Source organism: Ruoffia halotolerans, assembly GCF_014049385.1.
Lineage (GTDB): Bacteria > Bacillota > Bacilli > Lactobacillales > Aerococcaceae > Ruoffia > Ruoffia halotolerans.
Genome location: NZ_JACAOA010000003.1, coordinates 57672 through 115342, shown reverse-complemented (window position 1 = coordinate 115342; position 57671 = coordinate 57672). Strand labels below are relative to the sequence as shown.

The window sequence follows — 57671 nt, the reverse complement described above, 5'->3', positions numbered from 1 at the left end:
ATTGCTCCAAAGGTGATGATTGAAGTAAAACACATTGTGAGCCAATGGCAGAAAGATTATGATTTCAAAGGCTATGATAAAGATAAACATACAGGACTTTTACGTAACCTAATGATGCGAACTTCTTTTGAAACGGGTGAATTAATGGTGGTAGTCTATGCGACAGAAAAACCCGAAGCACATCCAGAAGCTGTAGAAGACTTAAAAGATCGCTTAAGCGAAGCATTCCCAAGCTTAGCCAGTCTAGTTTGGATTGAGTATACAAATATCTCAGGGCGTATTCAATCAGAAGAGTCCTTTACTTTATATGGACGCGATTATATCTACGATGAATTAGGTGGCTACCGCTACCGTATCTGGCATGATACATTCTTCCAACCGAACCCAATACAAGCCGACAAAATGGTGGACTATGCCCTTGAGATGGCTGATGTGAATGATGATATGCGCGTCCTTGACCTATTCTGTGGGGTAGGGACATTCAGTTTACCTTTTGCGAAACGCAGTAAAGAATTAGCTGGTATTGAAATTGTTGAAACTTCAATTGAGTCAGCGAAGCGTAATGCGAAAGATAATGGCTTAGACAATACTTTCTTCATGGCGAGTGACGCTCGACGCGGAATGAAAGAACTCCCAGAAATTTGGGGCCAACCAGACTTATTACTCTTAGATCCACCAAGAAGTGGTGCCGGAGGGAAAGTGATGCGAAGCATTGGAAGACTTGGAACGGATAAAGTTATCTATGTCTCATGTAATCCAAAAAGCTTAGCTGAAGACTTAGTTTGGTTAAGAGACTTTGGTTATGAATTGAAGACGGTTCAACCGATTGACCAGTTTCCGCATACACCGCATGTTGAGTGTGTAGTATTGATGGAAAAGAAATAGAATAGAATCGCTTAACAGAGGGGGGGTGTAGGCTTTATGAAAGCGTCTAAAAACCTCTTTTTACGAAATTAGGGATAAATCAGTGTCTGATTTTTCGTTTGGAGCTATAAAGGATGGGCACGTGTGTGGGAACAGGACGATAAAAATAATTCGATAAAGGTTGACATTAATGGTAAAATGTCAAATGATAATAAAAATAGTAAATAAATAATACTTATAATGTATTGTAAATTAGATAATGTATATTAAATATTTTTTACAGATAGTGGAGTTGTAACTTATGAATTTACATGAAACCATAGAGCATATTTTACGTTCAAATCCTGCTTATATTGGGGAGAACGGTGAGATACTTAAGACAAAAGTAATAGAGGCAGTCAGTAACCTTGATTCATTCTTAGTTAAAGCTTTTAGAGATAACGAGATCACTTGTAAGGTATTCTTTAGCCAAATAGAAGATACATGGGTGTTGAATCAAGAAAAGTTAAAATGGGTAGTCAATTCAAAAGAGTTTTTAGAAGATAGCTATACGGCTTACACTTCTGAAATTGGTTTAACAACGGGTGGCAGGTTTTTGAGTGCGAGCACTGACGTTGTGTTAGACTTCCCTTATAAGGACGCAATTGTCGTGGGAGGTCAAGATAAAGATGATCAGAAACGACAAGAAATAATGTATCATGAAATATTAGGTTATGATCAAATTACGAACTTAAAAGCCCCTAAAGTATTGGCTAATGCAAAGCGGTACACCTCCGAAGGTACTGAAGATGATATTATCTTAGATGATAACGATAACTTAATCATTAAAGGAAATAATTATGCAGCACTAAACAGTCTATTAGAGCGGTATAAGGAGAAAGTTAAGCTTATCTATATTGATCCGCCATTTAATACTCTGAATGATAGTTTTCAATATAATGATCGATTTAATCGAGCTACTTGGCTCACATTTATGCAAAACAGGTTAAAAATAGCCAAAAAATTACTAAAAAGTTCAGGCATTATTTTTGTGCAAATAGACAAAAATGAGGAACACTATTTAAAAGTATTAATGGATAAAATATTTGGAGAAGAAAACTTTGTAAACAGTATCGCTGTTCAATCTTCAACAGCATCAGGAAATAAAACAGCACACAAAGATAAAACAATAATTAAAACCAAAGATTCTATCTTGGTTTATAAAAACAGTACAAATATAATTTTAAATCCTCAATATATGGCGCAAGATAAGTGGGATACACACTTTAACTCCATCTTGCATAAGGGCGATAACGGATACGAAACACTATCATTAAGAGATTACATGATTCAAGAAGGTATTATCCCTGAGGATTACAAAATTGATGAAAATTCTATAAATGACGAATTCTTTTTAAACTTTGTTTTTGAGAATAGAAAAAAGATTTACACAACCAAAAGCTCTATTCCGAAAGTTATTAAAGAAGAATCAATCTCAAAGCAAGGGGAAATTATTAGTTATTTTGATAATAACAATGAACCACAGTTTGCTTTAAATGGTAGAAGACTTGGTTTTTTAAATAATAATATCAAATATGTTGACGGGGAAGAGGTTATTGCAAAGTTGGTAACTGACATTTGGGTAGATATTAATTTTAATAATACTCAAAATGAAGGAGGAATTTCATTTCCCGCTGGAAAGAAACCGGAACAGCTTTTAAAGCGTATAATTGAATTATCAACAAACAGAGGAGATTTAGTCTTAGATTTCTTTGTAGGCTCTGGGACTACAGCGTCTGTTTGTCACAAATTAAATAGAAGATACATAGGAATTGAACAAATGAATTATATTAATAATCTTACAGTTCAACGCCTTAAAAATGTTATTTCAGGTGATAAATCTGGAATTTCCACTTTAGTCGACGTCAATTGGCAGGGTGGTGGTACTTTTGTTTACTGTGAACTTTTGGAAGACAGCCAACGTTTAATAGATATGATAATATCCGCTAATGAGGACACCATACAAGGGATCAAAGAAACTATTTATCACAGCGAGCAAATCGTCCCTTATATTTTGACTTCAGACTTAAAAAAAGCAGATAAGGCCTTCAGCGAATTAACTTTAGAAGATAAGAAGGAAGTACTGATAGGACTAATTGATAAAAATAAGCTGTATGTTAATTACTCTTCTATTGATGATGATGAATACGAAGTAAGTGAAGAAGATAAAGCTTTCAGCAAATCATTCTACGAAGGTAGTGGAAGTCATGAATAATAAACAGTATCTTCATCAAAAAATTCTAGCCGTACAAGAAGCAATCGGTCTGAAACAGTTACCAGAGATTGTTGAGGCAGGATTGGCCGATCATATTGCTTTAAGGCCGTATCAGATAGAAGCTTTACGTTACTTTGTGACCTACTATGAAACGGGGTTAAGTGATAACAAGCAAATTGATACACTTTTCCATATGGCAACCGGCTCAGGTAAGACTGTTATTATGGCAGCATTAATTCTTTACCTATATACTAAAGGTTATCGTAATTATGTTTTTGTTGTAGATCAGAATAATATTATACAAAAAACAAAAGAAAACTTTTTGAATATGAAATCGAACAAATATCTTTTTGCCAATGAACTGTCAATTTCAGGTGAAAAGATTATTATTCGTGAGGTCGATAAGTTTACAGCCTTAAATCCAGAAGAAAACGCGATTAATATCCATTTTTCAACCACGAATGGTCTACACAATAATATTACAATGCCTAGAGAAAATTTAATGTCAATTGATGACTTTGAAGGTACGCCGGTAGTATTTTTAGCAGATGAGAGCCATCATTTAAATCGTCAAACTTTAAGGACCCCCACTGAAAAGAGAGACGCTGCGGAAATAGATAATAATTGGGAACAAACTATTCGAGGGCGGGCTTTTCATGCAAATATTAATAATATTATGTTGGAATTTACTGCTACGGTGGACTTAAATGAAGAATCAATTCGTAACAAATATCTTGATAAGATTGTCTACGACTATTCATTGAAGCATTTCCGTGAGAGTGGATTCACGAAAGAATTCCATAACTTTGCAACAAGTACCGATATCTGGACGCGAACACTTATTGCCTGTATTATGAGTGAATTTAGACGGTATTTGTTTGCAGATGCTGGTCAAAATGTGAAGCCAGTTATAATGATTCAATCTAATACGAAGAAGGAATCGGAAACTTTCTATGAAGAATTCCATGATAACATCCACAAAATCACTGCAGAAGAGCTCCAGAAGTTATATAGCATTCAAAATGTCCCAGAGCTTCATGAAGCACTTGATTATTTTAAAAAGAAAGAATCATCATTGAACTTACTTGCTAATAGCCTACGTAAGTCAATGACTAAAGAATATTCATTAAACATTAACAGTACGACAGAAAATACTCCGAAAAATCATGTTTTGTTAAACTCATTGGAGGATAAGGACAATTCTTTACGTTTAATTTTCACAGTGAAAATGCTGATCGAAGGTTGGGATGTGTTAAACTTATTCGATATTGTTAGAGCGTTCGATAAACGTCAATCTAAAAAGTACACCTTATCGGAAGCGCAGTTAATTGGTCGTGGTGCTAGGTATTTTCCATTCCAGGTGACAGAGGGCCAAGAACGATATAAACGGAAGTATGATCAAGATATAGATAATCCATTTCGATACTTGGAAACAATGTACTTTCATAGTAACAATGATTCACGCTACATTTCAGAATTGCGGGAAGCTTTGATTTTCACAGGCATGGTAGATGATAAAAAACGTAAGATTACGTATATTTTAAAAGATAGTTTCAGAGAGTCTGATTTATTCAACACTGGGTTGGTGTTTTCAAATGAACGAATATTGAAAGATCGACAAGAAGTACTAGGCCTTGATGCTAGTCAACAATTCGAAACACACCGAGCAGTACTTCGGTCACATTCAGGTTTAGTTACGACCATGCTAGAAGGTGGCATCAAAGAACTTCCTCATACTAAAATAAACCAGAAGTTTGTACAATTAAGATTTGCAGAGATTCCATACAACGTACTAGTTGGTGCTTGTGAGCGCTACCCTGCATTGAGATTTTCTTCACTTAGGAAGAAATATCCGCATTTAAAAAGTTTACGTCAGTTTTTAACTGGAGATGATTACTTAGGTAATAATACACTTGAACTAGTTTACTATACAGAGGAATATACAACCCGAGATTTATATAATGGGCTAATTGATATTTTTAAAAATATTGCTAAGACTGTTGTTAATATAAAGCCAGAGTATCAAGGTAGTGAATTTTTTAAAGCAAATGCTATAAGCAATGTTATTAAAGATAAGAGTATTTTATTATCGGATAGCGGTCAGGGAAGTTTATTTGATGAAAATAATGATGGTATAGGTGTTTCTCAAAGAGATGTGTCAGATGAACGATTAAGGCTTGATTTAAGACAAGAAGATTGGTACGTCTATGAAGATAATTATGGTACGAGTGAAGAAAAGAAGTTCATAGTTTATTTCAAAACTTATATTGCACCTAGATTAGATGAAAAAGGATTGGAGTATTATGTTATTCGAAATGAACGAATCGCAGATTTAGCAATTTATAGTTTCGAAAATGGCGAACGTTTTGAACCAGATTTTCTACTTTTCATCAAACGTAATCGAGATTCTGGCTATGAAGTTAGTCAAGTATATGCTGAACCGAAAGGAAGCCACTTATTAGAATATGATCAGTGGAAAGATAATTTTTCTATCCAGATTGAATCTGTCGCTAAGTTAGATGATAAGTATACATTTAATAATAAGTATCGTGTACTTGGATTACCTTTATTCAATGAAGAGCATCGTCTGGCTGAGTTTAAAACAGCTGTTGACGAAATGATATCAAAACTATAACAATTTTTAGATAAGTTATGAATACTCCTTTTACAGTAGATGCTTAAGAAAAATCTACCTTAAGAGGAGTATTATATTATTTATTCTAATTTTACTTAAGTTGTTCTCCATATTAAAAGGTGTTAGAATATAAACGAGAACGTATGTTCTTTTTTTGAAGGGGGTGCTCTTTTGCTATCATTTAAACAGCTAATTAAGACTGAATATACAGATGAAATAAAAGATTGGTTGGAAAGCTATATTCCAAACCATTTAAATGAATTGACCGACTTACATTATCCGAATGAAAGTATTGGCCATATTAAATTGCTTGATTTCGATATAATAAAGTTATTTATCAATGATATTGGTCCTTATTTATTAGATATAACAATTCAAATTAGGCAAAGGTGGCAAGTTTCGGTCTATGAGGAAGATGGTTCCTATGGATTTACTGGGCATCCTTGGGCTAACTTGCAGACACAATTCAGAATCGGGGAAGATTTTCATGAAATGGGAGCTCTAAGCTACGGTAAATACTCAGAAAAAGTTGATCACGTTTATCCGCTTGATGATCAATTAGTTCCTATTATACATAAAGGTCAAAATGATGAAATAGCCTCTGAAATTCTTAAGATAGTTTATCCAGAAGTTTTAGAAAATGGCAAAGCTATTAATCCATTAGCTTTTGCCCATCGTATTAAACTTGATGTGAAAGAGTTAGTTCTTAGCGAAGACTGTAGCATTCATGGACAAGTTTATTTCCGTGACTGTGAAGTCGAGACTATGGAAATCCAACATTATCCTAAAGAAATTGTTTCTATAGAAAAAGGAACAGTTGTAATTGATCCCCGACTAAAAGAATTAAAAGGTACGGGAGCATATAACAATACAATCATCCATGAATGTATTCATTGGATTCTTCATTATAAAGCGGCAATGTTTGGCGAATTAGTTCACTCCAATATGCAAATTGATGAAGAAACATTCTTACATAATTTTAATCAAACTCACCAAGAAAATGCTTTTATGGAAGTACATGCTCGGAGTCTAGCTCCATGTATCTTACTGCCTAGAGAAGTTTGCATAACCAAAGTTGAAGAATATCAAATAGAGCATCAAAATATTTCTGATTTGCTGGGTAGTATAAAAGAATTACAACACTTACAGGAAAAAAGTGAATTAGAAAAAAAGGTTGCCCAGATCCATTGGGCCATATTTCAGATTGCTCAAAACTTTAATGTACCTATAGTTACAGCAAAAATAAGACTCATTGACCTAGGTTATGAAGAAGCTATTGGCGTACTAAATTATGTAGATGGAAGTTATGTTGAAGATTATGCATTTTCTCGAGGAAGTTTAAAACGAAATCAGACATTTTCATTAAAATATGATGATTTTATAGACCTACTTGATAGTTCAGAAGAATTAGGGCGTAAATTATCTGGAGAAAACTATGTTTATGTAGAATCACATGTAATTAAAAATGATAGTAAATATCTTTATGAGACAATTAATGGTGAAATTAATCTAACTGATTATGCCAGATATCATATGGATGAATGTTGTCTTCCTTTTAACGTGAAATTAATGTCAACAACCAGGTCCCAACTTCATTTTCTTTATTTAGGGGTTTTATATCATAGCCAAAGGTCAAGATTACAATTTAGCTTAGCCTATCCAGAAGATGTTGAGGATAAAACAAGCTTCTTGAGAGAAGAACAAGACAATCTGTACGAACTGTTAAAAAACATACCAAATAATTTACCTGAGGCGATTAGTTATATTATCAAATTATATGATTATACGGTAGAGGAAGTCGCGGAATTATGTGATTTGAGTGACCGAAAATTAAGACAATTGAAAAATCAAGATGATATAGAGCATTCTCTTGATGTTATAATGCAATTCTGTCTAGGTATGAGTTTACCTCCCCATATTAGTTTTAAAATACTGAGATTAGCTGGGTACGAGTTAAGGTCTACTCCTCGAGACGTAATGTATCAAACTTTATTATTTAGTCACTCCAATTTAGGCTTACATGCATGTAATAAAATACTATATTCACAAAATTTTAATGTTTTAGGTAGAACAGATAAACATTATTTTGAAAATGCGGAATGAGAACTGCCGCTTGAAATGCTATTAGAATTGGATTTAATAAAAACTGCTTTAATCAACGGAATGAAAACCGTTGATTAAAGCAGTTTTTTTGTGTTTAAATCGGCACGATTAATGCCGGGTCATAATGTGAGCTTCCTGTGATAATGAAAATAGAAATAGATAATTTATTTCATATTAAATATCATACTGCCTGATATGCATTAAGGGCAAGAGGATACAAAATCTACTCAAGATCTAAGTTTGGTACTTAGATTTTAGTAGATAAAAGTACCCTTACCTTAATGCGCTCATTTTATGGCAGGAGTAGGTCTGTGTACTTTGTTGGTCACAGGCCTTTTTGCTGTTCTCTTGCTCTTGATGCTCTCTAGGCAAGAGGGAGCAAAACAGTGAAACAGTATAAACCGTTAAAAGTGAAATATGTAGGAAAGAGTGGCAAAGAAATTGAGTTGATAATTGAGGACTTCCCAGATGACCAGGAATTAATCATTGCAATGACTGATTCGAATTATCAGGCTGATTGGAAAACAGAACTTCTAGATTTTTATTATGAGGAAAAGCTGAATGATAGGAAACAATCTAGAAGTGATCGACATAGGTCTTATGAAGATATAAGTCGTGAGGATTATAAAAATCGTAAATTACAAAAAAGAGTTATTGAATCGAATATTGTTGTGGAGTCCCAGGTATTAAGCAAAATATGGATGAACGAGTTATCGAGTATCTTATCTGACCGGCAGATATATTTGATAAAAAGATGCCTAATTGATGGGGAAAGTTACTCCAGCATCGCACGAGAAGAAGGTAAAGATGAATCCGCCATTCGTAAAGCAGTCAACCGAGCAAAAACTAAATTAAAAAAATATTTACAAGACCGTCCGAATTAGGTCCCCCTGGTGGCTAATAGTGAAGGGGAAAAAATCAAAAGCCCTTCGAAAGGAGGAACCTGGATGAGACAAACTCTAACCATTAAAACCAAGCCAAAGCGTCAGCAAGAGATGGTCCGCATAAGAAAAGCTCGACTTAGTCAGCGTTTATGTCAAAAGTTGTTTGGCGCAGAACAGAATATCACTATTCTAGTACCCGGCGATGAAATTACATCAGTCGAAATTAAAGAGGAGGAAATCTTAGATGAGTCAGATGAAACAGTTACAAGCCATCAACGATAATATTCAATCGTTTTACGAAGATTGGGAACACTTTTACCAAGCATTTGTTAGTGAGGATCCTAATCAGATGACATTAGATGAATACTCGATTCCTGATGAACAAGAATCGGTCCAGCCAATCAGTTTTGAGGCAATACAAAAACATTTAGCAAAGAAAGCACAAGAAGGGTTCTCGGATGAAATCCGATTGCTCATTAAAAAAATGGGGTCCAATAAGTTAAGCGAATTAGACCCATCAGCTTATTTCATCCTATGGCATGAAGCGGAGGCATTAAGTCATGACGAATAAGAAGCATGCTCTCTTATCAGCTTCCAGTGCCCATAAGTGGTTAGAGCACCCACCCATTTCAAGACTCGAACAAATTGCTGTCGAAGACATGGGGGTGGATGACTCCAATGTATATGCCGAAGAAGGAACCGCTGCCCATGAACTAGCTGAATTTAAATTGAAAAAGTCATTAGGTATTGAAAATAATCGTCCGGCCTCTGTTTATCACTCTGATGAAATGGAAGCCTACACTGATGATTACGTCAGTTTTATTCATGAACAAATGTCTGAATTAGAAAGTCCGCTTGTTTTAATTGAACAAAGAGTTGATTTTTCAACTTATGTTCCAGAAGGATTCGGAACCGCAGACTGTATTCTCGCATCGGGGGCAACCCTTAAAGTTGTAGATTTTAAGTATGGAAAGACCTATGTCCCGGTGGAAGACAACCCACAAATGAAACTATACGCACTTGGAGCTTTTTCGATATTTGAAGCGATTTATGATATTGAAACAATCCATCTTTCTATCTATCAACCTCGTATCGGAAATATCGCGACATGGGTCATTGATTTAGATGCGCTCCTAGAATGGGCAAACGGTGATTTGAAGGAGAAAGCCGAACTTGCTTATCAAGGTGAAGGTGAATTGAATCCTGGCGAGTGGTTAAAGCATACCAAGATTAGAGCAGTGTCTAAAGACAGAGCGAATCACCACCTTGAACTCAAAAAGCATGAATTAAAAGAAGCGCATTTGCTGTCAGATGAGGAGATTGAAGCGATATTACCTCAGTTAGATGACCTCGTGCGATGGGCTGAGGATGTGAAGGCCTATGCCTACCAACAAGCAACTGATCATAACAAAGAATGGTCTGGCTTTAAATTGGTAGAAGGCCGAACCACTCGAAAATATATGGATGTAGATTTAGTGGAACAACGTGCAAATGAAGAAGACATTAAAGATATTCATGAAGTGAAATTAAAGGCTCTAACAAAATTAGAGAAGCAAATCGGTAACAAGAAATTTAATGAAATATTTGGTGATTTGATAATGCGCTCAGCAGGCAAAATACAGTTAGTCCCAGATAGTGATGGACGTCCAGCTATTGTCAGACACGATGTTAAAGAAGATTTTAAATAAAAAAGGAGAAAGAATTATGTCAAATATGAATTCAACGAAAGTCGTTACAGGTGAAGTGAGATTAAGTTATGCCAATGTCTGGGAGCCACGTGCTGCCATGAATGGTGGAAAAGAAAAATACTCCGCGTCATTAATTATTCCGAAGTCAGATACGAAAACTATTGAGGCTATTGAACGAGCCATTGATGCCGCGATTGAACAGGGAATTGGAAAGTTTGGAGGGAAGAAGCCTAATAAAGCAGCTTTAAAATTGCCGTTACGTGATGGGGATATTGAGAAAGAAGATACAGAGTACCAAGATGCCTACTTTGTAAATGCCAATGCTGTAAGAGCCCCACAGATTGTCGATGAGTATGTCAATCCCATTTTAGACCGTTCAGAAGTTTATTCTGGCGTTTATGCGCGAGTGTCTATCAATTTTTATGCTTATAACGTGAATGGGAACCGAGGAGTAGCTTGCGGTCTAGGAAATATCCAGAAAATTCGTGACGGAGAACCTCTAGGTGGTGGATCCTCTGCGAGTTCAGATTTTAAACCACTTTCTGATGCAACGGATGATTTCTTAGCTTAGGAGGGGGAGTAATGGGAGAGTTAATTGTTTGGATCATTATCGTCGTAATTTGGTTAAACATTATTTTAGATCTTGGAACGGACCTTATGATCTCAATCCTTAGACGATGGAATCAATATGAGCAAGAAGTAAAGAGGATGAAAAATGAGGACAATAAGTATTGATATAGAAACTTTCTCATCAGTTAATTTATCTAAAGCAGGAGTGTATAAATATGCCGAGAGTGGGGACTTTGAAGTCCTCCTCTTTGCTTATTCAATTGATAGTGGTCCCGCTCAAGTGGTAGATATCGCTTTGGGAGAAAAATTACCTGATGAGGTATTGAAAAGTTTGGAAGATGAAACCATTGAAAAATGGGCTTTTAATGCCAACTTTGAACGCGTTTGTTTAAGCCAATTTTTGGGATATCCACCGGGACAATATTTGGATCCAAGTGGATGGTATTGCTCTATGGTGTGGTCCGCTTCTCTAGGTTTACCTCTGTCATTAGAGAAAGTTGGCGAGGTGCTAGGGCTAGAATGTAAAAAGATGCAGGAAGGTAAGCGGCTGATTCGATACTTTTGCACACCTTGTAAACCAACCAAAGCGAATGACTACCGAGCAAGGAATCTGCCTGATCATTCCCTACAAGATTGGAAATCTTTCAAAGAATATAACCTAAGAGATGTTGAAGTAGAATTAGCAATTCAACATCGTCTGTCTAAATTTCCTGTGTCAAGTGAAGAGTGGAACTACTATCACCAAGACCAGAAAATCAATGATTTAGGGATTGAGGTGGAAATGGATTTGGTAGAAGGGGCAATTTATTGCGGCAGACAAACCAGAGAGCATCATCTTCAAGAAGCTAAAGATTTAACGGGTTTAGAAAATCCAAACTCACCGCTTCAATTAAAAGAATGGCTCAATCAACAAGAATGTCCCATCGAATCTATGGCGAAAAAAGCAGTGAAAGAAGCTTTGGAAACTTCGAAAGGAAAGAACAAGCAAGTGCTCGAACTGCGGCAAGAACTTTCGAAGTCGAGTGTGAAGAAATATGATGCGATGCTATCAGTGACGGGATTGGATTCCAGAGCACGAGGACTTATCCAGTTTTACGGAGCCAATCGAACCGGGCGTTATGCTGGCCGCCTGATTCAAGTACAAAATCTCCCGCGTAACTACCTAACTAATCTAAAGGAAGCTCGTAATTTAGTAAAAATGAAAGATACCAAAAGTTTGGAACTATTATTTGGTTCAGTATCTAATACCTTATCGGAATTGATCCGAACAGCTTTTATTCCCAAGAAGGGTCATCGATTTATCGTAGATGACTTTTCTTCCATCGAAGCACGAATCTTAGCATGGTTATCCAAGGAACAATGGCGACAAGAAGCTTTTAAAGCAGGGAAGGATATTTACTGTGAGTCTGCTTCCCAGATGTTTGGTGTTCCCGTTGAAAAGCATGGAGTGAATAGCTATCTCCGTCAAAAAGGGAAAATTGCTGAACTCGCTCTCGGTTATGGGGGTTCTGTCGGCGCACTTAAAGCCATGGGAGCCATTGAGATGGGGATAGAGGAAGGAGACCTAAAACCACTCGTAGATGCTTGGCGTCATGCAAGTCCTAATATTGTAGACTTCTGGTGGTCAGTGGATCGCTGTACGAAAGAAACAGTGAAAGGACGAATGCTCACTGAAACGCATGGACTTCGTTTTACCTATGAATCAGGAATTTTATTTATTGAGTTGCCCTCCGGACGTCGGTTAGCTTACTGCAAACCTCGCATCGGATCAAATCGCTTCGGCGGAGAATCTGTTGTTTATGAGGGAATAGGGACCGGAAATAACTGGCAAGAAGTAGAATCCTATGGAGCTAAGTTTGTTGAGAATATTGTACAAGGTATTGCAAGAGATATTTTAGCTGAAGCTATGTACCGACTCAAAGACTATCGCGTCGTTATGCATGTTCATGATGAGATTGTCTTGGAAGTTCCAGAAGGCCAATCAAGTGTTGAAGAAATATCAACCATCATGAGTAAACAGCCAGAATGGGCTCAAGGTTTAGAACTTGGAGCCGATGGTTTTGAATGTCACTTTTATCAAAAAGATTAACAGGAGGGAAAAGATGGATTTATATTGTTCAGACACGATTGGAAATCATCGAGCTACCATATTTCCACATCAAGTCAGTGTCGATTCAAAAGAAAAATTAGAACAAGCAGCAGCGTATGATCACGTTGCTGCTGACTATGAAAATAACTATCGTTCGGCAGGGAATTTTAAGGTGTCAAATGTTGTTGTACTAGATTTAGATAATGATCACTCTGATAACTCAGAGGATTGGATTGAGATGAGTGACTTTACTACCTACTTCCAAGATGTGACGTGTTATTTAGTAGCGAGTCGAAACCATCAAAAGAGTAAAGGCAGCTTATCAGCTCGACCTCGCTTTCATGTGTATTTTCCGATTGAGGAAGTTTATGATGCGCAAGATTATAAACAGTTAAAAGAATCAATTGTCGATTACTTTCCCTACTTTGATCGCAATGCTTTAGATAGCGCGCGTATGATATTTGGGGTGGCCAATCCTGAAATAGTCCACTGCGCCGGCAATCAAAAGGTCTGCAGCTTTATCCGTCAAGTGCCTTCATTTGAGACATGGAATCATGAACAGTCTTTAATACCAGAAGGGTCTCGGAATAGTACGATGAGCCATTATGCTGGACGACTTTTAATTCGCTTAGGAAATACTAAGGAAGCACGAGAGCAGTTTAATCAAAAAGCATTAGATTGTTCGCCACCTTTATCGGAAGAAGAATTGAATAAGATTTGGCAGTCTGCATTGAATTTTGGAGAGCGCGTGTCTCAGGATCCTAATTACATTCCGCCGGACCAATTTAATGTGACCTATCAATATAAACCCACTGACTATTCAGATGTGGGTCAAGCTTCTGTATTGGCAGAACACTTTTCTCATCAGCTTTGCTATTCTCCTTCAACGGACTTTCTAGTATATAACGGGAGTTATTGGGACGAGTCAAAGTCTCAAGCTGTTGGGGTTGTAAAAGAATTGACGAATAAACAACTTGAAGAAGCAGGAAATAAAATCAACGAATACAGACAGCTTCTGGAAAATAATGGGGGAATGCAGTTACTTACTTCCATGAGTAAGAAAAAAGCTCAAGAAGCCATGACGAAAGACCAAGCTGTTGTCATGCGAAATCTCGAAGATGCTTTAGCATATGAAGATTTTGTGCTCAGACGACGTGATAATCGATACATTCAATCTGCATTAAATGTGGTACGTCATTTGGTAGAAATTGAACAAGGTGAATTAGACCAGGGTGAGTTTTTACTTAATACACCTTCTTATACGATTGATTTAAAAACAGGAGAGATATTAGCGCATCGGCCAGAAGACCTCATTACCAAACAAACCTTAGTGGACGTATCGGACAAAGGAAAGAAACATTGGTTGGATGCTTTAAATACTTTTTTCCAAGAGGACCAAGAATTGATTGATTACGTTCAGAAAATTGTCGGACTTGCTGCGATAGGAAAGGTATACGTGGAAGCCCTTATCATTGCCTATGGAGATGGCCGCAACGGGAAGTCTACCTTTTGGAATGTGATTGCCAAAGTTCTAGGTAGCTACTCTGGGAATCTATCGGCGGATTCATTGACGATGAAGCAACAAGGTAATGTGAAATACGAATTGGCAGAAGCAAAAGGAAAACGTCTCTTAATCTCTGCAGAACTTCAAGAAGGGATGCGACTCAACACGTCGGTTGTCAAAAAGTTATGCTCCACTGATGAGATTTTCGCGGAGAAAAAGTTTAAGGATCCCTTTTCTTATACGCCGAGTCATACATTGGTCCTTTACACCAATCACCTTCCAAAAGTAGGTGCCTTGGATGAAGGAACATGGCGACGATTAATTGTTATTCCCTTTGAGGCAAAGATTGAAGGAAACAGTGATATTAAAAACTACGCGGATTTTCTTTATCAAGAAGCCGGCGAAGCTATCTTAGCTTGGGTAGTTGAAGGGGCACAGAAGGTCATTGCTGAAGATTATAAAATTTCGCAGCCTCAAAAGGTAAAAGATGCGGTTGCTTTTTATAAGGAAACGAATGACTGGTTCCATCATTTCATAATGGATTGCTGTGATGTTAAAGAAGGGCTCATAGAAAAATCAGGAAGAGTCTACGAGGAATATAGAGCCTATTGTCACCGTTCTGGAGAGTTCCCTAGAAGCACGACTGATTTTTATACAGCTCTTGCCTCAGCGGGATTTGAACGGAAGAAGACCAATCGTGGTTCTTTCATCCATGGGCTGAAATTACAAAGTGAATTTTTATAAAGCTTGATTCAAAGGGAAAGTGACACCCAGTGACGGCTATTTCTATACCTATTTTATATAGAGCAAAAATTTAAATTATATATAAATAAGAATAGATACAGCCATCACTCACCGTCACTTTATTGATTTATCAAACTTTTGAGGGGGTAACATGAGAGAGAAGGAAATTGAACAGCAATTAATTAGAGCAGTCAGATGTCTTGGAGGATGGTGTTTAAAGTGGACGAGTCCAAGTTTAACTGGGATTCCTGACCGAATGGTATTGCTTCCAGGAGGCAAGCTGGCTTTTGTTGAAGTGAAAGCACCCGGTCATAAACCACGTAAACTTCAACAGAAACGGATTAACCAACTTCAATCCTTAGATTTTAAATGTTTTGTATTAGATAGCACAGAAGATATATCAAGAATACTTGAGGAGGTGATTCGTGATGGAGTTTAAACCACATGGTTATCAACAACAGATGATTGAATACATTGATACTCATCCTGTCGCGGCTCTGTTTTTAGATATGGGACTTGGAAAGACAGTCATTACTTTGACAGCAATTAAGAATTTGATGTACGACTCTTTTGAAGTAAAGAAAGTCTTGGTGATAGCTCCGTTGAGGGTAGCAAGAGATACTTGGCCCAATGAAATAGAAAAGTGGAACCATCTACAGGATCTTCGTTATTCTGTCGTAGTTGGTAATCAAATAGAAAGACAGTCAGCCCTTAAACAAGAGGTCGAAATATATATCATTAATCGTGAGAATGTCACATGGTTGATCGAAAAGAGTGGTTATCAATTTGATTTTGATATGGTCATCATTGATGAACTCTCTAGTTTTAAGTCACATGCCGCAAAACGTTTTAAATCATTGCTAAAAGTTAGACCTTTTATCGAACGAATTGTCGGATTAACTGGGACGCCATCGAGTAATGGTTTAATGGATTTATGGGCACAATTTCGAATCTTAGATAAGGGAGAGCGTCTTGGACGGTTTATCACTCACTACCGCCAGCGTTACTTTGACCCCGATCAACGGAATGGCATGGTCATTTATTCTTATAAACCTAAGCCTGAAGCAGAAGAAGCAATCTACAATCAAATTGAAGACATTACAGTTTCTATGAAGGCAGAGGACTATTTAGATATGCCAAACTTTATAACCAATGAAGTAGTTGTTAGGCTATCAGATAAGGAACGCAAAGTTTATGACGAGATGCGAAAAGAAATGATTGTGGAAGTAAAAGACAAAGAAATTGATGCGATTAATGCCGCCAGTCTTTCCAATAAGTTACTCCAAATGGCCAGTGGATCCGTTTACGATGAGCAAAAAGAGAGTGTCTGGCTTCATGACCGTAAGTTAGATGCCCTAGAAGATCTTGTCGAGGCTGCGAATGGAAAACCACTTTTGGTAGTCTATTGGTTCAAACATGACTTAACTCGTATCACCCAACGATTTGATGTGAAGGTATTAAAGACGCAACAAGACTTTCAAGATTGGAATAAAGGATTAATCCCAATCGCTTTGATTCATCCAGCTAGTGCTGGTCATGGTTTAAACTTACAAGCAGGAGGCTCTACTTTAGTTTGGTTTTCATTAACTTGGTCCTTAGAACTTTACCAACAAACCAACGCGCGGCTCTATCGGCAAGGACAAAAGGAGTCAGTTGTAGTCCATCACATTATCACTGAGGATACGATTGATGAGGATGTTATGAAAGCATTAAGGTTAAAAGATAAATTTCAAAATCAATTAATGGAAGCTGTCAAAGCGGAATTGGAGGTAAGTTAGATTGAATGCTAAAGAATATTTACAACAAGCTTTTTACTTAGATCAACGTATTAATTCAAAACTAGAACAAGTCGACCAATTAAGACTTTTAGCGACTAAAGCAACGTCTACTTTATCAGACATGCCAAAGTATCCTCATTCCAAGCAGTCTAGCTTAGAAGAAACCGTTATCAAAATAATGAGCCTCCAAGAAGAAATCAATATCGATATAGATAAGCTAGTGGACTTGAAACGAGATATCATGGTGAGGATAAAGTTAGTAAAAGATTCAGAAGAACAAATGGTACTAGAGAAACGTTATCTATGCTTTCTCCCTTTTGAACAAATTGCTATCGACTTAAATTATAATATCCGCCATATCTATCGGTTACATAATAAAGGATTAGATGATGTGACTAAACAATTTAAATCTTAGCAGTAAATGTCATTGAATGTCAGTTAACTCTTTTGTTAATGTTAAGCTAGGAAAAAAAGATAAGACACGAGCCTATGCAAGCTGAAAACTTGTATGGGCTTTTTCTATGTGGAGGTGAAAGACTGTGCCAAGACAACCCAAGAAACCTTGTTCTTATCCAGGGTGTCCAGAGTTAGTAGATGGACGGTACTGTGAGGCGCATCGAAAGGAAAGCCATCAAACTTACAATCGATATCAGAGAGACCCTGAAAGTAACAAACGCTATGGAAGACAGTGGCGAAGGATACGACAATTGTATCTGCATCAGAATCCTTTGTGTGAGCAGTGTCAAGCAGAGGGAAGACTGACTGCTGGTCAGGAAGTGCATCACATCTTACCGCTGGGACGAGGAGGAACGAATGACTTTACTAACCTTCAAACATTATGCAAACCTTGCCACTCCAAGCAATCGATATTAGATGGGGATCGATTTCCAAAGGGTGTTGAGTATAAATACTAGAAATAGGTTTTAGTGACGTCAATATGGTGGAAATATATAAGGGGAGGGGGAGGTCGAATCTCTCTGAAGCTAAGGCGTTCAGCGGGCGGGGACCCTCGCGTAAATTTTTTTGAATTCAAACAGGGTATTACCCCCTTCCTATTTGCCTGACAGTGGGGCTAATTGAGATGAGGTGAAAGGTGGTTGGCAAAAGATGGTACTAGGCGCGGTGGCGCACGTATTGGTGCAGGACGAAAGAAGAATGCTTTAGTGGACAAGATAAATGATGACCGGTTGAAGGATACTTATATTCTACCCACACCAGCAGGTTTGGAAGCGACCGATATGCCACCCATTAATGATTATTTAAAACAAGAACAAAAAAATGGTGAAAAGTTTTATGTGGAAGAAATTTATAAGGAGATGTGGAATTGGCTCAAAATACATGAATGCGAAGCCCTTGTGAATCAGCAACTCATTGAACAGTATGCGATGACAGTTTCCAGATGGATCCAGTGCGAACAAGCTATTTCAGAATTTGGTTTTCTAGCGAAGCATCCTACGACGGGGAATGCCATTGCCTCTCCCTATGTTTCTATGTCGAAAGACTACATGAAACAAATTAATACACTGTGGTATCAGATTTATCAAATTGTCCGAGAGAATGCGAGTGTGTCCTATGATGGGTCGATACCTAAAGATGATTTGATGGAAAAACTACTTAGGAAAAAATCTTAATTGGAGGATAGACAATGACAATAATTAAAACAGCAGAAAGTGTTTGTGAGGGACACCCTGATAAACTATGTGATCAAATATCGGATGCCATTTTAGATGAAGCACTATCGCTGGATAATCAATCGCGAGTAGCCTGTGAAGTAATGATTACGAAAGGTCATGTATTTATAGCTGGAGAAATAACATGTAATACAAAAATAGGAATCCGCCAAGTTATTAGGCGGGTATTGGAGTCATGTGGGTATGACGCGAGAAAGTTCAAAATCCATATGCATATTCAAAAACAAAGTAAAGACATTCGAGATGGTGTAGATTTAGCTCTGGAAGTTCGAGAAGGAAGTCAATATGACGAGCTGGGTGCCGGAGACCAAGGGACAGTCTATGGTTATGCGACGAATGAAACCTATGACCGCTTACCTATGCCATTATCTTATGCCCATCAATTATGTCAACGATTAGATTCAGCAAGATGGTTAGGAACGATTGAAGGAATCCACTCAGACGGCAAGTCCCAGGTCAGTGTAGAATACAATGATGGAAAGCCGAAAAGGATTGCTGCGATTATCATTTCGATTCAACATGATGAGGATAAAAATATCGACCAATTAAAACAAGAAGTTAAATCTCGTGTTATTCTACCAGTTGTCCGTCAGGATTTACTGGATGAAGATACATTGATATTAATTAATCCGTCTGGTCGGTTTGTTATTGGAGGGCCTGACGCAGATACTGGACTAACGGGTCGTAAAATTATGGTGGATACATATGGTGGTTTAGGTGCTCATGGTGGAGGAGCCTTTTCAGGAAAAGATCCCACAAAAGTTGATCGGTCGGGTGCTTATATGGCAAGACATATCGCAAGACAAGTGATTGATGAGAACTTAGCAGAAAAATGTGAAATCGGCATATCCTATGCGATAGGCAAAGCACAGCCAGTTGCCATTTCTGTAAATACGTTTGGAACCGGTAAATTATCGGACGACAAACTAAAAGAGATTATTTTACTATCATACGATTTAAGTCCGAAGGGAATTATCGACTATTTAAATTTAAGGCATGTTAAATATCAGCGCACAGCTTGTTATGGCCACTTTAATTCGAGTCGGTTTACCTGGGAGCAAACAGCTCATAAGAAATTAACGAAGGAGGGGATTATCAATGGAGATGAGGAAGTTATCTCTTAAAGAATTAACTCCTGCTGAGTATAATCCGCGAAAAAATTTACAGCCAGGTGATGCAGAATATGAAAAATTGAAACGTTCGTTAGAAACATTCGGTTACGTTGATCCAATTATTTGGAATCAAAGAACGGAACGGGTAGTAGGTGGGCATCAGCGACTCAAGGTATTAGAAGATTTAGGGTATGAAACGATCGATTGCGTCCTTGTCGACTTAGATGAAGACAAGGAGAAAGCACTCAATGTTGCCTTAAATAAAATTAGCGGTGATTGGGATAAAGACAAACTCGTCATTTTAATATCGGACCTAGAAGCAACAGACTTTGATGTATCATTAACAGGATTTGACCCGGATGAATTAGATGATTTATTTAAAGATGATTTAAAAGAGGGGATACATGATGATGATTTTGATATGGATGAAGTACTTGGTGAACCCGCCATAACGCAGCAAGGGGATATCTGGCAATTGGGCCGACACCGCTTAATCTGCGGTGATAGTACCCAAGCCTCTACTTTTGAATCGTTAATGGGGGACCGTCAAACAAATCTGGTTGTGACGGACCCACCCTATAACGTGAACTATGAAGGAAAAGCGGGGAAAATTCAAAATGACAACCAAAGCGATGAAGACTTTTATCGGTTTTTATTAGACGTATTTCAACATTCTCACGATGTTCTAGCAGATGATGGATCGATCTATGTCTTCCATGCTGATACGGAAGGTCTTAATTTTAGGAAAGCTTTTAAAGAGGCAGGGTTTTATCTGTCAGGCACTTGTATCTGGAAAAAACAATCTCTGGTCTTAGGTCGCTCTCCTTATCAATGGCAACACGAACCGATTCTATTTGGGTGGAAGAAGAAAGGGAAGCATCTATGGTATACCGGACGAAAGGAATCAACTATTTGGGAGTTTGATAAACCGAAGAAAAATGGCGACCACCCAACGATGAAACCAGTGCCCTTAATTGCGTACCCTATTTTAAACTCTTCTTTAACCAATGGGATTGTACTGGACCCCTTTGGAGGATCCGGGTCAACGCTTATAGCATGTGAACAAACGGATCGAGTTTGTTATACAATTGAACTAGATGAGAAATACTGCGATGTGATTATCAAACGGTATATTGAACAAGTTGGAAGTGATAAAGGTGTAAGCTTAAAACGTAAAGGAAAAGATTTTACCTATTCAGATGTATTATCAAGTATTTCTGAATAATTCCTCAAGAGTTAAACGTTTAGGTAAGGAGACAGGATGAAGCTTCTCTTTACCAAAACAAACTAAAGAAATATTAGCCTGCGTTTCGTCAAGCAATTCTGGTATTTCATTTTCAAAGTCATATCTTACCCAAAATCGATCACAACCTAGCGGTGGAATTGTTAGTGGAAAGGCAGTAATATATGTAGCTTCTTTAAATCCTTTTGCTACTTCTTGGGTTGTCATAATCTGACGAGCGTCATGTAAAACACCAAAATATTCGTTTTGAATAGAAATTTTAGTTCGTTGGAGTACAGTTTGTTTTCTGGAATGATTGGTAATAGCTAATTCTAGAAAAAGAACGTTTGATTTTATCCGATAGGTGTTTTTAACTTCAACGGTTAAATGAGTCCGGTTATCTAACCATTTTGAGATTAAGTTCCAAATTGACAAGAAAAATCCAATGATTGCAATCCATAAAGTAATCGAATCTTTGCTATTGATAAACCAGGTATTGAAAGTTGTTAACCATTGCATAAAATCAGCTCCTTTATTTATAGTATATCTTATCATGTGTAATAAATGCTATTTAATCACTGATATGACTGGACTTTTACTCCGTTTAGAGTGATATATGTACATGAAGAAAAGGAGGGGGAAATCATGCAAATAATGTATGAGTTAGAAAGTCGTAAACGTAAAGAACTTTGCGAAGTCATATCAAAGGCAACTGGTGAGGCGATAAAGTATCTTGGCACACCCACATATGCTTATCAAATTGGGGAAATAAAGGTTGAACGCGATGCGACAGTCGTTGGTTTAAATGAAAAAGTCCATCAAGTGATTCTTGAAGCCGGATTTAGAGTGATAAATCAAGAAAATGAAACTGGCTTTGCTGTTTCAGTGCCGTTAATTGAAGCCGGTGAATTGGGCAAATTAGAAAATCTATTAACTGCCAAAAGGGTGCTAATTGAAAAAGCCTTAAATGCTGACAGGGTTTGTTTTGAAGTGAAAAGTGATCATTTAGAATTTCCTTGGTTCGATGAACAACCGGATCAAGAAGTCATACAAGCCACAGTCATATTCATTGAGAAAACCATTCAGTACGTAAAAGAACGGAAATTTATTTCAGCAAAAGAAACGCAAACGGATAATGACAAATATACTTTTAGGACATTTTTACTGGCAATTGGGATGATAGGACCGGACTACAAAGACGTAAGAAATATCTTACTTAAAGAGTTATCCGGAAATAGTGCTTTTAGGTTCCCAAAGGAGGTCCAAAATGGATAAGCGAATTTTAGAAATTATCAAAAAACGATACCCTCTTGGCAGTCGGATTGAATTAGTTCAAATGGATGATGTTCAAGCTCCTCCTGTGGGCACATTAGGAACCGTTGTAGGAGTCGATGATATTGGTTCCATTATGGTTTCTTGGGATAACGGTTCTTCATTAAACGTACTATATCAAAAGGATAAAGTTAAGAATATATATTAACTTCTATTTTTATACAAGATATAATATATTTATAATAAAAAATCATATATTTCTAGGAGGTTAATATGAATTGTGCAAATTGTGGTAATGATGATCAAGATTGGCTTTGTGATGAAGGTGATACAGTGTACTGTCAAAAATGTTATCATAGGACGCTTCTATCGACCGGTGAGTTGGATGAAATCGAGTGTAAATATTGTCATAATATGAGAGATAGAACAGCCTATTATTGTCGACATTGTAATATGGCTCAATAATTTCTAAAACCAGAGGACTCTTAAAGAGTTTTCTGGTTTTTTTTGGGAGGGAGACGATTGAGAAAACTTAAAAAGTATGTACCTACACAATTCAAGGAAAAGACATCAGTATATGATAAAGAAAAAGCGGATTACGCAGTAGATTTTATTGAATGTTTAACGCACACCAAAGGTCAATGGGCAGGCAAACCATTTGAATTGATTGATTGGCAAGAACAAATCATCAGAGATTTGTTCGGCACCATCAAGCCCAATGGGTATCGGCAATTTAATACCGCCTATGTTGAGATTCCTAAGAAACAAGGGAAGTCAGAACTTGCAGCAGCGTTAGCGCTATTACTCACTTGTGGGGATGGGGAAGAACGAGCCGAAGTATACGGTTGTGCAGCAGACAGACAACAAGCTTCAATTGTTTTTGAAGTGGCCGCTGATATGGTGCGGATGTGTCCTGCCTTAAATAAACGCGTAAAAATTCTTGCCTCACAAAAAAGAATCATTTTTCATCCCACTAATAGTTTTTACCAAGTTTTATCGGCAGAAGCCTACTCGAAACATGGGTTTAATATTAGTGGGGTTATTTTTGATGAACTCCATACACAACCTAATCGTAAATTATTTGATGTTATGACGAAAGGTTCTGGGGACGCGAGGACACAGCCTTTATATTTTTTAATTACAACAGCAGGTAACGATACTCAAAGCATTGGTTATGAGGTTCATCAAAAAGCGGAGGATATTATAGAAGGTCGCAAAACGGATCCTACTTTTTATCCAGTCATTTATGGAGCGAAGGAAGATGAGGATTGGACCGATCCAGAGGTTTGGAAAAAAGCGAATCCCTCCTTAGATATTACTGTAGCTATGGAAAAAGTCGAAGCAGCCTTTGAAAGTGCCAGACAGAATCCGGCGGAGGAAAATTCATTTAGACAGCTTAGATTGAACCAATGGGTGAAACAAGCGGTGCGGTGGATGCCAATGGATAAATGGTCCGCCTGTGATTTTCCAGTAGACCCTGAGCGCCTGAGAGGCAAGGTATGTTATGGCGGATTAGATTTATCTTCTACGACAGACTTATCGGCATTTGTCCTAGTCTTTCCTCCAGAAGATGAAGAAGATAAATATGCAGTGCTACCTTACTTTTGGATGCCGGAAGATAATGTGGCACTTAGAGTAAGTCGAGACCATGTACATTATGATCAATGGATACATAGTGGAGATTTATTAACGACTGAAGGTAATGTCGTTCATTATGGGTATATTGAAAAGTTTATAGAAGAACTCGGAACGCAATTTAATATTCAGGAAATAGCCTTTGACCGTTGGGGAGCAATTCAAATGTCGCAAAACTTGGAGGGAATGGGTTTTACTGTGGTTCCATTTGGGCAAGGATTTAAAGACATGAGTCCTCCGACCAAAGAATTAATGAAACTGGTTCTTGAAGAAAAAATTGCTCATGGTGGTCATCCAGTTTTACATTGGATGGCGGATAACATCTTTATTAAGAAAGATCCAGCTGGAAATATTAAACCAGATAAGGAAAAATCATCTGAAAAAATTGATGGGATAGTCGCAACGATTATGGCATTAGATCGAGCCATTCGAAATGCTGGGAAACATGGTTCGGTGTATGAAGACCGAGGTATTTTACTGTTATAAATGAGGTGATAAATTGAAAATGTTTGAACAATTAAAAATGTTATTTCGATCGAGAGATAAGCCGACCAATTTTACAAATAGTCGCTTATCTTTTTTATTTGGCTCAACCCCTTCTGGCCAACAAGTTAATGAAAGGACGGCCATGCAGTCAACAGGAGTGTATGCCTGCGTTCGTATTCTGTCCGAGTCTGTTGCGAGCTTACCTTTGCATTTATATCGTTATGAAGACAATGGCAGCAAAGTTAAAGCACGAGAGCACCCTCTCTACTTTCTATTACATGATGAGCCCAATGAAGAAATGACGAGTTTTACTTTCAGAGAAACGATGATGTCACATCTGCTCCTATACGGAAATGCCTATGCTCAAGTGATTCGCAACGGTAGAGGTGATGTGTTAGGAATGTACCCATTGATGCCTAATCAAGTAGAAGTTCAAAGAGCGAAGAATAATAAATTGATTTATGTTTACACCAAAACCTCTGATGGCTCAGGTAGAGAAGAAAAGATAACACTAATTCAATCAGAGGTGCTTCATATTCCGGGTTTGGGCTTTGATGGGCTGATGGGGTACAGCCCCATTGCGATGGCTAAAAACGCGATTGGTATGGCGTTGGCTACAGAGGATTACGGAGCTAGATTTTTCGCAAACGGTGCAACACCCGGAGGCGTTTTAGAGCATCCAGGGATTGTCAAGGATCCAGAACGGTTAAGAGAAACGTGGCAATCACAATTTTCTAAAGGGAATGTTCATCGTGTCGCGGTATTGGAGGAAGGAATGAAATTTCATCAATTAACGATTCCACCTGATCAAGCCCAGTTTTTAGAAACAAGAAAATTTCAGTTGAATGAAATTGCGCGAATATTTCGAGTGCCGCCACATATGATTGGAGATTTAGACCGCTCTAGCTTCAATAATATCGAGCAACAATCCATGGAATTTGTGAAATACACACTAAATCCTTGGCTCGTTCGTATTGAACAAGCAATTCACCAATCACTGTTTTTTAAAGATGAGAAAGATACCTACTTTGTAAAGTTTAATGTAAGTGGACTTTTACGAGGTGATTATGAGGCGCGAATGAATGGTTATGCTGTAGGACGTCAAAACGGTTGGCTTTCAGCAAATGACATTCGAGAGTTAGAAGACATGAACCATATCAGTGATAAAGAGGGTGGCAATCAATATTTAGTGAATGGCAACATGCTTCCACTGGATCAAGCGGGGGCTTTTTATAAAGAGAGGATAGATGCAGATGACCGTATTTTGGAATTGGAAGAAGACAAATAATGAAAGTGTAAGGGAGCTGGTCATGGATGGAGTCATTGCAGAGAATTCCTGGTTAGACGATGAGGTCACACCTCAACTATTTAAAAATCAATTAGATGAAGGAGATGGGCCTATTATTATCTGGTTGAATTCTCCCGGTGGTGACTGTATTGCAGCCAGTCAAATTTATACGATGTTAATGAATTATCCCAATGAGGTAACAGTTCGAGTAGATGGGCTTGCTGCTTCTGCTGCCAGTGTGATTGCAATGGCCGGAACAACTGTGGAGATGGCACCAACCTCTCTCATGATGATTCATAATCCATTAACAGCGGTGATGGGAAGCAGTAAAGAAATGAGTCGAGCGATTGTTATGTTAGAGGAAGTGAAAGAATCAATTATTAATGCTTATGAACTAAAAACTGATTTAACCAGAGAAGAATTGTCTAAGATGATGGATGCTGAAACTTGGATGAATGCGAATAAAGCCAAAGAACTAGGCTTCTGCGATGCGATTTATCAAGGTGATAAAGAGCTTGCGCCATCAAATTATTCTTTTTCTACGAAGCAATTAGCTCTTGAATTTGTCGCGAAGTTAGAAACTAAATACACACCGATTCAGTCATTTTATGATCGCTTAGAGCGATTGAAATATTAGGAGGAAAATTTAATGAATAAATTACAAGAATTAAGACAAAAACGTGCTAAAGCCTGGGATCAAACCAAGGCTTTTTTAGATGACTGCTATAAAGTGTCAGATGTCTTATCAGCAGAAGATACGCAGCGCTATGGAGCGATGGAGGAAGAAGTTGTTTCTTTAGGTCATGAAATTGAACGTTTAGAAAAACAACTAGAAATGGATAAAGTGATGAACCAAGCTACTTCACAAGGTATTGTCACATCACCGCAGAGTACAAAAGAAAATGCGTCAGGGAAAGCCAGCCCAGAATATGAACAAGCATTTTGGAATGTGATGCGTGGTAAGAATAGCGGTGTTATTCAGAATGCACTACAGGTTGGAACGGATTCAGAAGGTGGGTATTTAGTCCCAGATGAATTTGAACGTCAATTAATAGAAGGATTAGAGTCAGAAAATATCTTCCGCCGCATTGCGAAAGTCATTCAAACGAGTAGCGGTGAACGAAAAATTCCAGTGGTCGCTTCAAAAGGAGACGCTTCTTGGATGGATGAAGAAGGGTCCTATGTTGAGAGTGATTTGAGTTTCAATCAAGTTTTATTAGGAGCTCATAAATTGGGGACTTTAGTAAAAGTATCAGAAGAATTATTAAACGATTCTGCGTTTAATTTACCAAGTTATATTGCGCGCGAGTTTGCTCGCCGATTAGGATCTAAGGAAGAAGAAGCCTTCTTAGTAGGGGATGGGGTTGGAAAACCATTAGGGCTCCTTTCTGATAGTTCGGTGGAGGTAGGAATTACTACTACTTCTGATAAGGCAATCACTTTCGATAATCTTATTGATTTATATTATTCCGTTAAAGAGCCTTACCGTAAAAATTCAGTATTCATTATGAATGACCAAACGGTCAAAGCCATTCGTCAGCTAAAGGATACTAATGGCCAATATATCTGGCAGCCATCTTTAGTGGCCGGTACACCAGATAAAATCCTAAACTGTCCTGTTCTAACCTCTCCTTATGTTCCAGAAATTGCAGCTGGAGCAACCACTGTGATTTTTGGTGATTTCAGTTACTACTGGATTGCGGATCGAGAAGGACGCAGCTTTAAACGATTAAATGAATTATATGCGACGACAGGTCAGGTTGGTTTTTTAGGGTCACAAAGAGTGGACGGAAAGCTGATCTTACCAGAAGCTGTTAAGTTATTGAAACAAAAAGCGGGTGCTTAATAGTTAGTAGGTGAATGTAATGGTAGTTAGTTTAGAAGAAGCAAAGCTATTTTTAAGGGTAGAGAATGAAGTTGAAGATAGTCTGATTACTCAACTCATTCAATCCTCCCAGCAAACTGTAGAAAATACATTAAGACACTCATTGACAGAATATGATGAAGTCCCAGCAGATATAATTATGGCTATCCTTTATGGGGTAGCCTATTTATATGAAAATCGAGAAACTGCTGATTTTAAATCCATGATTCAGTTAATGAGAGCGATTCTTTTTCCCTATCGAAATGAGGTTTTTTAATGAATATTATGATTAATGATTTAAACCAAAGAATTAGTTTTTCAGAGGAACGCACATTAGTGGATGAGTATGGGACCCCATACGGGAAAGAATACGTTGAGTTTGGATCCGCATGGGCTCATGTATCAAATCTTCATGGTGATGAGTATTATTCAGCTTTAGGATTATCATTAGAAAAGGAATTAAAATTTACAATCCGGTATCGAGACGACATTTCTGAAGATACTGCGATAACGTTTAGAGACAATGTTTATAACATTACCTTTATCGATAATATCCGCTATCGTAATCGATTTATGGAATTACGTGCATCTTTGAGAGGTGGGTGAGGATGATTGAAAACACTATTAAATTCAAATGTGGTAAATAATACTAGCGCGATTTTCGGAGGCATATTGGGGTGGTATCTAGGGCCAATAGACGGTCTACTAACATTCCTTGTTACTTTGGTTCTATCGGATTATGTGACTGGGTTATTAAGAGCTTATCATGATCATGAATTGTCGAGCCGAGTAGGGCGTAAAGGTATTACAAAGAAATTTATGATTTTTGTCATTGTAGGTTTAGCTAACTTATTAGATATTCATATTTTTGGTGGAGAGTCTGCAGTGTTGAGAACAGCTGCAATAAGTTTTTATGCCTCAAATGAAGGATTATCTATTGTGGAAAATGCGATTCAAATAGGTTTGCCAGTGCCACCCAAAATCAAAGAAGCACTCAAACAAATTAATCATTCTGAAGATAAAGATGCGGAAAGTTAGGAGAAGTTATGGAATTAAACTATCAAGGTGCTACCTTAGCACCAGAGGTAATTCAGCTCATATTAGACAAAGCAAACACTTACTTAATTTTACCTTCCCTATTAATTACACAACTACATGTTGAAAGTATGTGGGGCAAGAGTCCGGTTGCGATTCAAAATAATAACTTATCGGGTATGAGTATGCCTTTTAGTGAAGAAAGTTTAGATGTTGTAGTGAGACCATCTGGAATTACTGTGACCAAAGGAAGTAAACGACCGGATAGAGAAGGTGGATATTATTATCGATATCATTCGTTAGAGGACTTTGTTGATGATTGGACCTACTTATTACGTCCTGGAGGAATTTATAACGTGAGTGGTCAAAGTGAGTTTGAAGTAGCTGTTAAAGGTTTATTTAAGGTGGGCGGTGCAAAATATGATTATGCAGCGATTGGCTATAAAAATTACTTAAAACTAATGATTGATAGAAGGAAAACAATTAACGCAGCAAATTCAGGTGCGTTGGATGTGTTAGATGAAGGAGGAATGCAGATGCCTGTAAGTGCAAAAAATATAATACAAGTAGCAAAAAATTACCTTGGTATGACTAAACAATCAACTAGCCATAAAAATTTAATTGACCGTTATAATCAGGTGAAGCCATTACCAGTGGGCTATCCTGTAAAATATACCGATGATTGGTGTGATGCCTTTATAACGGTTATATCCGATGAAGCAGGGGCAACAGATTTAATTGGGCGGGAGTGTGGGGTCGAACGTCATAAAAATATCTTTAAACAAAAAGGGATCTGGTATCAACTTAAATCTTCTGAGAACACATACTTACCTTTGCCAGGTGATATCGTTATTTTTAGATGGGATCATCTACGAACTGGCTGGGCACAACACATTGGGCTGGTAGAAACGGTATCTGGAAATAACATCAATATAATAGAGGGGAATGCGATTATTAATGGTGTTTCGCAAGTAGCCAGAAGAAGCTATCATAAGTATTCTAGTACCATTCAGGGCTATGCAAGACCGCGTTATGGTTTTGTGACATCCAACAGAGGACTTCCTATTCAAGAAGTAGCACGTGAAGTGATTCAAGGAAAATGGGGAAATGGAAATGCTCGGACACAAAGATTAGAACAAGCCGGCTATGATGCGGTAAAAGTTCAAAAAGAAGTGAACCGTCAAATCCAACCCATTACAAAGGAGCAGTTAGTTGGTGAAATTATTTCCGGAAAGCATGGCGACGGTCAAGAGAGAATTCAAAGCATTCGTTCACTGGGGCATGATCCAGAACTGATACAAAAAGCAGTAAATGAGAAGTTAAAAAATGATAAAGACCTAATTACATTGTCTTCTGAACAAGCAGCAGGTGGTGAGCAGCCTCAACCAAGAAAAGGAGAAGGTGAAGTCGAAGTAGATGGCGTAATATATTTAGTAACCATGAAAGAGAAATAATAAGATGACCTACTAGCATTCTGTGCTGGTAGGTCTAATTTTTTGCCTAAATTTTTTAGACCGTCCGAATTCATTCATTCTCCTGGCTAATAGTAAGAGGGAGACTAACTTACAAAAGAACTCACCTCTATTTTGGCGATAAAGCAATAAGGAGGAGAACGATGAAAGACAAAATAACAACATCACAATTTTATGGTGAAATAGATTATTTTCTGGCTGAACAAGCCTTAAATGAATTAAAGGAAGTCGGTCTAATCACCGAGGAGGAAAAGGCGGAAATACATCAATTAAACTTAGAAAAATTCAATCCATACTTAAAGGATTTACTGGCCTAAAACGTTGATAGTATAAGGTTTGAGAGGTAATATGTGACTGCCGAAGGAGGTGAGATTATGAAGAAAGTAACAAAAATAGAAGCGGTGCAGCAAACGTTAAATAATAATCGAACTCGTGTAGCAGCTTACTGTAGAGTGTCAACGGATAGCGAAGAACAATTAGGTTCTTTAGAAAGTCAAGTGGCGCATTATGATCAACTCATTGATTCTCATCCAGAATGGGATAAAGTAGGGATCTATTCGGATGATGGTATTACCGGAACGAATATGGAGAAACGGCCAGGTCTACAATCTCTAATTGATGATTGCAAGCAATTAAAGATTGACCTTGTGTTGATAAAATCCATTTCAAGATTTTCAAGAAACATCTTGGAATGTTTAACCGTAGTCAGAGAATTAAGTGCGTTAAAAATAGCTATTCATTTCGATAAAGAAAACTTGAATACACAACAGATGGATGGTGAATTATTACTATCCTCAATGAGTATCTTAGCGGAGAATGAATCACGAACAATATCCGAAAATATCAAGTGGGCATTGAGAAAGCGCGTTGAGAATAATTCCTATCGACACATTAGTGCACCATATGGTTATAAAGTTATAAATAATAATCTAGAAATAGATGAAAAGGAAGCAAGGATTATCCAAGATATTTTCGAAAGCTATCTGGCTGGGGAAGGGACTTATCGCATTGCCAATAAGCTCAACTCTAAAAATATAACTCCGCCTAGGAAAGAGATATGGCGAGAAAGTACGATTCTGTATATTTTGACAAATGAACGTTATGTTGGAGATTTTTTGTATCAAAAAACATACACTGACTCGGAATTTCAGCGTCATGTTAACGACGGTGACGTTGATATGTTATACATTCCAGATAATCATGAGGCTATTATTTCAAGAGAAGACTTTGAAAAAGTTAAGGATTTACTCAGTAATCGAAGTGAAACCAAAGTAAGTCGAGGCAATACTGTCTACCCCTTGACGAAGAAAATAATATGCGGTCATTGTGGAAGTAATTATAAAAGGAGAATTCACTATTCCACTAATCAAAGCAATTACATAGCTTGGTGCTGTCCTACGCATATCAGTAACAAGGAACAATGCCCGATGAAATTTATAAAAGAAACTGACATTCAAGCGGCATTCATGACCATGATAAACAAGCTAATATTTGCTAGAGAAGAACTTATTGAAGAAACGATTGACGCTTTTAGTGAAACATCTTTTGTCACTCAAAACCGATTGAATCTTGTAGAGGAAAAAATTATGGATTGTCAGAATAACATCCAAACACTTACGGAACTTAAGAGTAGTGGGTTGATAGATGTTGAATTTTATCATCAGTACTTGAACCGAATTGAACAAGAAAAGAAGAATCTGTTGAACGAAAAACGAACTGTTCTTGAGGAAGATGAAAATAAATTAATTCGATTTCAAGAATTAAAGAAACTGAATCAATTTTTGAAACGAAGGAATCCATTTAATGAGCATGAGGATAGTGTATTAAGTGAATTCTTAGAAAGGGTAAAAGTAGAGAATCGAGAAACCTTTCATTTTTATCTAAAATGTGGTTTAAGATTTACGGAAAGGAGTAGCCAATGAAAACCTATTACGGATATCAGATAAAACATGGTGAAATAACAGTCGATGAAAACGAAGCGAGAATAATTAGGGACTTATTTGAAATATACTTAACTGGAAAGTCTTTGGTTAAAGTGGGTGAAGAAGCGGGCCTCAATAAAACCCATGGATTTATTGGTAGGGTTCTGGCAAATCCAATATATATGGGGACCGATTTTTATCCGGCAATTGTTTCAATAGAACTATTTGAAAAAGTTCAAATGGAACGTGAGAGGCGAAAAAATAAGCTAGGACGAAACTTTGAGTGTAAGCCCCTTAAAATGTCTATCTCTACTAAGTTTCAATGGAAGGAAAAAGCCAAATTACCACGAGACCCCCTACGAAAGGCATCAGTGCTGTATGAAAGCATAGAGGTGGAAGTATGAAAGATAAAAGAGTTATGGTAATTCCAGCTCGTAAAAAATTACAAGAGGGTGCATTAGATAAAGAACATCCAAAATTGAGAGTCGCTGCTTACTGTCGAGTATCTACAGAAAGTGAAGAACAAACTGGAAGTTTCGAGACCCAAGTTAGTCACTATACGAATTATATTAACAAAAATCCTGACTGGCGATTAGTTGATATTTATGCGGATGAAGGTATTTCAGGGACTAATACTAAGAACCGGCGCGAATTTAACCGGATGATAAATGAGTGTTTGACAGGAAATATTGATTTAATCATCACAAAATCAATTTCAAGATTTGCTAGAAATACCTTGGATTGTCTAAAATATATTAGACAGCTAAAAGCAAAGAATGTAGCAGTGTACTTTGAGAAAGAAAACATTAACACTTTGGATTCAAAAGGGGAAGTTCTGATTACCATCATGGCATCTCTTGCTCAGCAAGAAAGTGAATCTATGAGTAAAAATATCAAGTTAGGATTACAATATCGATATCAACAAGGCCAGGTGAAATTTAATACAACCCGGTTCTTAGGCTATGATTCCGATGATGAAGGTACGTTAATCATTAATCAGGAACAGGCAAAGGTGGTCAGGCGCATCTTTAAAGAATACCTTGAGGGGAAAGGGACGGGACGAATTGCACGAGGCTTGATGAACGACAAAATCCCAACGGGATCCGGCAAACTAAAATGGTCGGGAGATAGTATTAACCGCATTATTAGCAATGAAAAATATATGGGAAATGCCTTACTTCAAAAAACCTATACTGTGGACTTCCTTACCAAAACGCGGGTGGAAAATGACGGGACAGTCCCACAGTATTATATCGAAGACAACCATGAGCCGATTGTTTCCAAAGAAACCTTTCATTTGGCTCAACAAGAAAAGGCTAGAAGAAGTAACTTATATTCAGGCAAACGAAAACAGAAGCGAGTGTACCAAGGAAAGTATGCCTTATCAGGCAAAGTAATTTGTGAACACTGTGGGGATAATTTTAGACGAGTAAAATGGAACAGTCGAGGAAGTAAAGCGACTGTCTGGCGGTGTGTGACTCGCCTTACTGACCATACGCAATGTCAGGCGAGAACGGTTAAGGAAGATCTCCTTCATGAAGCAGTATTAGAGGCGATTAATGAGTTCATAGGAGATAAAGGTAACTACTTGAAAGTTTTGGAGAAAAATATTACCCAAGTTCTTAATAACAAATACGATGAAACAGCGGAAGATGTTGATAATCAGTTACACGATTTACAAAAGCAATTATATCAATTTGCAAATCAGAAAGAAGACTATGAACGCATAGCAGAGCGAATATTTAAACTTCGAGAAAGGAAACAGCAACTTTTAATTGAGAATGCAACCAATGAAGAGAAGCGGAGACGCTGGTCAGACATCAAAGCTTTTTTGAAAACTCAGCACACTCGTCTGGAGGAGTATGGTGAGGGTTTGACGAATCGATTGGTCGAGGGAGTGGTCATTAAGGATGAATGTATTGAAGTCGAGTTGAAGACTAGGGACATAATTAATATTGACAAATAAGAGAGACATTGGGCTATGCAGTGATGCTGCATAGTTCTGTGTCTCTCTTTTTGCTATAATAGGTTCGAAACCTAAAACTCGCAAAATTATTAGAAGAATTATTTCGCACGTAAGGTAGTTTTTTTTGATAGATTAGGAGAATAAAGCGAATAATTATGAATAAATCGTGCGTGAATCGTGCGTGAATCGTGCAAAAAAATCAAGAAATAAATAAAGAATCCCTTTACAAAGGGCTCTTTTTAGAAAATAATCGTGCGTGAATCGTGCTAAAATAGAAAAAATAGAGGTATATAGATGGATAAAGAAAAATTATTAGAGTTAACCGAGGGAAAGAACGTTGAACTAAAAAAAGCAAAAAATAATGTTCCAGACTCATTCTGGGATACTTATTCTGCTTTCGCCAATACTGATGGTGGTCTTGTGGTATTTGGAGTGGATGAGAAAAATAATGAAGTGACTGGAGTAGATGATCCTTATAAACTAAGAGATGATTTGTTTAACTTGCTTAATAACACTCAAAAAGTTAGCGCAAATATTATTGAAGATGAAGATGTTCGAATTATAAATCTAGAGGATGGCACAAATGTCATTTTCGTTCATATCCCAGAAGCACCATATAATTTAAAACCAATTTATCTAAAGAATAACCCCCGGTTAGCATATGAGCGATTGGGTGAAGGCGATAGAAAGCTCTCAACAGAAAAATACAAAGCACTGGTAGTAGGCTCTCATGAAGTAACAGATAATGAGTTACTTAAAAATTATGATATAGGAGATTTAAATGAGGATGATTTAGAAGTTTATAAAAAATTGCTTTTTGATCAAACTAAAAATGAAAAATATCTTGAAATGAGTCATGAAGCAATGTTAATTGAAATTGGAGCTTTACGGAAAGATAGACAAGGCGATGGAAAATATTATATCACTACAGGGGGCCTGTTGTTTTTCGGTAAATTTCATGCGATAACTGATAGATACCCTGGTTTTCAACTTGATTATTTTGAAAAAGAGTCTTCTTTAGTGACAGACTGGGTTGATCGAATCTCTACAGGAGATGCAGCCTTCCCTGAATTAAATGTTTTTAGCTTTCTGAGATTGGCTATAGACAAATTAAAATTATCAATAAAGGATGAGTTTGTGCTGGATGAAAGCACGAAAATGCGATTGCCGTTCAAATCGGATTTGCTGACATCGGTGAGGGAGGCTCTGGTCAATTCATTAATGCATGCTTATTACGATTCCGATACTCCAATTAGAATTAATGCTTATCCGGATTATTATGAATTTATAAATCCCGGAAAGATGAGAATAACTGTTGATGAATTCATTCATGGAGGAAACTCGAATATTAGAAACCATACCATGTCATCTATCATGCGCAGGATTGGAATTTCAGAAAAAGCAGGTAGTGGAGGTCCGCGTATTTTTGATGTTGCATCGAAATATAGATTAAAATTACCAGAAGTAATTAGAGAACAAAATCGAACAGTAGTAAGAATTTGGAAAGTCGATTTGGAAAAAACCTTTGAAACATACCCTGAAGAGCAGCAGAGAATACTGTATTATTTAGTCGAACACCAATCAATTAGTAGAAGTGAGGCTAATGAAAAATTGTCAATGGAAAATCATATGTTTAGAACTACCATTAACGATTTGTTAGAAAAAAATATGATTGATGTTATAGGTAAAGGTCGTTCAACAAGATATGTTTTTAAATTATCATCCCCTGAACAATCTTATGGTATGAAAAGATTATTAAGATTAATAGAAGATAATATAGTGCGCCGAGATTCTGAATAAGTGTTAACCAAACCAAACTCTCACAGCACCTAAATTAATCTATACCTGTACTCGAACGCACTCGGCTGGAAGAGTATGATGAGGCTTTGACGAATCGGTTGGTCAAGGAAGTTGTTATCAATGATAAATGTATTGAAATTGGTCTTTCCAGTATGGAAATAATTAGGATAGAAAAATAACAAAGCGGGAGTATAAATAATTAATTTAAAGGAGGCAAGATATGTCTTTATAGGATTTTATGAATCTAGTTAATAACATAGTTTTTTGGTAAAATGGTTTTAGAATTTATTCAGATTGGAGTGAAAACTTTTGAGTAATTTAAGTATAGCTGTAGTAAAAGCAAACTTCTCATAAAATAAACTATAGAAAGGGCTTATAATGAAAAGACAACAAATTAAATACACACAAAATTTTATTACTGCTAAAGAAGACATTGAAGGCATATTATCCTTAACTAATATCTCACAGAATGATTTATTATATGAGATAGGATCTGGTAAAGGACATTTTACAAAAGAATTATGCAAAATTTGTAAGGAAGTAACTGCCATTGAAATTGATACAAAGATGTGTGAGGCAACTAGAAAAAGAGTTGGAAATCAAAATAATCTTAACATTATTAATGAGAATGTTTTGTCCTATAATTTCCCTCATGACAAGGATTATAAAATATTTGGAAATATACCTTACAACATCAGTACCGATCTTGTAAAAAAGATTGCTTACGAAACCTCGGCAAGCGACAGTTTTTTAATTGTAGAAGAAGGCTTTGCAAAAAGATTATTAGATATGAATCGAGCTTTGGCATTAATCCTTAGAAAAGATTTAGAAATATCAATCGTAAAAAATATTCCGAGAACAATATTTCATCCTAGACCTAGTGTTGACTCTTCACTAATTAGAATGAAAAGACTCAATAATTATATGACATCAAGAGATAGACAAATCTATGAGGATTTTGTGTATAGCTGGGTGAATAAAGATTATCGAAAATTATTTACTAAAAACCAAATTCGAAGAGTTAAACAAAATGTAAAGATTAATGATTTTAGTCAGGTCACATTGGAACAATTTGATAGTATATTTGAGAGTTATCAATTGTTTAATTAAATTTATAGATTATGATTCTTAAGTTTTATTCCTAATGTTGGCTAGACTATTGATATGTAGACAAACATAAATTCAGGCGGATTGCACAATGAGCAATTTTTAAGACATATTGATGAAAAGAGTGATGTATATTTGAAAAGCTCTACTAATACTAATATGAGCTGGATATAATCTTTTTGAAAGATTGATTGAAGAATTAGTTAAACATTAATCTTAACGAAAAATAGGAGAGACATGGAGCTATGCAGTGATTATGCATAGCCTTTGTCCCTCTTTAGTATTATTTTAAAGAAAATTTGTGTCATGTGTCGTATATAAATATTTACTTTGAAGGCACTTTTCAATAAAATTTGAGTGATAACAAGAAAACTTTGTGCAGATGACTTACCAGAAGAAGTAATTTCTTGTAAGGTTCTGTCTAGTCGATATGGAGGAGAAAAAGCATGAATTTAACAACAGAAAGAATGACCTTGAGAACTTTTAAATCACAAGATTTAAGAGATCTATTAGATTTTTATCAAGATGAAGAGGTTTGTAAATACTTGTTACATGAGCCATGGGATGATAGTACTTCTACTGAGTTATTAAATGAGAAAATAAATAATAATGAGCTTTCTGAAGCGAAATTGTTGAACATAGCTTGTGTGTTAGAGGAGAAAGTTATCGGGGATATTTCTGTTTGGTACACCGATATGAAAGAAACGGTAGAAATTGGCTATGTTTTTAATCCTAAGTATTCTGGACGTGGATATGCAAGTGAAGCGGTAACGAGAGTGATTGGCTATTTATTTTCAGAACATAATGTTCATCGTATCCAGGCGGTGCTAGATGCAAGAAATTTTGCCTCAGCGAAATTATGTCAAAGAGTAGGTATGCGACAAGAGGCACACTTTATCCAAGATTATTGGAGTAAAGGCGAATGGACGGATAGTTACGTCTATGCAATTTTGGCATCTGAGCATGTAATCTAATTACCATCCAAACCACACTTCCAACATACTATTATCAATTAATACGTTAACCACCACACATGTTGAGTGTATAGTATTGATGGAAAAGGTGCAGACAAGAATAGCTTAATATCAACGTTTTCAGGATGCTTGAGTAGATATGTATCTGATATTTAGTACAGCAAAATTAAAATGTAGCTTGATTTTGTATTTTGGGCTGTGAAGTGATGAATTCGTCTGTGGGAACAGGTCGAATATTATCTTAATAATCTTTAAACTAGTTCGTAACGTTTATTTATAAGTTAAGGAAGTTTTTATATTTATATGGAGGGTAAAATGGCAGAGTCATATTATACGTTATTTAATGAGTTTCTAAAAATATGTAAACAACTCAATTCTATCAACATTACTCCTACATTAATGGGTTCCCTTGGATTGCAATATCTCACAGATGAAAATTGGATCCCATCAGACATTGACATCCATGTTGAAGGAGATCCAAGGGGTTGGGAGGCACCAGATGAGGATAGGATTTATAATTGGGACGCAATACTTACCCTTATGTTAAATTTAGGCTATGAATTAGTTGATATTCATGAACATGAATTCCATAACAAAGGCATAAGTGTTGAATATGGAGCAGTTAATACTTTACCTGAGTTTGCAAAGGTTGAACTCAATGATTTAAGCTTGATAGAAGAGTCTGGAGTGAAGTTTTATTTACCTACATTAAGACAATATCTTAATATTTATCAGGCATCTTCAAAAGATTCATATCGCAATGATAATAACAATTTCAAGGATTTTCGTAAAATGGATATTTAATAAAGCAATTAAAAATAGATGGAGAGAGTGTAAGTTAATCAATAACGCTAATAATCATGAGGGGATTATCAGCCGCGAACAGTTTCAAGCTGTCCAAGAAGAAAAAGCCAGACGAAGCAATGTCGTCCAGCAAGGCAATGAAGTGAAACGGGCTGGGAAGAAATATAGTTCTATGACAGACTCTAATTAAAGGAAAGGGTCACTTTTTGATCATTATCGGGAAGACTAACGTGAATATTACATAGGTAGCAAGCTGGCAAGATACCATCTTCATGCAGCAACTTGAATTGCTGGTCAATATGATTTTGAATGTGATTCGTGATTTCTTTTATATCTAGATCAGTCTGGTGACTAATTGGGAAAATGTTTTCAGGTTGTGCTTCAAATTGCTCCTCCCCGTTATAGGCACAGAAAGATTCATAAGCTATACAAGCTACGTTAGGTGAATGATTGTATTTGAGAAAAAATCGTATTTGAAATCATGGACATGCTTAAACAATGGGTGCTCGTTATGCAAAAAAATCTGAACAATAAACGATGTTTGTTTTAAAGTTATCATGGCTATCTCCTCCTTGTCAGTATGAGATATTAACTCTACTTGGAGATGATAGCCAGTGATTAGCCTACTTATCTATCGACTTATTTTAGATTCAGTATAAGTGTTGATACAATAGCGTTTTCTAGGATAAGAAATAGACTAAAAATTGCATGTTGAGTGTGTAGTATTGATGGGAAAAGTTAAATAGGAATGGCTTTATAGAAGGGTTACTAAGCACTATGGAGGTGTTTGGAAACTCCTTTTTTCTTAAAAGATGATTTTATGAAGCGTTAAAATTTTTGCTGAAAATGGAGGAGGGTGTATGGGAGAACAGGTCTACTGAATTAACCTTGTTTTGATTTTCTTTTTGAGAAACATTTTTGTGATGCGATAGTAAAGGGTTTAGTTAGACTACTTTAATCTTTAGTTGACAGAAAGGTTGATTCGATTCCTTTAATTTGGTGTATATAAATATATATATATTGATAATTTCGTGAAGTCAAAAATATATTTTAAAACTTAAAAATTACTCGTTAATTGCTTTGTATTTTACCTCAGTGTAAGTGAAGCTAAACAAAAGGCACACGATAGCATCATAATGATCCTTGATCATACTTTCTTTAAAACATGGATAATCATTAATACTAGAATTACCAGTGCAGCAAAGGCAGGTTCTACCTATATGTCCACCCTTTTTCACTTCTTGCGTACAAACTAAAAAAATTAAATCATGTTCATCTGGATTTCCAGATTGGCTCCTACGAAGTCTCAAGTGGGGGATAACTTGTAATTCATTCAGTCACGGCAAAAACTCCTCTAAACTTATATTCTTTTCTGGCAACAATCCAACAACTCCTAGTTATTCTTTCAATTAAAAAAGCACAACGAGAATCGTCATGCCTAATAACTGGGTTAGACTCATCTGTCTCTTTCGAGTTGGATTTAGCACCTTGCCGACGGTAGGTTGCTGAAACTTCATCGGGCCAATTCCCTCTGCTTACTCTGGATAAGTTGTGGCTTTAAATTGTATAATTATATTAATATAATGTTTTAAAGAGAGGAAATCGTAATGGATAAAAAAGAATATTTAGTAAGAACATTCTCACGCACTAAAAGAAAAGACTATGAGAACTACATTTTGAATGCTGTTTGGCAACAAATGAATTATCCTCTTGTTCGACCTGTTACCCAACAGTATGTAAAAAGTGGAAAAAATGAGTATTATTTGATGGATTTATACTTTCCACAGCTTAATGTGGGGGTAGAGGTTGATGAGACTTATCATAATAATAACAAAGAACAGGATATAATTAGAACGCTTGATATATCAAGCAAGTTAGCCGCTGTACCACAGACAGGTGATTTCAAGATATTTAGAATTGATGCGACTTTAAGTGCAGTAGAGTTACACCATCGAATTAAAGAAGTAGCAGATGAAATTAGTCAATTAGCAAATAGCATGAAGATTCATTCATGGGACACCGATGTCTCTATTAAATTACAGATCCAAGATAATGGGTATATTTCAATTGATGATTATTATCAATTTGACAGAATAGTAGATTTTGCCAACGATGTATTTCTAAAAAAATATCGTGGCTACCAACAAGCAGCGTTTCCTATTATCGTGGATGGTAGTCATTATAGTGCTTGGAGTCCAGTAATTTCTACTAATGAGATGGTTGAGCATACAGCATGGCATAATACTTTAAATGATGATTGGACTGAAATAAAAGAGGTTAACACAAGAAATGACGATAAGTTAATTACTGTTAATGAAAATGAAATTCGATGTGTTTTTGCAAAGATGCGTAATCCATTTGGTCAAATGAAATATAGGTATATTGGTAATTTTCAGTTTGTGAGTCACACTGAAGACTATATAGAGCGAACATATAGAAAAATAGGTAATCATATTTATATCGATTACGAAAGAGGGATAGTATCATTTGATCCTATCAATACTGATGCTTAAATAGGATTAGACTCTTAACTAAATTTACAGTAAAACACCACAGTCTACATTAAATTTTACATCAATATATTAATAACCACACACGTGGAGACGGTAGTACTTTTATCCAGAATAAAAGGAAACAAATCGATTCAGGTAGATATCGACTTAAATGAAGTGGATTTGACGAAAGCAGAGAGTAAAGCGACATACCTACAGATACAGGATTATGTAGAAAAAAATTATGATTTAAAGGTAAGCTCACTATATACTGCATAAGTTAAAAGAAAACAAGGTATCATGAAAGCAGAGAATTATAACAAAGGAGCCAATATAGAAGTAAAAATCGAAATCCAATACATTGGTGAATTTATTCTTTCAAAAAAGACTTAACATGATTAGCATGGTGAGCACCAGAGGATAATCCACTCTTGTATAAAGACTCAAGCTTCGTTTTATCCTTTTCAATTTTTTCAATTTTGACTGGACGATCAGGTTGAATCAGATACACTTTTCCGTTTTCCTTTTCTCTATGAACAGTTTTTAGACTATTATTATAGTTAAAGTGACGGTTCTTAAGTGTTGACAGAAAACTAGGATAATTGCGATATTTCAAGCGTAGTAATCTTTCTACTGATTTTGACAACGACTTTTTTGTAAAACTACGATCTTGAGTAAGAATCACAACGATTTTTTCAAATCCTAAGTCCAAAACATGTTGAATCGGTATTGAATCAGCGATACCACCATCTAAGTAAGAAACATTGTCTATATTGATTTCTTTAGAGATTAGCGGCAGACTACCTGAAGCTTTTGTGATATCTATCATTTCTTGCTTATTATCATTAATAAGAAAATACTCTGCTTTACCAGTTTCACAATTTGTGACGACCACTTCAAAATCAGCTGAGCGATTTCCAAAAGTATTATAATCAAAAGGGGTTTCATCGCTATTTCCAAGATATTCAAATAAAAAATCAAAGTTAATTACACCATCTGATTGAAAATAGTTTGTTAATCCGATATATCTTTTGTCGTTATTGTATTTAGTGTTGATATAAGCAACCCTACCTTTTTGTTTTGACAAGTAGTTTATAGCAACGAGTGCTCCTGCAGAAACTCCGATTACATAATCAAAGGAGATCTCGTTCTCTAAAAAAACATCTAATACTCCTGCAGAGAACATTGTTCTAAATGAACCACCTTCTAAAATTAACGCTGTTTTTTTCATATATTATCCCTCCAAATGTGAGCTAAAAACTTTTTGTATCGCCAAAGTTACACATGTATATCATAATACGAGTGTATATTAAATGCAATTTATCTAAGGAGAGTGACGAATTTTATGACCATAGATCGTCGTATATTAAAAACAAAGGAAGCAAAAAGAAAAGCTTTAATAAATCTTCTAGACAACAATGAGATAGAAAATATTTCTGTTACTGAGATTGCACAAGAGGCAGATATTACACGAAAAACTTTTTACACCTACTATGATAGTTATGAAAAATTAATTGATGAATTGGAGAATGATCTAATTGAAATGTTCGAAAAACCAATTAATAAAATGGAATTTAGTGAAAGTACATTTAACCCGCAATTGATTTTTGAAACTTTAACGGATTTAGTGAGAGAAAATCTAGAATTTTATCAACATTTTATGTTATGGTAGGTAATAATCATAATTTTCTTGCGAAAATAGCAAAAAAACTTAAGGAAATAATCAAGAGGAATAAAACCATGTTTGCTGATTTGGACGAGATTGATAAAGATATGATCATTGACTATACAATAGCTGGGATTATAGCTGTATATCAAACTTGGTTTAGAAACAATCAGAACGTGTCTATTGATGAGATTTCAGTTAAGCTTTCTGAACTTTCTGCAAATGGATTCAATTATTTCATTAAAGGCGTATGTGAGAAGAGAAAAGAGGTAAGATGATGTCAGAATTTATTTTAAGTTGTTGTTCGACTGCAGACTTAACAGAAAAGCACTTCAACAGTCGTGGTATAAATTATGTTTGTTTTCATTTTATGGTAGATGGAAAAGAATATAAAGATGATCTTGGTAAGTCGATTTCATATGACGATTTTTATAAAGCAATGAGTAATGGGGCTGAGACGAAAACATCACAAGTAAATGTAGGAGAGTTTGTAGATTACTTTTCTTCGTTTCTGAAAGAAGGGAAGGATATTTTACACGTATCACTGTCTTCAGGATTATCTGGAGTATATAATTCAGCGTGTGCAGCAAAGCAACTATTGGAAGCGGAATATCCGGATCGAAAAATATACATCGTTGACTCCCTTGCGGCATCGTCTGGTTATGGTTTATTGATGGATAAACTGGCAGATCTAAGGGACGACGGATACACACTTGAACAGTTGTATGACTGGGTAGAGAATAACAAACTGAATCTACATCATTGGTTTTTTTCGACTGATTTATCTTTTTATGTTAAAGGAGGAAGAATCTCAAAGACATCTGGATTTATTGGAACAACATTTAAAATCTGTCCATTGTTAAATATGGATGAAAATGGAAAATTAACTCCTCAACAAAAAGTAAGAGGTAAGAGACGTGTAATTAGTTTAATTGTAGATAAAATGAAAAATCATGCTATTAAAGATCTTGAATATTCTGATAAATGTTATATATCTCATTCTGCTTTTAATACTGAAGCTCAAGAAGTCGCGAGATTAATCGAGGAATCATTTCCCAACTTGAAGAACAAGATTGAAATAAATAATGTTGGAACTACAATAGGTTCACATACCGGTCCAGGAACTGTGGCACTCTTCTTCTGGGGAGACTCAAGAAAAAATAGATGAAACCTTTAAACTTCCCACTTCACATATTATTTTGCATCAATAGCTAGGCTACAACACATGTTGAGGCGGTAATACTACTTGTGAAAGAGCGTTAGCGACAGAAGAAGTAGATGTTCCACCCATACACGGACTTCCCAAGAAGACAAGCCGATAGGCGCAGTCTGATTGGTAGAAGTCGTCTGCTGAGTGTATAGTATTGATGCAAAAGGTATCTCCCTAGAACCTTGATACAATAAGATTATTAATTAAAACAGCCTCACGGTATGCTAATATTAAAAGGAGTAAACTTAGTTTTAAGATTAAGTGACTCCTTTTTATTATGCAAACAGGGGTATGTCTGTGGGAACTAATCAATAAGTGCAAGAGTGTTAGGTTGGATAGGGAAATTATCAAACTTATGAAGAAAGTAGTCAACACGTGAGTACAGGTACACTTACCATTACTTATAGAGCTTTTATATAAGCTTGAAATCACAGCCTACATTGATAGTTTTGAACATGTAGGCGTATGTTTGTTTTATGTTTCTTGTGTGACTTTAGCAGTTATGATGGTGTCGGTAATCGTCGTTTTTCTAGTTGAATTTCTTTTAATCTGATGAATTGTAAAATTAAGTGCGACAAATAAAGAAACCCATAACAGGTTCGTGTAAAATGTTAGTAACGACAAAAACATAAACACGGAGGTCTGTTATGAGCTACACACATCTTACCATAGAGGAACGTTCAAAAATAGAAATACTCTATCAAGAAGGTTATAAAATTAATCGCATTGCCAATTAATCGGGCGCCATCGGTCAACGATTTATAGAGAACTTAAACGATGCCCTTCAGATCAATACCAAGCTCAGGATACCCATGAAGGTGCCAATCAACGTGCACGTCTTAAGGGTAGAAATCCTAAGTACACGGTCTAGCTACTTAAAGACATTCAAGATAAATTAGAACGTACATGGTCACCTGAACAAATTGTTGGACGAGACTATCAGGGAAAACTTTCCTTTAAATCCATCTATAACTGGATTTACCAAGATATCTTAAAGGTGCCCCTAACTGTCTTAAGACACAAAGGGAAAAGTCGAGAGCCTCAAGAAACGCGAGGAAAGTTTAATATCGGCACTCCCATCTCAAAACGCCCCAAATCTGTGAAGAATCGAAAAGAGTTCGGGCATTGGGAACTCGACACAGTTGTTTCTTCTCGAGGCAAGAGTAAAGGTTGTTTTGCGAGCTTTGCAGAACGAAAAAGCCGTATATATATTGCTTTACCTATGCCAAATCGCTCTAAAGTTTCCATGCATACTGCGATTGAAGAACTGAGAGAAAGCTTACAAAAAGAGGCTTTAAAGACCTTCACCTCAGATCGCGGGAAAGAATTTGCTTGTTACGCTGAGGTCGAAGCAGCAGGGATTGATTTTTACTTTGCCGATGCTTATAGCGCTTGGCAAAGAGGAACCAATGAGAACTCTAACGGTTTACTACGTGAGTTCTTTCCTAAGAAAACAGACCTCGCTAAAGTGACGCACCGAGAACTCTTCCAAGCCTTGTGGTTAATGAATAATCGACCTAGGAAATGTCTAGATTACCGAACACCCTTGGAAGTATTTTTACACGAACTCTTATTAATTGAGTAAATAAAAAATTGTCGCAATAATTATTGCAATTCAACATCTAATAAAAAGACTCAGTATGTAAGCTTTTCGCTGACTTACTGAGTCTTTTACTTTATTTAAAAATAGTGACTAAAGCTTGAATAGCTTGATCAATTTCATCAAGCTCTAGCCCACCATAACCTAAAATATAACTTTGGTCGAACTGGTTCTTTAATTTAGCGTAGTGGTTGACCGGTTGTAAGCGGATCTTATTTTCAGCTAGCCTAGTTTGAATCACGTCAGCCGGTGGAATCTCACCCTCAATGTTAATAATAAAGAAAAGTCCAGCCCCTGCTTCCTTAATGGTTAGGGGGAGTTGGGATTGGTTAAGCGCTGCTAGAACCGCTTTTTCCTTACGACGGTAATTAGTCCGAAGGCTATTAATATATTTAGGAAAATGGGCAGAATTGAGAAAATCGGTCATTAAATATTGCTCAAAGCTGGAAATATCACTGGTTTTTAATTTAGCTTGATGGAATTTTTTCATTAATTGATCGGGTAAAACTAAATAAGACATCTTAAAAATTGACCCCATACTTTGACGAAAGGCCCCTAATAAAATGACTCGCTCTTGGTCGTCCAGACTAGTCAAAGCAGGAACTGGACGGCCCTTAAGGCGGAACTCATTATAGTAGTCATTTTCAATAATATAACGGTTTTCTGCCTGATATGCCCATTTTAATAAACGCTGACGTCGACGCATCCCCATGATAATGCCAGTGGGAAACTGATGGTTGGGAGTAGTAATCACGATGTTAGCTGAGGTAGTCTCCAAATCTTTAACTGAGAAACCATATTTATCAATCGGAATACGAATAGTCTTTTGCTGATAGTCTGTAAAGAGATCTAAATTTTTATAATAGCCAGGATCTTCTAAGGCATAAATCGCATCTTCTAATAAGGCAAATAGAGTCTGTAAGCTAGCCGTATGACCACCTGTAATGATGATATTATCAGCTGAAGTCATCACTCCCCGGTATTTACGTAAATAATTAGCAATAGCCAAGCGTAAAGAGAGAGCACCCAAGTCATCTTTTAAATTACAATTAACCACGCTTCTTGCTAGAGCTTCGGGTGCATATTGCAATAATTGTTTGGGATTTAAAGTAGACATATCACGGTTGGCAAAGTGAAAATCATTAGTATATTGGCTGGCTTCACTTATTTTAGAATGCTCATGTTTTAATGACTTTGTCTCAATTTCCTCAGAGGGCAACATATCAATTTCTAGTAAATCCACATAATAACCAGATCTTTCCCTCGGCACTATATAGCCTTCATCTGTCAGTTGGTCATATGCGTTAATGACCGTATTAAGGCTGACTTTTAAATGATCTGCCAAGGCCCGCCGTGAGGGTAGTTGGTCACCACTTTTTAAATGTCCTTGGGCAATTTGCCGGATGACTTCATCGACTATTTGTAAGTAGAGGTGTTGGTCTTCGTTAAAGTTCACCGTAATCATACTTTTCCTCCTCTCGTGTTATCCATTATACAATAAAAAACTATTTGGACCCATAAAAATATCCATTTTTGCATCTTAAGAAACATCCAAAAGACTGTTAAAGTGGAGACAATATTTATAAAGGAGCAATCAAAATGAAACGATCAATTGAAGAAGTACATGAACAATTAGCTGGTGGTGTAATCATGGACGTTGTAAATGTGGGACAAGCTAAAATTGCTGAAGCGGCTGGTGCCGTAGCGATCATGGCTTTAGAAAGAGTTCCTGCAGACATTCGAGCTGCTGGTGGTGTTAGTCGGATGAGTGACCCTCAGATGATAAAAGAAATTCAAGCAGCAGTTTCTATACCAGTCATGGCGAAAGTAAGAATTGGTCACTTTGTCGAAGCTCAAATCTTAGAAAGTTTACAAATTGACTATATTGATGAGTCAGAAGTCTTATCAGTAGCTGATCATGTTTATCATATTGATAAACAACCATTTGAAACTCCTTTCGTTTGTGGCGCTAGAGATTTAGGTGAAGCTTTACGCCGTATTCAAGAAGGGGCTAAAATGATTCGTACTAAAGGTGAAGCAGGAACGGGGGATGTCAGTCAAGCGGTTACCCACTTAAGAAAAATCCATGAACAAATCCGCTATGTGGCTTCGTTACAAGATGATGAGCTCTTTAACCAAGCTAAGGAATTAGGCGTCTCTTATGATTTATTAAAGCGAGTACATGATACTGGTAAATTACCTGTGTTGAACTTTTCAGCTGGCGGGGTGGCAACACCTGCTGATGCAGCTTTAATGGTGCAATTAGGTGCTGAAGGCGTTTTTGTTGGTTCAGGTATTTTCAAATCAGGTAATCCAGAAAAACGTGCCAAAGCCATAGTTGAAGCAGTAGCCAATTACAAAGATGCTGCCAAATTAGTCGAAATCTCAACTGATTTAGGCGAAGCGATGGTAGGTATTAATGAAGACGAAATTAAAGTCATCATGTCTAACCGTTAATCATTAAAAACAAGGGCTTCAAAAGTCAGTGGGCTTGGTCTACTGACTTTTTTTATTTTGTCCTAGGCTGTCTGGGAGCTCCTCTTCCGTGGGGAGTTATCGATGAGTTACTTAACACCACGTCAAGGGAGGAAATTGTAAACGACGAAGAGTATTGGTTTATAAAAGAAGAATACTTAAAAGCATTAGGTGGCATGTATGCTCGTTTAAGATTAGTGGCTCAAGTTGATTCAGAAGAGTTAACATTAGTAAACAAGTATCAGTGAAGTTCTATAGCACGTTAAAAGTGTATTCAATATTATGGATGTAAGTGTTTTGTCTGTGGCTTCGAATTCGAAAAGGTATATGGCGAACACGATAAAAACTTTATTCGTGTTCACCATCTAATACCAATGAACTAAATTGGAAAAGTCCATGTCAATGATATGATGGATTTAAGGAGGCAATAAGCCCTGAAACTTACGATCAATTAATCAATTTGATTACTAATTCTTCATATACAGATTTGGACTATAAAGCAATACGGTAGTAAAAAAGAGACCCTACTAGTGACCGTTATGGCTAGCTAGTAGGGTCTTTTGATTTTTTTATAAAGAATGGTGTATTGAACGATATGAAATTATTGAAGTAATTCTTTAAAGGCATCCACAAGCGGTGTTAGGGGTTTGCCTAATACCTTTTCAAAGTCGTCTGATTGTACATCTAATACACCATTTTTGATGTCTCCTTGAATCGCTAGGAAGAAGCCTGCTACTGGTTCTGGTAATTGATTGTCAGTTAAATTTTTAACGAATGCTTCGTCGTTAGTTTTTAGAGGGGCAATTTCTTTACCTGTTGCTTCTGCTAGTGCTTTAGTTAAAGTTGCGTAGTCTACTGGTTTACCAGATAGTTCTAGGATTTCAGGGAACGTCTTTTCACCAGCTAAAATGATCGCAGCTGCTTCAGCATATTCGCGACGTAATGCCCAACCAGCTTTACCATTTTCAGCGGTGTATAATAGTTTGCCACTGTTTAAAGCTACACCTACTAGCGGAAGTTCATTTTCCAAGTACCAGTTATTTCTTAAAATTGTAAATGGAATGCCGGATGCTTTGATGGCTTTTTCGGTATAACGGTGGTCAGTTGCTAGGTCGGCAGAAGATTGGTCTGCATGGGCAAAGCTTGTATAGGTGATAAAGCTAACACCAGCTTCTTTGGCTGCATTAATCGCATTTTGATGTTCTTCTTGACGAGTGCCGGGTGCTGATGAAACTAGTAATAAGCGGTCAATACCTGTGAAGGCAGCTTTTAAAGATGCTTTATCTAAGTAATTACCGATGTGTACTGTATAGCCAGCTTCAGCAAGTGGCGTAGCTTTTTCTTTACTACGCGCTAAGATGTGGATATCTGATACGGGAACGAATGTTTTTAATTTGTCTAATGCGAGGCCACCAAAGGCACCTGTTGCGCCAGTTACTAAATATTTCATGAATAAACACTCCTTTTTCATTAACCTGTAATAATTAAAGTTACAGGTTAATGATAGTGAATGTGCTATAATAAGTCAAGAGAAAAGAGGTGGGATATTCATATGAAATATTCAGTAAAATTTAGTAATGCTATTCATATTCTAGTTTATATCGAGATGCTTCAAGGCACAGACTTATCTAGTGAGGTCATTGCCAAAAGTGTGAATGCTAATCCCGTTTCTGTTAGACGCATTATGAGTAGCCTTAAAAAGGCTGGCCTGATCACCAGTCAATCAGGAAAAGCCAATCCGAAATTAAGTAGAGAACCCGAAAATATTTCGTTTTACGATATCTATCAAGCAATTGATGAAGCGCAACAACTATTTCGTGTGGATGAGAAGACAGCACCTGCCTGTATCGTAGGAGGTAATATCCAAGGTGTATTAGCCGAAAAATATGATCGATTGCAACGTAGCATTGAATTGGAGATGCAGCAAATCAACTTAGCGGATATTATCCATACCGTCTCTCAAAGTGCCAATCAATCTGAATCAAACGACGAAGAAACTAAGCAAATACTTCAACGATTTTTATAAAAATAAGCTAAGTCGATAATACTTGGGGGCGCGCTATGTCATCCAGTAAAGAATATTTAGATTATATTTTAGAACAACTAGGGAACTTATAATATATTACTCATCGAGCCATGATGGGAGAGTATATTATGTATTATGCAGGAAAAATTGTAGGTGATACTTATTAAAAAGGAAATTTTTTTTGGTTATCGGGCTACGGCAATTGACCTGGTGATACTTTATTTGTAAATATTTGATTGGATTGGCAAGATGTGCTGATAGTAGGTAGGAGTGCTTTAGGGAGTGTGGGAATTGAAAAACCATTAGTGGTTTATCCGGTTTGAGTGACACTTAGCTAACTAACTGAAGAAGAACCAGTTGAAGGTGGCATTAAACCTGAAACAATCCGTTTATCTTTAGACTCGAAGGTGTCAGTAATATCATGACAGATCTAGACAAAGTATCAGCAGTAATTTAATGCGTAAGTAAAAGTTGCGGAGAGATTACCTGTAAGCAAAAATTCAGTTTTGGAACGAATAAGAGAAGATAGCAATGCAAGGCTAGATGAAGCTGCCTTTGAAGAAAGAGTCATTGGGATTGAAAAGGCAACTGCGGCTCTGAAGGAAGCCAAAGTTGAAGATGAGAAAATCATTTACCTTTTGCAAAAATATTGGGATTTACGCCTTAGCGAGGCAAAGGAATTTTTGCAGCAAGAAAGATACACTGAAGAGAAGTAAAGGATTCTTGTAGGTAAACATCTCAAAGATAAATTCCATTTAAGCTGAAAGTACATTCAGTTTAACTATACAAATTTAGTGGATATGTTCCTGCCTACCGATAGTGAAAAAAACGCCGTGGATATGTTTCCGAGAACGGGCAACTTCGAATGACATCAATTCTATCCTCTCGAGCCATGTGGAGACAGTGACACTACTTGAGAAGAAACGTTAGTTTCGCAGATGTAAATCTCCCACCCATGCACGGATTCCCCAAGAAGACAAGCAGAATGAGCAAGCTGAGTGGGTGACACATTGTATGTTTAATGGTATAATTCCTGAGGGAACAAAGCGACTTCATAAACGTTGGTTTAGAAAGCTTATGAGTCATGTGAAAAAAATATGAAAGTTGGATGTTTTATATGAAGCAATTTATTAAACATTCTCCCTTGGCTTTTGCCAAGTTGATGTGTTTGTGTGAAAACCACCAATTCTAATAAACATATTGAAAGGGGAAGCTTATGGAAATAATTATATCTTCAATGTTAGTTTTTATCTCTACGTCCATCGATTTTTTGGTTGTTTTAACGATTCTTTTCTCTACAATGAATACTGGTAAACTACGATCAATTTATATTGGCCAATATATTGGAACGGGGTTGCTCGTTGGCTTTAGTCTCATTGCAGCGTACTTCCTGAACTTTATTCCACAAGATTGGGTGATCGGGTTACTTGGTTTACTTCCTTTGATTCTAGGGATTCGGGCTATCTTCATCGATGAAGATGTAGATGAAAAGGACTTGGAAGAAAAGATGTCGCATAGACAGTCAGAAGTTGCGAGTGTGGTTGCTCTGACCATTGCCCTTGGCGGAGATAATTTGGGAATTTATATTCCTTACTTTACTGGAATGTCCTTCCAGGAAGTCATGGTTGTGATCCTTGTTTTTATCATTGGGATTTTTATCTTATGTTATTTATCCAAACGACTGGCTTCGGTTCCTATGATTGGTGAAGTAGTTGAGCGTTACGAAAAAGTCATCGTACCAGTCGTTTTCATCGGCTTGGGTATTTTTATTCTGTTAGAGAATGGTACGATTCAACATCTTTGGTCACTGATTGCATAGAATTTTAAGCAGCTTCACGGATAGTAGAATATACCATTAAAGTATTTAAGGTTGAACTTAGATACATATAACACAACCGAAATATTAAAGAGGCACAGAACGATGCAATATCATTTGCATCGTTTTGTGTCTCACTTTTATGTATATTTTTAACAATTATGGATCGCAACTTTCTTTTTCTCTAAATGGGCAATAAGTAAGCTGATATTTTATTAATAGGTTATTCTTGAATGACTGAGTTAATCATGGATATAATTTGAGAGATAATAAGAAATATAGCGTATACAAAAACATTTAAGAAGAATTTTGGTAATATATGTAGGAAGAGAAAAAGGGAGGCATGATTTATGCAACATTCATATAAATATATAATATTAGGTGGCGGGATGGCTGGTGCCAATGCCGCAATGGAAATTCGTAAGTATGACCGTGAAGGGACATTGTTGATAGTCACACAAGAAACTGACAAACCCTACTATCGACCTCCATTAAGTAAAGAATTTTGGACAGAGCCAGACTATCCAAAAGAAACGATATATTATAATATTTCGGATGATGAATCGATTGATATCTTAACAGGGACAACTGTTAAGCAAATTAATGCCGATCAACAAACGATTGAGAATGAGAGTGGAGAAATCTATCAATACGAAAAGTTGCTTTATGCACTGGGTGGCGCTCCAAAGTGGATTGATGGGCTGGAGAGTGAGCGTGTCCTAGCTTTAAGAAACTTAGAAGATTACCGAAACCTCCGAAAATTCGCCAAACCTGGGAGCAAAGTCATTATCGTTGGAGGAGGCTGGGTTGGAGCAGAACTTGCAGCAGGTCTAAAGCTGAATGATATGGATGTGACGCTTGTTTTTTCAAATGAAATATTAAATGAAAAACGACTACCACGAATGCTTGCTGAAAAGTTTCATCAGCGCTTTGTTGATATTGGCGTTTCCTTGATAAACAATGCCTATGCTGATAGTTACAAAGTAGAGGACGATCAAGTAAGTCTAAAACTAGAGAATGGCGCTGTATTGAAAGCGGATATTCTTGTTTTAGGAATTGGATTAAATCCAAATGTTGAATTAGCAGAAGCAGCTGGCTTAGAAGTGGGTAATGGTGTTATTGCTGACAAGTATTTGCAAACTTCCAACAAACATATCTATGCAGCAGGAGATGTGTTGAATTATCCAGATGTAATCATAGGACGTAATCGTTTTGAACATGAAGAGCAAGCGGAGTATTCTGGGAAAGTAGCGGGACGAAACATGTCGGGCGCTGAAGAAGTTTATAATCATGGTGCGCCACTCTCTTATACGGATGTCTTAGATATTTCTATTGAAGGTGTTGGTGAAATGAGTCGAAACCGTGATGATGCGATTATTGAAGAAGTTGCCGGTGGTTATATTGTTTATTATCTTTTTAAAGGTAAACCAACAGGTATTTTAACATATAATGTGAAAGTTGATATGGATAAAGCCCGTGAAATTCTTGTTAACCCACCGAAAACATTAGATAAGCTAACGAGGATGTTGAAGCCTATTTGAATCATTTACTGTTTAGCTATATTAGTGTAGATTGAAAAAAACAGGCGGTAAAACTGAAATAATACAATAAAGAGAGTCACAACACTATGCAAATAAGGCATGGTCTGTGACTCTCTTCATTTTGTGCTTTATAAAATTACTAGTTAATTGCTTTGTATGTCAAGTCAGTATATGTGAAGTTAAACAAAAGAGTCAAGAGAGTATCATAATCATTCGAACTCATACTGTCTTTAAAGCTTTCATAGTCATTAATACTAGCAGACCCGATGCAACAAAGACATGTTCGACCTATGTGTGCACCTTTTTTTGAGCCTTTCGTACAAACTAGAAAAATCAAATCATGTTCATCTAGATCCCCAGATTGGCTCCGACGAAATCTAAATTGAGGCATAACTTGTAACTCATTCAATCCCTTCATGAACTCCTCAAAACTAATATTCTTTTCTGGTAACAAGACAACCACTCCTAGTTATTTATTCAATTTAAAAAAGCACAACGAGATTCGTCGTGCCAAATAACTGGGTTAGACTCATCTTCCTCTTTCGAGTTGGATTTAGCACCTTGCCAATGGTAGGTTGCTGAAGCGTCATCGGGCCAATTCCCTCTGCTTACTCTGGATAAGTTGTGATTTCAAATTGTATATTAGATTCTAACATAAAACATCCGGATAAACAAGAAGTGTAGGATGTATCACTAGCTTGGAAAAGCTAATTGCAATAGATAATATGGTAGTCTTTGTAAATTATTATTTAATGCAGAGTCTTCATAAGCATAAAACTTGTGTAGGATATGATTAAAACTAGTTAATAACTGATATTGTATAAAAATAAAGGAGAAAAAATAGTTTTACAATGCATACATGCTCAACATTTCCTGCCTATGCACAGATTTCAAAGGGAACTCAAGCAAAAATATACAGGTTGATTTATTGAACACGGCTGTTGAAGGAATGATTTTATTGACAAAGCCAATGTAAAATAATCAGTATTATTAGACTATTACTAACTCCCATTGATGTAACAGAAAATATGGAATTACCAGAGTAGTTAAGATGAAAGAAAATGATAATAATCGTAGACGGAACAATGGAATTTTGATGGGTTTATTAATCGGAATCGTATTTGGGGTAACTTGGTTAATACTACCAAGATTACTGAGTCATTATATTATTCATAAAACGTTGAAATGAGATCCATTATCTGTCCTTCAAATTGAGTGGTGTCAATGTCAACTTTATCCTAATGTTCTTTTACTAATTTATCTAGAACTTGGGTGCAGTCATTTAATATCCGAGTGCACCCATCGGTCAAGCGAATTTGATTATGGCGGTTATTCGCTGGATTCACGTATATATCTAGCAGGCCATGTTCGCTTAGTTTAGTCATTTGCTTACTGATGGCTGCGTCACTCATATTCACTCGATGAGCTAATTCTCGTAGAAAACTGTCAAATTGCTTCTCAAACACTTGTAATGAGTGGTCTGCAATTTTAGTTACTAAGATAAATAATTTATAAGAAATAGGTAAATTATCCAATGCAGCCAGCTTCCAGCTACGCTGATGTTTTGGCAGGATTAAATAATTTTCTGTATAAATAACTACCTACTAACGCGATGATTGAGAGTACAAGCCAGATGACTGCGATCTCCAAAAAAACAAATTTAATCACAGCTAATGTTGAATCGGTGAATACTAACCAGTCGGAAAAAGAGACTGGATTAGCAGTCAGAAAGAATGAAACGATATTCTCTAATACATCAAATAGTCCAACGAGTGGCAGAGCAAAGGCAAACCACTTACCATATCGATTGAAACATGATCCGCCTTTATGGAGATTACTGACGAAAGTTCAGACAGTATAATCCATAAATATAACCATTAAGATGTAGACACAGTCAAATAAATGAGTGTTCAAGCACATATTTTTTGCTGATTTTAAATAAAACCTTTTCGACAAAGCGTTTTTTTCTGTTTTTATTTAACTGAATGGGGTATATATATATAAGGTAAAACCCCAACGAAGCGCGTTATAATAGCGATTATGGCTATATTATACGTGTTTATAGGTAAAGTTTATCACTTAATATGAATATTTAATCCATAATATAGTTTAAATTATTCTAGAGAAGTGGTATTATCATAACGTTAGAAATAATTATATTTTGGGAGGATTTTTTGAATGTCAGGAAGAAAAATTAAAATCGGCTTGGCCGTATTGAAAGTATTAGAAGGATGGGGCGTTGATACCATCTATGGTATTCCATCAGGAACATTAAGCTCATTAATGGACGCGATGGGAGACGAAGAGAACAACATTAAGTTCTTACAAGTTAAACACGAAGAAGTTGGAGCTATGGCTGCAGTGATGCAGCGGAAATTCGGTGGAAAATTAGGTGTAACTGTTGGATCTGGTGGACCAGGTGCATCGCATTTAATTAACGGTCTTTACGATGCGGCTATGGATAATATTCCAGTTGTAGCGATTTTAGGATCTCGTCCTCAAAGAGAATTAAATTTGGATGCCTTCCAAGAATTAAATCAAAATCCAATGTATGATCATATTGCTGTATTTAACAAACGTGTGGCTTATGCAGAGCAATTACCTAAATTAATTGACGAAGCTGCAAGAACTGCAATTTCTAAACGTGGAGTAGCTGTATTAGAAGTTCCAGCTAACTTTGGTTTTGAAGAAATCGCTGAAGACGCATTCTATTCTTCAGGATCAAGCTACCGTCACCACGTTCCATCAGCAATCAACGATAAAGATATTGATGAAGCAGTTGCATTATTAAACAAATCTAAACGTCCTGTAATCTATGCAGGTATTGGTACTATGGGACACGGACCAGCTGTTCAAGAATTAGCTCGTAAAATCAAAGCACCAGTAATTACAACTGGTAAAAACTTTGAAACATTCGAATATGACTTCGAAGCTTTAGCTGGATCAACTTACCGTGTTGGTTGGAAACCTGCGAACGAAACAATCTTAGAAGCAGATACAGTATTATTTGTTGGATCAAACTTCCCATTCGCAGAAGTTGAAGGAACATTCAGAAACGTTGAAAACTTCATCCAAATCGATATCGATCCAACTATGTTAGGTAAACGTCATAAAGCTGATGTAGCTATCCTTGGTGATGCTGGTGAAGCTGTGAACGCGATCTTAGATAAAGTAGATGCTGTTGAAGAATCTGCATGGTGGAACGCTAACCTTAAAAATATCGAAAACTGGCGTCAATATATCAACAAATTAGAAACCAAAGAAGAAGGACCTCTTCAATTCTATCAAGTATATAACGCTATTAATAAACACGCTGACGAAGATGCTATTTACTCAATTGATGTTGGTAACTCAACTCAAACATCTATCCGTCACCTAAACTTAACTCCTAAGAATATGTGGCGTACGTCTCCATTATTCGCAACAATGGGGATTGCAATTCCAGGTGGTATCGGTGCGAAAAATACTTATCCAGATCGTCAAGTTTGGAACATCATCGGTGACGGTGCGTTCTCAATGACTTATCCAGATGTAGTAACAAACGTTCGTTATAACATGCCAGTTATTAACGTAGTATTTGCTAACACTGAATATGCCTTCATTAAAAACAAATATGAAGATACTAACAAAAATATCTTCGGTGTTGACTTTACTGATGTTGACTACGCTAAGATTGCTGAAGCTCAAGGAGCTGTTGGTCTAACAGTTTCACGTATCGAAGATATGGACAGCGTTATGAAAGAAGCAGTAGAACAAAACAAACAAGGCCGTACAGTTGTCATTGATTGTAAAATTACTCAAGACCGTCCAATCCCAGTAGAAACTTTAAAACTGGACTCTAAACTATTCAGTGCTGAAGAAATCCAAGCATACAAAGAAAGATATGAAGCTGAAGAATTAGTACCTTTAAGAGAGTTTCTTGAAGCTGAAGGCTTAGAATCTAAATACATTAAATAATTAAACATTTATCGCTTTCCAAAAGTAGAGTCCAACTCGCTTTTGGAAGGCGTTTTTTGTTGGGAATTTTTATAAAATTCAAAAATGCTCTACTCGAGTCAAATGAAGTTGTCATTCGTCTTTAG

General features: G+C 36.6%; 53 protein-coding genes, 2 pseudogenes and 2 riboswitches (1 of these 57 only partly in view). Of the genes and pseudogenes, 50 read left to right on the top strand and 5 right to left on the bottom strand.

Annotated features, from left to right (window positions below):
• The 18 genes from rlmD to HW423_RS01910 all read left to right on the top strand — a co-directional run.
• On the top strand, positions 1-885 hold the 3' portion of the coding sequence (gene rlmD, locus HW423_RS01995) for a 23S rRNA (uracil(1939)-C(5))-methyltransferase RlmD (protein WP_218930274.1). 513 nt of this gene lie to the left of the window's left edge; 885 of the gene's 1398 nt are visible here — the last part of the coding sequence; its start codon lies beyond the left edge, outside the window; the stop codon is at positions 883-885.
• A 280-nt stretch (positions 886-1165) separates the two neighbouring features.
• The gene (locus HW423_RS01990) at positions 1166-3118 is read left to right on the top strand and encodes a site-specific DNA-methyltransferase (RefSeq protein ID WP_218930273.1); all 1953 of its coding nucleotides are present in this window, start codon (positions 1166-1168) and stop codon (positions 3116-3118) included.
• Positions 3111-5753 (top strand): DEAD/DEAH box helicase family protein, encoded by a 2643-nt coding sequence (locus HW423_RS01985; protein ID WP_218930272.1) that lies wholly within the window; start codon positions 3111-3113, stop codon positions 5751-5753. Before HW423_RS01990 ends, HW423_RS01985 begins: the two co-directional genes overlap by 8 nt.
• A gap of 171 nt (positions 5754-5924) precedes the next feature.
• Positions 5925-7856 (top strand): hypothetical protein, encoded by a 1932-nt coding sequence (locus HW423_RS01980; RefSeq protein WP_218930271.1) that lies wholly within the window; start codon positions 5925-5927, stop codon positions 7854-7856.
• A 386-nt stretch (positions 7857-8242) separates the two neighbouring features.
• On the top strand, positions 8243-8740 hold the full coding sequence (locus tag HW423_RS01975) for an RNA polymerase sigma factor (RefSeq protein WP_218930270.1): 498 nt from the start codon (positions 8243-8245) through the stop codon (positions 8738-8740).
• Positions 8741-8803: 63 nt separating this feature from the next.
• Positions 8804-9022 carry a hypothetical protein gene (locus HW423_RS01970; protein ID WP_218930269.1) on the top strand — a complete coding sequence of 73 codons (219 nt, stop codon included), beginning with the start codon at positions 8804-8806 and terminating at the stop codon, positions 9020-9022.
• Positions 8985-9311 carry a hypothetical protein gene (locus HW423_RS01965; RefSeq protein ID WP_218930268.1) on the top strand — a complete coding sequence of 109 codons (327 nt, stop codon included), beginning with the start codon at positions 8985-8987 and terminating at the stop codon, positions 9309-9311. The genes HW423_RS01970 and HW423_RS01965 overlap by 38 nt, the downstream gene beginning before the upstream one ends.
• Positions 9301-10428: a DUF2800 domain-containing protein gene (locus HW423_RS01960; RefSeq protein WP_218930267.1), complete on the top strand. Its 1128-nt coding sequence runs from the start codon at positions 9301-9303 to the stop codon at positions 10426-10428. Before HW423_RS01965 ends, HW423_RS01960 begins: the two co-directional genes overlap by 11 nt.
• A 16-nt stretch (positions 10429-10444) precedes the next feature.
• The gene (locus HW423_RS01955; RefSeq protein ID WP_218930266.1) at positions 10445-10999 is read left to right on the top strand and encodes a DUF2815 family protein; all 555 of its coding nucleotides are present in this window, start codon (positions 10445-10447) and stop codon (positions 10997-10999) included.
• Positions 11000-11143: 144 nt separating this feature from the next.
• The gene (locus HW423_RS01950; RefSeq protein WP_218930265.1) at positions 11144-13087 is read left to right on the top strand and encodes a DNA polymerase; all 1944 of its coding nucleotides are present in this window, start codon (positions 11144-11146) and stop codon (positions 13085-13087) included.
• A gap of 13 nt (positions 13088-13100) precedes the next feature.
• On the top strand, positions 13101-15335 hold the full coding sequence (locus HW423_RS01945; RefSeq protein WP_218930264.1) for a phage/plasmid primase, P4 family: 2235 nt from the start codon (positions 13101-13103) through the stop codon (positions 15333-15335).
• A gap of 151 nt (positions 15336-15486) precedes the next feature.
• Entirely contained in the window at positions 15487-15774 is a 288-nt protein-coding gene (locus HW423_RS01940) for a VRR-NUC domain-containing protein (RefSeq protein WP_218930263.1), read from the top strand.
• Positions 15764-17113, top strand: coding sequence for a DEAD/DEAH box helicase (locus HW423_RS01935; protein WP_218930262.1), 1350 nt, complete (start codon positions 15764-15766; stop codon positions 17111-17113). The genes HW423_RS01940 and HW423_RS01935 overlap by 11 nt, the downstream gene beginning before the upstream one ends.
• Position 17114: 1 nt before the next feature.
• Positions 17115-17528, top strand: coding sequence for a hypothetical protein (locus tag HW423_RS01930; protein WP_218930261.1), 414 nt, complete (start codon positions 17115-17117; stop codon positions 17526-17528).
• Between the two features lie 124 nt (positions 17529-17652).
• Positions 17653-18027, top strand: a complete 375-nt coding sequence (locus tag HW423_RS01925; protein ID WP_062467881.1) for an HNH endonuclease — start codon at positions 17653-17655, stop codon at positions 18025-18027.
• Positions 18028-18210: 183 nt separating this feature from the next.
• A complete protein-coding gene (locus tag HW423_RS01920; protein ID WP_218930260.1) occupies positions 18211-18744 on the top strand; it encodes a P27 family phage terminase small subunit in 534 nt (177 codons plus the stop codon).
• A gap of 14 nt (positions 18745-18758) precedes the next feature.
• A complete protein-coding gene (gene metK, locus HW423_RS01915; RefSeq protein WP_235956225.1) occupies positions 18759-19928 on the top strand; it encodes a methionine adenosyltransferase in 1170 nt (389 codons plus the stop codon).
• The gene (locus HW423_RS01910) at positions 19903-21141 is read left to right on the top strand and encodes a site-specific DNA-methyltransferase (protein ID WP_218930259.1); all 1239 of its coding nucleotides are present in this window, start codon (positions 19903-19905) and stop codon (positions 21139-21141) included. The genes metK and HW423_RS01910 overlap by 26 nt, the downstream gene beginning before the upstream one ends.
• Here HW423_RS01910 and HW423_RS01905 read toward each other — a convergent pair.
• A complete protein-coding gene (locus tag HW423_RS01905) occupies positions 21124-21657 on the bottom strand; it encodes a hypothetical protein (RefSeq protein ID WP_218930258.1) in 534 nt (177 codons plus the stop codon). The two genes, HW423_RS01910 and HW423_RS01905, sit on opposite strands and share 18 nt — an antisense overlap.
• A 126-nt stretch (positions 21658-21783) precedes the next feature.
• Here HW423_RS01905 and HW423_RS01900 point away from each other — a divergent pair, with 126 nt between their 5' ends.
• From HW423_RS01900 to HW423_RS01810, 20 genes are all read left to right on the top strand, one after another.
• Positions 21784-22413: a hypothetical protein gene (locus HW423_RS01900; RefSeq protein ID WP_218930257.1), complete on the top strand. Its 630-nt coding sequence runs from the start codon at positions 21784-21786 to the stop codon at positions 22411-22413.
• Positions 22406-22618 carry a DUF4314 domain-containing protein gene (locus HW423_RS01895; protein WP_218930256.1) on the top strand — a complete coding sequence of 71 codons (213 nt, stop codon included), beginning with the start codon at positions 22406-22408 and terminating at the stop codon, positions 22616-22618. The genes HW423_RS01900 and HW423_RS01895 overlap by 8 nt, the downstream gene beginning before the upstream one ends.
• Positions 22619-22932: 314 nt before the next feature.
• On the top strand, positions 22933-24531 hold the full coding sequence (locus tag HW423_RS01890) for a terminase large subunit (protein WP_218930255.1): 1599 nt from the start codon (positions 22933-22935) through the stop codon (positions 24529-24531).
• Between the two features lie 19 nt (positions 24532-24550).
• Positions 24551-25819 carry a phage portal protein gene (locus HW423_RS01885; RefSeq protein ID WP_218930254.1) on the top strand — a complete coding sequence of 423 codons (1269 nt, stop codon included), beginning with the start codon at positions 24551-24553 and terminating at the stop codon, positions 25817-25819.
• Positions 25785-26456: a head maturation protease, ClpP-related gene (locus HW423_RS01880; RefSeq protein ID WP_218930298.1), complete on the top strand. Its 672-nt coding sequence runs from the start codon at positions 25785-25787 to the stop codon at positions 26454-26456. The genes HW423_RS01885 and HW423_RS01880 overlap by 35 nt, the downstream gene beginning before the upstream one ends.
• 12 nt (positions 26457-26468) lie before the next feature.
• Positions 26469-27665, top strand: a complete 1197-nt coding sequence (locus HW423_RS01875; RefSeq protein ID WP_218930253.1) for a phage major capsid protein — start codon at positions 26469-26471, stop codon at positions 27663-27665.
• A 19-nt stretch (positions 27666-27684) separates the two neighbouring features.
• The gene (locus HW423_RS01870; protein ID WP_197115141.1) at positions 27685-27960 is read left to right on the top strand and encodes a head-tail connector protein; all 276 of its coding nucleotides are present in this window, start codon (positions 27685-27687) and stop codon (positions 27958-27960) included.
• A complete protein-coding gene (locus tag HW423_RS01865; RefSeq protein ID WP_218930252.1) occupies positions 27960-28289 on the top strand; it encodes a phage head closure protein in 330 nt (109 codons plus the stop codon). The genes HW423_RS01870 and HW423_RS01865 overlap by 1 nt, the downstream gene beginning before the upstream one ends.
• A 6-nt stretch (positions 28290-28295) precedes the next feature.
• The gene (locus HW423_RS01860; RefSeq protein WP_235956222.1) at positions 28296-28721 is read left to right on the top strand and encodes a phage holin family protein; all 426 of its coding nucleotides are present in this window, start codon (positions 28296-28298) and stop codon (positions 28719-28721) included.
• A gap of 8 nt (positions 28722-28729) precedes the next feature.
• The gene (locus HW423_RS01855; RefSeq protein WP_218930251.1) at positions 28730-30172 is read left to right on the top strand and encodes a glucosaminidase domain-containing protein; all 1443 of its coding nucleotides are present in this window, start codon (positions 28730-28732) and stop codon (positions 30170-30172) included.
• Between the two features lie 161 nt (positions 30173-30333).
• The gene (locus HW423_RS01850; RefSeq protein ID WP_197115139.1) at positions 30334-30507 is read left to right on the top strand and encodes an SHOCT domain-containing protein; all 174 of its coding nucleotides are present in this window, start codon (positions 30334-30336) and stop codon (positions 30505-30507) included.
• A gap of 57 nt (positions 30508-30564) precedes the next feature.
• On the top strand, positions 30565-32112 hold the full coding sequence (locus HW423_RS01845) for a recombinase family protein (RefSeq protein WP_218930250.1): 1548 nt from the start codon (positions 30565-30567) through the stop codon (positions 32110-32112).
• Positions 32109-32516, top strand: coding sequence for a recombinase family protein (locus HW423_RS01840; RefSeq protein ID WP_218930249.1), 408 nt, complete (start codon positions 32109-32111; stop codon positions 32514-32516). Before HW423_RS01845 ends, HW423_RS01840 begins: the two co-directional genes overlap by 4 nt.
• Positions 32513-34078, top strand: coding sequence for a recombinase family protein (locus tag HW423_RS01835; RefSeq protein ID WP_235956220.1), 1566 nt, complete (start codon positions 32513-32515; stop codon positions 34076-34078). The genes HW423_RS01840 and HW423_RS01835 overlap by 4 nt, the downstream gene beginning before the upstream one ends.
• Positions 34079-34372: 294 nt before the next feature.
• A complete protein-coding gene (locus tag HW423_RS01830) occupies positions 34373-35878 on the top strand; it encodes an RNA-binding domain-containing protein (protein WP_006702272.1) in 1506 nt (501 codons plus the stop codon).
• Positions 35879-36256: 378 nt separating this feature from the next.
• Positions 36257-36988 carry a 23S ribosomal RNA methyltransferase Erm gene (erm, locus tag HW423_RS01825; protein WP_218930248.1) on the top strand — a complete coding sequence of 244 codons (732 nt, stop codon included), beginning with the start codon at positions 36257-36259 and terminating at the stop codon, positions 36986-36988.
• Positions 36989-37431: 443 nt separating this feature from the next.
• On the top strand, positions 37432-37959 hold the full coding sequence (locus HW423_RS01820; RefSeq protein WP_006702270.1) for a GNAT family N-acetyltransferase: 528 nt from the start codon (positions 37432-37434) through the stop codon (positions 37957-37959).
• 315 nt (positions 37960-38274) lie between these two features.
• Entirely contained in the window at positions 38275-38763 is a 489-nt protein-coding gene (locus HW423_RS01815) for a phosphoribosylanthranilate isomerase (RefSeq protein WP_218930247.1), read from the top strand.
• On the top strand, positions 38720-38953 hold the full coding sequence (locus HW423_RS11505; protein ID WP_408014878.1) for a recombinase family protein: 234 nt from the start codon (positions 38720-38722) through the stop codon (positions 38951-38953). The genes HW423_RS01815 and HW423_RS11505 overlap by 44 nt, the downstream gene beginning before the upstream one ends.
• Positions 38954-40216: 1263 nt before the next feature.
• Positions 40217-40314, bottom strand: a riboswitch (SAM riboswitch).
• 56 nt (positions 40315-40370) lie between these two features.
• Positions 40371-41276 carry an AbaSI family restriction endonuclease gene (locus tag HW423_RS01810; RefSeq protein WP_218930246.1) on the top strand — a complete coding sequence of 302 codons (906 nt, stop codon included), beginning with the start codon at positions 40371-40373 and terminating at the stop codon, positions 41274-41276.
• A 349-nt stretch (positions 41277-41625) separates the two neighbouring features.
• Here HW423_RS01810 and HW423_RS01805 read toward each other — a convergent pair whose 3' ends face one another.
• Positions 41626-42486, bottom strand: a complete 861-nt coding sequence (locus HW423_RS01805) for a patatin-like phospholipase family protein (protein WP_218930245.1) — start codon at positions 42484-42486, stop codon at positions 41626-41628.
• A gap of 114 nt (positions 42487-42600) precedes the next feature.
• Between HW423_RS01805 and HW423_RS01800 the strand changes: the two genes are divergently transcribed.
• The 4 genes and pseudogenes from HW423_RS01800 (at position 42601) to HW423_RS01785 (ending at position 45716) form a co-directional block, all read left to right on the top strand.
• Complete coding sequence (locus tag HW423_RS01800) at positions 42601-42927, top strand: TetR/AcrR family transcriptional regulator (protein WP_218930244.1); 327 nt, start codon at positions 42601-42603, stop codon at positions 42925-42927.
• A complete protein-coding gene (locus tag HW423_RS01795; RefSeq protein WP_159431711.1) occupies positions 42921-43199 on the top strand; it encodes a TetR-like C-terminal domain-containing protein in 279 nt (92 codons plus the stop codon). Before HW423_RS01800 ends, HW423_RS01795 begins: the two co-directional genes overlap by 7 nt.
• The gene (locus HW423_RS01790) at positions 43199-44089 is read left to right on the top strand and encodes a DegV family protein (RefSeq protein WP_235956219.1); all 891 of its coding nucleotides are present in this window, start codon (positions 43199-43201) and stop codon (positions 44087-44089) included. The genes HW423_RS01795 and HW423_RS01790 overlap by 1 nt, the downstream gene beginning before the upstream one ends.
• A 689-nt stretch (positions 44090-44778) precedes the next feature.
• Positions 44779-45716, top strand: a pseudogene (locus HW423_RS01785) (IS30 family transposase).
• 91 nt (positions 45717-45807) lie between these two features.
• Here the strand turns inward: HW423_RS01785 and pdxR are convergent.
• The gene (gene pdxR, locus HW423_RS01780) at positions 45808-47196 is read right to left on the bottom strand and encodes a MocR-like pyridoxine biosynthesis transcription factor PdxR (protein WP_218930242.1); all 1389 of its coding nucleotides are present in this window, start codon (positions 47194-47196) and stop codon (positions 45808-45810) included.
• A gap of 134 nt (positions 47197-47330) precedes the next feature.
• On the opposite strand from pdxR, the gene pdxS reads away from it, so the two are divergent.
• A complete protein-coding gene (gene pdxS, locus HW423_RS01775) occupies positions 47331-48188 on the top strand; it encodes a pyridoxal 5'-phosphate synthase lyase subunit PdxS (RefSeq protein ID WP_218930241.1) in 858 nt (285 codons plus the stop codon).
• Positions 48189-48807: 619 nt separating this feature from the next.
• Here pdxS and HW423_RS01770 read toward each other — a convergent pair.
• Entirely contained in the window at positions 48808-49656 is an 849-nt protein-coding gene (locus tag HW423_RS01770) for an SDR family oxidoreductase (protein ID WP_218930240.1), read from the bottom strand.
• A gap of 102 nt (positions 49657-49758) precedes the next feature.
• On the opposite strand from HW423_RS01770, the gene HW423_RS01765 reads away from it, so the two are divergent.
• From HW423_RS01765 to HW423_RS01750, 5 genes and pseudogenes are all read left to right on the top strand, one after another.
• Entirely contained in the window at positions 49759-50232 is a 474-nt protein-coding gene (locus HW423_RS01765) for an Rrf2 family transcriptional regulator (protein ID WP_218930239.1), read from the top strand.
• Positions 50233-50267: 35 nt separating this feature from the next.
• Positions 50268-50396, top strand: a pseudogene (locus HW423_RS11055) (TfoX/Sxy family protein); the annotation flags it as partial.
• 342 nt (positions 50397-50738) lie between these two features.
• Positions 50739-50948: a cell division protein MraZ gene (locus tag HW423_RS01760; protein ID WP_218930238.1), complete on the top strand. Its 210-nt coding sequence runs from the start codon at positions 50739-50741 to the stop codon at positions 50946-50948.
• Between the two features lie 500 nt (positions 50949-51448).
• The gene (locus HW423_RS01755) at positions 51449-52051 is read left to right on the top strand and encodes a CadD family cadmium resistance transporter (RefSeq protein ID WP_218930237.1); all 603 of its coding nucleotides are present in this window, start codon (positions 51449-51451) and stop codon (positions 52049-52051) included.
• 347 nt (positions 52052-52398) lie between these two features.
• Positions 52399-53589, top strand: coding sequence for an NAD(P)/FAD-dependent oxidoreductase (locus HW423_RS01750; protein WP_218930236.1), 1191 nt, complete (start codon positions 52399-52401; stop codon positions 53587-53589).
• A 526-nt stretch (positions 53590-54115) separates the two neighbouring features.
• A riboswitch (SAM riboswitch) is annotated at positions 54116-54213 on the bottom strand.
• A 614-nt stretch (positions 54214-54827) separates the two neighbouring features.
• Here the strand turns inward: HW423_RS01750 and HW423_RS01745 are convergent.
• The gene (locus HW423_RS01745; protein ID WP_218930235.1) at positions 54828-55124 is read right to left on the bottom strand and encodes a MarR family winged helix-turn-helix transcriptional regulator; all 297 of its coding nucleotides are present in this window, start codon (positions 55122-55124) and stop codon (positions 54828-54830) included.
• Between the two features lie 98 nt (positions 55125-55222).
• Here HW423_RS01745 and HW423_RS01740 point away from each other — a divergent pair, with 98 nt between their 5' ends.
• Together HW423_RS01740 and spxB are read left to right on the top strand one after the other, a co-directional pair.
• Positions 55223-55450 carry a hypothetical protein gene (locus HW423_RS01740; RefSeq protein ID WP_218930234.1) on the top strand — a complete coding sequence of 76 codons (228 nt, stop codon included), beginning with the start codon at positions 55223-55225 and terminating at the stop codon, positions 55448-55450.
• Positions 55451-55767: 317 nt separating this feature from the next.
• Positions 55768-57546 (top strand): pyruvate oxidase, encoded by a 1779-nt coding sequence (spxB, locus tag HW423_RS01735; RefSeq protein ID WP_218930233.1) that lies wholly within the window; start codon positions 55768-55770, stop codon positions 57544-57546.
• The last annotated feature ends 125 nt before the right edge of the window (positions 57547-57671 follow it).

What these genes read in the sequence shown, in the direction of transcription:
- spxB (WP_218930233.1), top strand. Translation starts at nt 55,768, where the DNA reads ATGTCAGGAAGAAAAATTAAAATCGGCTTGGCCGTATTGAAAGTATTA.
- HW423_RS01955 (WP_218930266.1), top strand. Translation starts at nt 10,445, where the DNA reads ATGTCAAATATGAATTCAACGAAAGTCGTTACAGGTGAAGTGAGATTA.
- HW423_RS01875 (WP_218930253.1), top strand. Translation starts at nt 26,469, where the DNA reads ATGAATAAATTACAAGAATTAAGACAAAAACGTGCTAAAGCCTGGGAT.
- HW423_RS01960 (WP_218930267.1), top strand. Translation starts at nt 9,301, where the DNA reads ATGACGAATAAGAAGCATGCTCTCTTATCAGCTTCCAGTGCCCATAAG.
- HW423_RS01905 (WP_218930258.1), bottom strand. Translation starts at nt 21,657, where the DNA reads ATGCAATGGTTAACAACTTTCAATACCTGGTTTATCAATAGCAAAGAT.
- HW423_RS01880 (WP_218930298.1), top strand. Translation starts at nt 25,785, where the DNA reads ATGACCGTATTTTGGAATTGGAAGAAGACAAATAATGAAAGTGTAAGG.
- HW423_RS01990 (WP_218930273.1), top strand. Translation starts at nt 1,166, where the DNA reads ATGAATTTACATGAAACCATAGAGCATATTTTACGTTCAAATCCTGCT.
- HW423_RS01840 (WP_218930249.1), top strand. Translation starts at nt 32,109, where the DNA reads ATGAAAACCTATTACGGATATCAGATAAAACATGGTGAAATAACAGTC.
- HW423_RS01850 (WP_197115139.1), top strand. Translation starts at nt 30,334, where the DNA reads ATGAAAGACAAAATAACAACATCACAATTTTATGGTGAAATAGATTAT.
- HW423_RS01790 (WP_235956219.1), top strand. Translation starts at nt 43,199, where the DNA reads ATGTCAGAATTTATTTTAAGTTGTTGTTCGACTGCAGACTTAACAGAA.
- metK (WP_235956225.1), top strand. Translation starts at nt 18,759, where the DNA reads ATGACAATAATTAAAACAGCAGAAAGTGTTTGTGAGGGACACCCTGAT.
- HW423_RS01755 (WP_218930237.1), top strand. Translation starts at nt 51,449, where the DNA reads ATGGAAATAATTATATCTTCAATGTTAGTTTTTATCTCTACGTCCATC.
- HW423_RS01795 (WP_159431711.1), top strand. Translation starts at nt 42,921, where the DNA reads ATGGTAGGTAATAATCATAATTTTCTTGCGAAAATAGCAAAAAAACTT.
- HW423_RS01935 (WP_218930262.1), top strand. Translation starts at nt 15,764, where the DNA reads ATGGAGTTTAAACCACATGGTTATCAACAACAGATGATTGAATACATT.
- HW423_RS01750 (WP_218930236.1), top strand. Translation starts at nt 52,399, where the DNA reads ATGCAACATTCATATAAATATATAATATTAGGTGGCGGGATGGCTGGT.
- HW423_RS01970 (WP_218930269.1), top strand. Translation starts at nt 8,804, where the DNA reads ATGAGACAAACTCTAACCATTAAAACCAAGCCAAAGCGTCAGCAAGAG.
- erm (WP_218930248.1), top strand. Translation starts at nt 36,257, where the DNA reads ATGAAAAGACAACAAATTAAATACACACAAAATTTTATTACTGCTAAA.
- HW423_RS01805 (WP_218930245.1), bottom strand. Translation starts at nt 42,486, where the DNA reads ATGAAAAAAACAGCGTTAATTTTAGAAGGTGGTTCATTTAGAACAATG.
- pdxS (WP_218930241.1), top strand. Translation starts at nt 47,331, where the DNA reads ATGAAACGATCAATTGAAGAAGTACATGAACAATTAGCTGGTGGTGTA.
- HW423_RS01910 (WP_218930259.1), top strand. Translation starts at nt 19,903, where the DNA reads ATGGAGATGAGGAAGTTATCTCTTAAAGAATTAACTCCTGCTGAGTAT.
- HW423_RS01940 (WP_218930263.1), top strand. Translation starts at nt 15,487, where the DNA reads ATGAGAGAGAAGGAAATTGAACAGCAATTAATTAGAGCAGTCAGATGT.
- HW423_RS01985 (WP_218930272.1), top strand. Translation starts at nt 3,111, where the DNA reads ATGAATAATAAACAGTATCTTCATCAAAAAATTCTAGCCGTACAAGAA.
- HW423_RS01830 (WP_006702272.1), top strand. Translation starts at nt 34,373, where the DNA reads ATGGATAAAGAAAAATTATTAGAGTTAACCGAGGGAAAGAACGTTGAA.
- HW423_RS11505 (WP_408014878.1), top strand. Translation starts at nt 38,720, where the DNA reads ATGATAATAACAATTTCAAGGATTTTCGTAAAATGGATATTTAATAAA.
- HW423_RS01965 (WP_218930268.1), top strand. Translation starts at nt 8,985, where the DNA reads ATGAGTCAGATGAAACAGTTACAAGCCATCAACGATAATATTCAATCG.
- HW423_RS01810 (WP_218930246.1), top strand. Translation starts at nt 40,371, where the DNA reads ATGGATAAAAAAGAATATTTAGTAAGAACATTCTCACGCACTAAAAGA.
- HW423_RS01870 (WP_197115141.1), top strand. Translation starts at nt 27,685, where the DNA reads ATGGTAGTTAGTTTAGAAGAAGCAAAGCTATTTTTAAGGGTAGAGAAT.
- HW423_RS01855 (WP_218930251.1), top strand. Translation starts at nt 28,730, where the DNA reads ATGGAATTAAACTATCAAGGTGCTACCTTAGCACCAGAGGTAATTCAG.
- HW423_RS01835 (WP_235956220.1), top strand. Translation starts at nt 32,513, where the DNA reads ATGAAAGATAAAAGAGTTATGGTAATTCCAGCTCGTAAAAAATTACAA.
- HW423_RS01885 (WP_218930254.1), top strand. Translation starts at nt 24,551, where the DNA reads ATGTTTGAACAATTAAAAATGTTATTTCGATCGAGAGATAAGCCGACC.
- HW423_RS01800 (WP_218930244.1), top strand. Translation starts at nt 42,601, where the DNA reads ATGACCATAGATCGTCGTATATTAAAAACAAAGGAAGCAAAAAGAAAA.
- HW423_RS01820 (WP_006702270.1), top strand. Translation starts at nt 37,432, where the DNA reads ATGAATTTAACAACAGAAAGAATGACCTTGAGAACTTTTAAATCACAA.
- HW423_RS01740 (WP_218930234.1), top strand. Translation starts at nt 55,223, where the DNA reads ATGACTGCGATCTCCAAAAAAACAAATTTAATCACAGCTAATGTTGAA.
- HW423_RS01865 (WP_218930252.1), top strand. Translation starts at nt 27,960, where the DNA reads ATGAATATTATGATTAATGATTTAAACCAAAGAATTAGTTTTTCAGAG.
- HW423_RS01950 (WP_218930265.1), top strand. Translation starts at nt 11,144, where the DNA reads ATGAGGACAATAAGTATTGATATAGAAACTTTCTCATCAGTTAATTTA.
- pdxR (WP_218930242.1), bottom strand. Translation starts at nt 47,196, where the DNA reads ATGATTACGGTGAACTTTAACGAAGACCAACACCTCTACTTACAAATA.
- HW423_RS01945 (WP_218930264.1), top strand. Translation starts at nt 13,101, where the DNA reads ATGGATTTATATTGTTCAGACACGATTGGAAATCATCGAGCTACCATA.
- HW423_RS01770 (WP_218930240.1), bottom strand. Translation starts at nt 49,656, where the DNA reads ATGAAATATTTAGTAACTGGCGCAACAGGTGCCTTTGGTGGCCTCGCA.
- HW423_RS01815 (WP_218930247.1), top strand. Translation starts at nt 38,275, where the DNA reads ATGGCAGAGTCATATTATACGTTATTTAATGAGTTTCTAAAAATATGT.
- HW423_RS01845 (WP_218930250.1), top strand. Translation starts at nt 30,565, where the DNA reads ATGAAGAAAGTAACAAAAATAGAAGCGGTGCAGCAAACGTTAAATAAT.
- HW423_RS01895 (WP_218930256.1), top strand. Translation starts at nt 22,406, where the DNA reads ATGGATAAGCGAATTTTAGAAATTATCAAAAAACGATACCCTCTTGGC.
- HW423_RS01900 (WP_218930257.1), top strand. Translation starts at nt 21,784, where the DNA reads ATGCAAATAATGTATGAGTTAGAAAGTCGTAAACGTAAAGAACTTTGC.
- HW423_RS01765 (WP_218930239.1), top strand. Translation starts at nt 49,759, where the DNA reads ATGAAATATTCAGTAAAATTTAGTAATGCTATTCATATTCTAGTTTAT.